The 57671-nt window shown below is 45.2% G+C and carries 53 protein-coding genes and 1 riboswitch; of the genes, 34 read left to right on the forward strand and 19 right to left on the reverse strand.

Annotated features, from left to right (window positions below; all coding sequences use genetic code 11):
- Positions 1–357: 357 nt before the first annotated feature.
- Genes hemG through BCU75_RS16420 form a run of 3 tightly spaced genes read right to left on the reverse strand, consistent with a single transcriptional unit; the run spans position 358 to position 3011 of the window.
- Complete coding sequence (hemG, locus tag BCU75_RS16410) at positions 358–885, reverse strand: menaquinone-dependent protoporphyrinogen IX dehydrogenase (protein ID WP_004736667.1); 528 nt, start codon at positions 883–885, stop codon at positions 358–360.
- A 10-nt stretch (positions 886–895) separates the two neighbouring features.
- Positions 896–2353, reverse strand: a complete 1458-nt coding sequence (locus BCU75_RS16415; protein ID WP_017077285.1) for a TrkH family potassium uptake protein — start codon at positions 2351–2353, stop codon at positions 896–898.
- A gap of 34 nt (positions 2354–2387) precedes the next feature.
- The gene (locus tag BCU75_RS16420; RefSeq protein WP_102474458.1) at positions 2388–3011 is read right to left on the reverse strand and encodes a YigZ family protein; all 624 of its coding nucleotides are present in this window, start codon (positions 3009–3011) and stop codon (positions 2388–2390) included.
- 227 nt (positions 3012–3238) lie between these two features.
- Between BCU75_RS16420 and fadB the strand changes: the two genes are divergently transcribed.
- The 3 genes from fadB to BCU75_RS16435 all read left to right on the forward strand — a co-directional run bounded on the left by fadB (position 3239) and on the right by BCU75_RS16435 (position 7823).
- The gene (gene fadB, locus BCU75_RS16425; protein WP_102474459.1) at positions 3239–5410 is read left to right on the forward strand and encodes a fatty acid oxidation complex subunit alpha FadB; all 2172 of its coding nucleotides are present in this window, start codon (positions 3239–3241) and stop codon (positions 5408–5410) included.
- A gap of 26 nt (positions 5411–5436) precedes the next feature.
- Entirely contained in the window at positions 5437–6600 is a 1164-nt protein-coding gene (fadA, locus tag BCU75_RS16430) for an acetyl-CoA C-acyltransferase FadA (RefSeq protein ID WP_017055496.1), read from the forward strand.
- A 242-nt stretch (positions 6601–6842) separates the two neighbouring features.
- Positions 6843–7823 carry an MDR family oxidoreductase gene (locus BCU75_RS16435; protein WP_102474460.1) on the forward strand — a complete coding sequence of 327 codons (981 nt, stop codon included), beginning with the start codon at positions 6843–6845 and terminating at the stop codon, positions 7821–7823.
- 136 nt (positions 7824–7959) lie between these two features.
- Here BCU75_RS16435 and BCU75_RS16440 read toward each other — a convergent pair whose 3' ends face one another.
- Positions 7960–8901 carry a LysR family transcriptional regulator gene (locus BCU75_RS16440; RefSeq protein ID WP_102474461.1) on the reverse strand — a complete coding sequence of 314 codons (942 nt, stop codon included), beginning with the start codon at positions 8899–8901 and terminating at the stop codon, positions 7960–7962.
- A gap of 155 nt (positions 8902–9056) precedes the next feature.
- A complete protein-coding gene (locus tag BCU75_RS16445; RefSeq protein ID WP_004736674.1) occupies positions 9057–9242 on the reverse strand; it encodes a hypothetical protein in 186 nt (61 codons plus the stop codon).
- Positions 9243–9391: 149 nt separating this feature from the next.
- Between BCU75_RS16445 and tusA the strand changes: the two genes are divergently transcribed.
- Entirely contained in the window at positions 9392–9643 is a 252-nt protein-coding gene (gene tusA, locus BCU75_RS16450) for a sulfurtransferase TusA (RefSeq protein ID WP_017055492.1), read from the forward strand.
- 84 nt (positions 9644–9727) lie between these two features.
- On the opposite strand, the gene BCU75_RS16455 is transcribed toward tusA, so the two are convergent.
- Together BCU75_RS16455 and BCU75_RS16460 are read right to left on the reverse strand one after the other, a co-directional pair.
- A complete protein-coding gene (locus BCU75_RS16455) occupies positions 9728–9982 on the reverse strand; it encodes a hypothetical protein (protein ID WP_081396820.1) in 255 nt (84 codons plus the stop codon).
- 137 nt (positions 9983–10119) lie between these two features.
- A complete protein-coding gene (locus tag BCU75_RS16460; RefSeq protein WP_009848160.1) occupies positions 10120–10674 on the reverse strand; it encodes a TMEM165/GDT1 family protein in 555 nt (184 codons plus the stop codon).
- Between the two features lie 34 nt (positions 10675–10708).
- Positions 10709–10884, reverse strand: a riboswitch (yybP-ykoY riboswitch).
- Positions 10885–11094: 210 nt separating this feature from the next.
- On the opposite strand from BCU75_RS16460, the gene glyQ reads away from it, so the two are divergent.
- The 4 genes from glyQ (at position 11095) to BCU75_RS16480 (ending at position 17907) form a co-directional block, all read left to right on the forward strand.
- On the forward strand, positions 11095–12024 hold the full coding sequence (gene glyQ / locus BCU75_RS16465) for a glycine--tRNA ligase subunit alpha (RefSeq protein WP_102474462.1): 930 nt from the start codon (positions 11095–11097) through the stop codon (positions 12022–12024).
- A gap of 2 nt (positions 12025–12026) precedes the next feature.
- Entirely contained in the window at positions 12027–14108 is a 2082-nt protein-coding gene (glyS, locus tag BCU75_RS16470) for a glycine--tRNA ligase subunit beta (RefSeq protein ID WP_102474463.1), read from the forward strand.
- Between the two features lie 202 nt (positions 14109–14310).
- The gene (locus BCU75_RS16475) at positions 14311–16398 is read left to right on the forward strand and encodes an alpha-amylase (RefSeq protein WP_102474464.1); all 2088 of its coding nucleotides are present in this window, start codon (positions 14311–14313) and stop codon (positions 16396–16398) included.
- Between the two features lie 255 nt (positions 16399–16653).
- Positions 16654–17907, forward strand: a complete 1254-nt coding sequence (locus BCU75_RS16480; RefSeq protein WP_102474465.1) for a valine--pyruvate transaminase — start codon at positions 16654–16656, stop codon at positions 17905–17907.
- 115 nt (positions 17908–18022) lie between these two features.
- Here BCU75_RS16480 and BCU75_RS16485 read toward each other — a convergent pair whose 3' ends face one another.
- Positions 18023–18457: an Hsp20 family protein gene (locus BCU75_RS16485; protein WP_017107513.1), complete on the reverse strand. Its 435-nt coding sequence runs from the start codon at positions 18455–18457 to the stop codon at positions 18023–18025.
- Between the two features lie 142 nt (positions 18458–18599).
- Between BCU75_RS16485 and BCU75_RS24710 the strand changes: the two genes are divergently transcribed.
- Entirely contained in the window at positions 18600–18722 is a 123-nt protein-coding gene (locus tag BCU75_RS24710; protein ID WP_261809197.1) for a hypothetical protein, read from the forward strand.
- A gap of 240 nt (positions 18723–18962) precedes the next feature.
- Here the strand turns inward: BCU75_RS24710 and gyrB are convergent, their stop codons facing one another.
- The 4 genes from gyrB to dnaA all read right to left on the reverse strand — a co-directional run bounded on the left by gyrB (position 18963) and on the right by dnaA (position 25163).
- Positions 18963–21380 (reverse strand): DNA topoisomerase (ATP-hydrolyzing) subunit B, encoded by a 2418-nt coding sequence (gene gyrB, locus BCU75_RS16490; protein WP_102474466.1) that lies wholly within the window; start codon positions 21378–21380, stop codon positions 18963–18965.
- 17 nt (positions 21381–21397) lie between these two features.
- Positions 21398–22477: a DNA replication/repair protein RecF gene (gene recF / locus BCU75_RS16495; protein WP_010433158.1), complete on the reverse strand. Its 1080-nt coding sequence runs from the start codon at positions 22475–22477 to the stop codon at positions 21398–21400.
- Positions 22478–22559: 82 nt separating this feature from the next.
- Positions 22560–23660, reverse strand: a complete 1101-nt coding sequence (gene dnaN / locus BCU75_RS16500; protein WP_017073815.1) for a DNA polymerase III subunit beta — start codon at positions 23658–23660, stop codon at positions 22560–22562.
- A gap of 81 nt (positions 23661–23741) precedes the next feature.
- The gene (gene dnaA / locus BCU75_RS16505) at positions 23742–25163 is read right to left on the reverse strand and encodes a chromosomal replication initiator protein DnaA (protein WP_076677997.1); all 1422 of its coding nucleotides are present in this window, start codon (positions 25161–25163) and stop codon (positions 23742–23744) included.
- Positions 25164–25472: 309 nt separating this feature from the next.
- On the opposite strand from dnaA, the gene BCU75_RS16510 reads away from it, so the two are divergent.
- The 23 genes from BCU75_RS16510 (at position 25473) to glmU (ending at position 45689) form a co-directional block, all read left to right on the forward strand.
- On the forward strand, positions 25473–26222 hold the full coding sequence (locus tag BCU75_RS16510; protein WP_102474467.1) for an amino acid ABC transporter substrate-binding protein: 750 nt from the start codon (positions 25473–25475) through the stop codon (positions 26220–26222).
- Positions 26223–26351: 129 nt separating this feature from the next.
- Complete coding sequence (locus tag BCU75_RS16515) at positions 26352–27023, forward strand: amino acid ABC transporter permease (RefSeq protein ID WP_004735796.1); 672 nt, start codon at positions 26352–26354, stop codon at positions 27021–27023.
- Complete coding sequence (locus BCU75_RS16520; RefSeq protein ID WP_102474468.1) at positions 27020–27757, forward strand: amino acid ABC transporter ATP-binding protein; 738 nt, start codon at positions 27020–27022, stop codon at positions 27755–27757. The genes BCU75_RS16515 and BCU75_RS16520 overlap by 4 nt, the downstream gene beginning before the upstream one ends.
- A gap of 206 nt (positions 27758–27963) precedes the next feature.
- On the forward strand, positions 27964–28098 hold the full coding sequence (rpmH, locus tag BCU75_RS16525; protein WP_004735800.1) for a 50S ribosomal protein L34: 135 nt from the start codon (positions 27964–27966) through the stop codon (positions 28096–28098).
- A 45-nt stretch (positions 28099–28143) separates the two neighbouring features.
- Entirely contained in the window at positions 28144–28467 is a 324-nt protein-coding gene (rnpA, locus tag BCU75_RS16530; protein ID WP_029223763.1) for a ribonuclease P protein component, read from the forward strand.
- Positions 28434–28691 carry a membrane protein insertion efficiency factor YidD gene (gene yidD, locus BCU75_RS16535; protein WP_004735802.1) on the forward strand — a complete coding sequence of 86 codons (258 nt, stop codon included), beginning with the start codon at positions 28434–28436 and terminating at the stop codon, positions 28689–28691. Before rnpA ends, yidD begins: the two co-directional genes overlap by 34 nt.
- 2 nt (positions 28692–28693) lie before the next feature.
- Positions 28694–30313, forward strand: a complete 1620-nt coding sequence (gene yidC / locus BCU75_RS16540) for a membrane protein insertase YidC (protein ID WP_076678001.1) — start codon at positions 28694–28696, stop codon at positions 30311–30313.
- A gap of 130 nt (positions 30314–30443) precedes the next feature.
- Entirely contained in the window at positions 30444–31805 is a 1362-nt protein-coding gene (mnmE, locus tag BCU75_RS16545; protein ID WP_102474492.1) for a tRNA uridine-5-carboxymethylaminomethyl(34) synthesis GTPase MnmE, read from the forward strand.
- Between the two features lie 48 nt (positions 31806–31853).
- Positions 31854–32288 carry an FMN-binding protein MioC gene (gene mioC, locus BCU75_RS16550; protein ID WP_102474469.1) on the forward strand — a complete coding sequence of 145 codons (435 nt, stop codon included), beginning with the start codon at positions 31854–31856 and terminating at the stop codon, positions 32286–32288.
- Positions 32289–32770: 482 nt separating this feature from the next.
- Complete coding sequence (gene mnmG / locus BCU75_RS16560) at positions 32771–34666, forward strand: tRNA uridine-5-carboxymethylaminomethyl(34) synthesis enzyme MnmG (protein ID WP_102474471.1); 1896 nt, start codon at positions 32771–32773, stop codon at positions 34664–34666.
- Positions 34666–35298 (forward strand): 16S rRNA (guanine(527)-N(7))-methyltransferase RsmG, encoded by a 633-nt coding sequence (rsmG, locus tag BCU75_RS16565; protein WP_102464102.1) that lies wholly within the window; start codon positions 34666–34668, stop codon positions 35296–35298. The genes mnmG and rsmG overlap by 1 nt, the downstream gene beginning before the upstream one ends.
- Before the next feature lie 14 nt (positions 35299–35312).
- Positions 35313–36086 carry a ParA family protein gene (locus tag BCU75_RS16570; protein WP_076678007.1) on the forward strand — a complete coding sequence of 258 codons (774 nt, stop codon included), beginning with the start codon at positions 35313–35315 and terminating at the stop codon, positions 36084–36086.
- Between the two features lie 23 nt (positions 36087–36109).
- Positions 36110–36991 carry a ParB/RepB/Spo0J family partition protein gene (locus BCU75_RS16575; protein ID WP_102474472.1) on the forward strand — a complete coding sequence of 294 codons (882 nt, stop codon included), beginning with the start codon at positions 36110–36112 and terminating at the stop codon, positions 36989–36991.
- Between the two features lie 191 nt (positions 36992–37182).
- Positions 37183–37572: a F0F1 ATP synthase subunit I gene (locus tag BCU75_RS16580; RefSeq protein ID WP_102474493.1), complete on the forward strand. Its 390-nt coding sequence runs from the start codon at positions 37183–37185 to the stop codon at positions 37570–37572.
- 8 nt (positions 37573–37580) lie between these two features.
- Complete coding sequence (atpB, locus tag BCU75_RS16585; protein ID WP_004735733.1) at positions 37581–38378, forward strand: F0F1 ATP synthase subunit A; 798 nt, start codon at positions 37581–37583, stop codon at positions 38376–38378.
- 49 nt (positions 38379–38427) lie between these two features.
- Entirely contained in the window at positions 38428–38685 is a 258-nt protein-coding gene (gene atpE, locus BCU75_RS16590) for a F0F1 ATP synthase subunit C (protein WP_004735734.1), read from the forward strand.
- A gap of 58 nt (positions 38686–38743) precedes the next feature.
- Positions 38744–39214 carry a F0F1 ATP synthase subunit B gene (gene atpF / locus BCU75_RS16595; RefSeq protein ID WP_017077303.1) on the forward strand — a complete coding sequence of 157 codons (471 nt, stop codon included), beginning with the start codon at positions 38744–38746 and terminating at the stop codon, positions 39212–39214.
- A 15-nt stretch (positions 39215–39229) separates the two neighbouring features.
- A complete protein-coding gene (gene atpH / locus BCU75_RS16600) occupies positions 39230–39763 on the forward strand; it encodes a F0F1 ATP synthase subunit delta (RefSeq protein ID WP_076678009.1) in 534 nt (177 codons plus the stop codon).
- 13 nt (positions 39764–39776) lie between these two features.
- A complete protein-coding gene (gene atpA / locus BCU75_RS16605) occupies positions 39777–41318 on the forward strand; it encodes a F0F1 ATP synthase subunit alpha (RefSeq protein ID WP_004735737.1) in 1542 nt (513 codons plus the stop codon).
- Between the two features lie 48 nt (positions 41319–41366).
- A complete protein-coding gene (gene atpG / locus BCU75_RS16610) occupies positions 41367–42233 on the forward strand; it encodes a F0F1 ATP synthase subunit gamma (RefSeq protein ID WP_004735739.1) in 867 nt (288 codons plus the stop codon).
- Between the two features lie 34 nt (positions 42234–42267).
- Positions 42268–43671 (forward strand): F0F1 ATP synthase subunit beta, encoded by a 1404-nt coding sequence (gene atpD / locus BCU75_RS16615; RefSeq protein ID WP_076678010.1) that lies wholly within the window; start codon positions 42268–42270, stop codon positions 43669–43671.
- Positions 43672–43689: 18 nt separating this feature from the next.
- Positions 43690–44112: a F0F1 ATP synthase subunit epsilon gene (locus BCU75_RS16620; protein WP_004735742.1), complete on the forward strand. Its 423-nt coding sequence runs from the start codon at positions 43690–43692 to the stop codon at positions 44110–44112.
- Between the two features lie 215 nt (positions 44113–44327).
- On the forward strand, positions 44328–45689 hold the full coding sequence (gene glmU / locus BCU75_RS16625) for a bifunctional UDP-N-acetylglucosamine diphosphorylase/glucosamine-1-phosphate N-acetyltransferase GlmU (RefSeq protein ID WP_102474473.1): 1362 nt from the start codon (positions 44328–44330) through the stop codon (positions 45687–45689).
- Positions 45690–45812: 123 nt separating this feature from the next.
- Here the strand turns inward: glmU and punC are convergent, their stop codons facing one another.
- Positions 45813–47024: a purine nucleoside transporter PunC gene (gene punC / locus BCU75_RS16630; protein WP_102474474.1), complete on the reverse strand. Its 1212-nt coding sequence runs from the start codon at positions 47022–47024 to the stop codon at positions 45813–45815.
- A gap of 163 nt (positions 47025–47187) precedes the next feature.
- Here punC and punR point away from each other — a divergent pair, with 163 nt between their 5' ends.
- Complete coding sequence (punR, locus tag BCU75_RS16635) at positions 47188–48102, forward strand: DNA-binding transcriptional activator PunR (RefSeq protein ID WP_076678013.1); 915 nt, start codon at positions 47188–47190, stop codon at positions 48100–48102.
- 98 nt (positions 48103–48200) lie between these two features.
- Here punR and ilvA read toward each other — a convergent pair whose 3' ends face one another.
- From ilvA to ilvG, 5 genes are read right to left on the reverse strand one after another with little or no spacing between them, the layout of a single operon-like run.
- The gene (ilvA, locus tag BCU75_RS16640) at positions 48201–49745 is read right to left on the reverse strand and encodes a threonine ammonia-lyase, biosynthetic (RefSeq protein ID WP_102465137.1); all 1545 of its coding nucleotides are present in this window, start codon (positions 49743–49745) and stop codon (positions 48201–48203) included.
- A gap of 2 nt (positions 49746–49747) precedes the next feature.
- Complete coding sequence (ilvD, locus tag BCU75_RS16645; protein WP_102474475.1) at positions 49748–51589, reverse strand: dihydroxy-acid dehydratase; 1842 nt, start codon at positions 51587–51589, stop codon at positions 49748–49750.
- A gap of 33 nt (positions 51590–51622) precedes the next feature.
- Entirely contained in the window at positions 51623–52591 is a 969-nt protein-coding gene (locus BCU75_RS16650) for a branched-chain amino acid transaminase (RefSeq protein WP_102474476.1), read from the reverse strand.
- Between the two features lie 12 nt (positions 52592–52603).
- A complete protein-coding gene (gene ilvM, locus BCU75_RS16655; protein ID WP_017055442.1) occupies positions 52604–52888 on the reverse strand; it encodes an acetolactate synthase 2 small subunit in 285 nt (94 codons plus the stop codon).
- A 1-nt stretch (position 52889) separates the two neighbouring features.
- Positions 52890–54536, reverse strand: coding sequence for an acetolactate synthase 2 catalytic subunit (ilvG, locus tag BCU75_RS16660; RefSeq protein WP_102474477.1), 1647 nt, complete (start codon positions 54534–54536; stop codon positions 52890–52892).
- Positions 54537–55008: 472 nt separating this feature from the next.
- On the opposite strand from ilvG, the gene BCU75_RS16665 reads away from it, so the two are divergent.
- A complete protein-coding gene (locus BCU75_RS16665; RefSeq protein WP_102474478.1) occupies positions 55009–56532 on the forward strand; it encodes a YifB family Mg chelatase-like AAA ATPase in 1524 nt (507 codons plus the stop codon).
- Between the two features lie 63 nt (positions 56533–56595).
- Here the strand turns inward: BCU75_RS16665 and BCU75_RS16670 are convergent, their stop codons facing one another.
- On the reverse strand, positions 56596–57549 hold the full coding sequence (locus BCU75_RS16670) for a DUF2860 domain-containing protein (RefSeq protein WP_102474479.1): 954 nt from the start codon (positions 57547–57549) through the stop codon (positions 56596–56598).
- Between the last annotated feature and the right edge of the window lie 122 nt (positions 57550–57671).

Consider the following 57671-nt stretch of genomic DNA (forward strand, 5'->3'; position numbering starts at 1 on the left):
TACGCTCTTTCGAAAAAGAACCAATAACGCTTTGATATTCATCAACGAGTGCCCACACAGATTGATAGGTTTAAATTGTTAAAGAGCTTTTCCTTTTTGAGCTTCGCTCAAATCGGACGGCCATTTTAGCGATTTAAGTTTTAGTGTCAACCACTATTTTCAAAACTTTTTTCAAGCGCTTAGCTTGGCTAATTTGACCTGCTGATTCGTTTTGGTTTCTTACGAAGCCTTCCCGTTTCAACGAGGTCGCATTATAGAGATTTCGATCACACTGGCAAGCCCTTTTTGAAGTTTTTCTCGTTTTTTTATTCGTTCGATTAAAAAGACCACAAAACGCCTCAAAAGTAGGCTTTCCTCTTACATCTCTTGCAGTTTCTTTGAGAATAAAGAGACTTTTTCCCAGTTCGTGTACTCAACTTCCTTGGTTGTGTCCGTTTCTCCACCTGTCATGTTCATAATAAAGCGAATCATAGTTTTATCGAACCAGTTATAACGTGGGTAATAGAGGGCACCAGCGAATACACCGATTAGAGTCGGCTGCCATGGTGACTTAAGAAGAAACTTCTTAATATAAGCACTACCTTCAGGGGTGTCTTTGCCTTGGTCTTCTTTACGAGCCGTTAAGTTAACGCAGAAGAAGGCAACCTTATTTGATTGCAACTGAGCAAGGTTGGCATCAATGAACTTATATAGCTTCTTATTAAGGTGACCATAACGAATAGAAGCACCAATCAATACTCTGTCGTATTGAGCAAAGTCGACATTACTAATAGTGTGCAGATCTTGAAGCTCACATTCGAACTCATTCATTTCTTCTTTTATATAGTTCAAAATTTTCTTGGTTTGCCCTTCACGGCTTGAATATAAAAATAGAGCTTTTGCCACAATGTTGTCCTTAGCTACGCCAAAACGTAGGGGTCAATAGAATTAATAAGGTGAAAATTTCTAAACGGCCAAACAGCATAGACACGATCAACACCCATTTTGCCTTGTCATTCACATCGCCGAAGTGCATTGCCACTTCACCTAAGCCTGGGCCAAGGTTATTTAATGTTGCCGCCACGGCGGAGAAAGCACTTAGTTCGTCCATCCCCGTAGCAATAAGAGCCAACATACAAACTACAAAAACCAATGCGTATGCAGAGAAGAACCCCCAAACCGCATCAACAACACGCTGTGGTAACGCAGATCCGCCAACCTTGATGGTATAAACAGCACGCGGGTGAACAAGACGCTTCATTTCACGAGCACCTTGTAAAGTAAGCAGTAAGATTCGGATTACTTTCATACCACCGCCGGTTGAACCTGCACAACCACCGATAAAAGAAGAGAACAGGAGCAAAACGGGCAGAAATAATGGCCACTCAGAAAAACCGGTGGTAGTAAAACCCGCGGTTGTAGATATAGACACCGTTTGGAACAACGCTTGATCGAAAGCATCGTAATACGAGTCATAAGAATGGTGATTGAGTAGTAATAAGAAACAAACTAAGAACAGGACCGCTTGAATAAAGATAAAGGCGCGAAATTCAGGATCTTTCCAATAATACTTAGGATGCACACCACCAGAAGCAAATGCAGCAAAGTGAAGTGAATAGTTACATGCTGATATAAGGAGGAATACGACGGTAATCATGTTGATAGCAGGACTGTTGAAATAGCCCATGCTCGCATCGTGAGTCGAGAAGCCACCAATAGCAATCGTAGAGAAACTATGGCTGATGGCATCGAAGAAGCTCATGCCGGCAAGCCAAAACGCTACCGCACAAGCAATCGTTAGACTCAGATATATGTACCAAAGCGCTTTTGCCGTTTCAGCAATACGCGGAGTCATTTTACTGTCTTTTACTGGACCTGGGATTTCTGCACGATATAGCTGCATACCACCGATACCGAGAACCGGAAGGATGGCTACTGCCAATACGATGATACCCATACCACCAAACCATTGCAGGAACTGACGGTAAAACAGAATCGCCTTAGGCAAGTCATCGAGACCGACAATAACGGTTGCGCCCGTGGTTGTTAATGCAGAGAAGGATTCGAAGAAAGCATCGGTGACCGACACATTCGGGTTATCGGCGATCAAAAACGGCAATGCGCCCGCACTACCGATTACCGTCCAGAACAACACAACAATAAGAAAGCCATCACGAGCTTTCAATTCATGTTTATAGCGTCGGTTTGGAAACCAGCAAGTTGCGCCACAAAATAATAGAACGAAGAAAGTCGTCACAAATGGCACACCCGCACCATCTCTATAGATCAGTGCGACGAGCGCTGGTGCGAGCATTGATACACTAAAAAGTGCTAATAATAATCCGACGATTCGAATAATTGAGCGAAATTGCATGAGCTATTGAACGAAGCGAAATGCTTCACACTTCCTAGTTGTCTTTGACTTTCGTTACCAGTGCCTTAGCACCGCTTTTATTGATCATGGTTTGGGTAAACGAATCTACCTGAAGGAGCTCTATTTCAATAATAAGCTCAACTTGAACACCATAATACGCTTGGACTTCAACAGCCTGATGCTGAGCCATAATGGATTGCGCGATTGGCACAAAGCCATAGTCTAACTCTAGCCGTAATTTTGTGGTTATTTTTTTCTCGATAGTTTGAAGCAGCTTGAGAGCTTGTTGCACTCCTCCACCATACGCCTTTACTAGTCCACCCGTTCCAAGCTTGATTCCGCCAGAATAACGAGTGACAACAGCCGTTAATTCACCGACACCAGAACCAGACAGTTGCGCCAAGATGGGCTTACCCGCAGTACCAGATGGCTCTCCATCGTCACTAAAGCCCCATTTCATTGAGTCTTCAGGTCGCCCAGCGACAAAGCCCCAACAATTATGTCGCGCTGAAGAATGCTCTTTTTTTACCTGTTCTACGAACTGTTTAGCAGCTTCTACACTTGGAGTATGAGCAAGACGAGTAATGAAGACGCTCTTCTTTATCTCTTCTTCAAACAGAGCTGACGCAGACGGTATTAAATAAGGCTGTTCATTCATATCGTTAACTTAATTATTAAGAGCGACGAAGTGTATCACGCGTGAATAATAAGGGTTAGAGGATCTGTGCTATCGCACAATGTTAAACAATTGTTTAAAAAATGTATTGAAATTAATCAGGCAGAGGTACAGACTAAGATAACTGGTCTTACCAGGTATCCTACAATATTAGAAAGATAACAAGATTCTCTCAAACAATCGTGGATTGTATGTCATGGAGATAGACAATGATTTACCAAGCTAACACCTTACAGGTAAAGGAATTACAAGATGGTATTGCAGAACTCAGCTTCTGTGCACCGGCCTCTGTAAACAAACTCGACCTTGCTACTTTAGAATCACTAGATAAAGCGTTAGATGCCCTTAATGCTCACGCTGGATTACGTGGTTTAATCTTAACTTCAAACAAAGACGCGTTCATCGTAGGCGCAGACATCACTGAATTTCTAGGCTTATTTGCTAAGCCAGAAGCAGAACTTGATGAATGGTTAAGATTCGCGAATTCAATCTTTAGCAAGCTAGAAGACCTTCCTGTCCCAACTCTTTCAATGATGCGTGGCCATGCCCTTGGCGGCGGCTGTGAATGTGTACTCGCTACCGATTTCCGTATCGGTGACAAGACCACCAGCATTGGCCTACCTGAAACCAAGCTTGGCATCATGCCTGGCTTTGGTGGTTGTGTGCGTCTGCCTCGTGTTATCGGTGCTGACAGCGCAATGGAAATTATCACGCAAGGCAAAGCATGCCGCGCAGATGAAGCGCTTAAGATTGGCTTGTTAGATGCGATTGTTGAAACAGACCAACTACTAGAATCAGCGATTAACACTGTTTCTCTAGCTGCCAATGAGAAACTCGATTGGCAACTACGCCGTAAACAAAAAACATCAGCGCTTTCACTAAGCAAACTAGAAGCGATGATGAGTTTCACCATGGCTAAAGGCTTAGTAGCTCAAAAAGCAGGGCCCCATTACCCAGCACCAATCACTTCAGTTATCGCTATCGAAGAAGCAGCACGTAGTAATCGTGATGCTGCATTGGATATCGAGCGCAAACACTTCGTTAAACTAGCGAAATCTGAAGAAGCGAAAGCATTGGTTGGCTTATTCCTTAATGACCAATACATCAAAGGCTTAGCGAAACAAGCTGGCAAGTCTGCCAACAAAGCGACTGAACGTACAGCGGTACTTGGTGCTGGCATCATGGGTGGTGGTATTGCTTACCAGTCAGCATTGAAAGGCGTACCCGTGATGATGAAAGACATCGCACAGGCATCACTTGATCTTGGTATGAACGAAGCTTCTAAGCTGTTGAATAAACGCTTATCACGTGGTCGCCTAGATGGATTCAAGATGGCAGGCATTCTGTCTTCTATTACTCCAAGCTTACATTATGCCGGTGTTGAGCAATCAGATGTGATTGTGGAAGCAGTTGTAGAGAATCCTAAAGTAAAAGCAGCGGTACTGAGTGAAGTGGAAGGTTTGGTTGGTGAAGACACGGTTCTTACATCAAACACCTCAACGATTCCTATCAACCTGTTAGCGAAATCTCTGAAGCGCCCAGAAAACTTCTGTGGTATGCACTTCTTTAACCCAGTACACCGCATGCCTTTGGTTGAGATTATCCGTGGCGAGCATACTTCAGAAGAAACCATTAATCGCGTAGTCGCTTACGCAGCGAAAATGGGCAAATCCCCAATCGTTGTAAATGACTGCCCAGGCTTCTTCGTAAACCGTGTGCTTTTCCCTTACTTTGGCGGTTTCAGCATGTTGCTACGTGACGGTGCTGATTTCACTAAAATCGATAAAGTCATGGAGCGTAAGTTCGGTTGGCCAATGGGCCCAGCATACCTACTAGACGTTGTTGGCCTAGACACAGCACACCACGCACAAGCAGTAATGGCACAAGGTTTCCCTGAGCGTATGGGTAAAGAAGGTCGTGATGCGATTGATGCACTTTACGTCGCTGAAAAATACGGCCAGAAGAACGGCAGCGGTTTCTACACATACAGCGTAGACAAACGCGGTCGTCCGAAGAAGACTTTCTCTGAAGACATTCTTCCTATCTTGGCTGACGTATGCCAACAGCCACAAGACTTTGATGACCAGACAATTATCCAACGTGTGATGATTCCAATGATCAACGAAGTGGTACTTTGTTTAGAAGAAGGCATTATCGCGACACCGCAAGAAGCGGATATGGCACTGGTTTACGGTTTAGGCTTCCCTCCATTCAGAGGCGGCGTATTCCGCTACTTAGACAATGTGGGTATTGGTAACTTCGTTGAAATGGCGAAGAGCTACCAAGACTTAGGTGCAATGTACCAAGTTCCTCAACTATTGCTTGATATGGCAGCGAAAGGCGAAAGCTTTTACGACGGCCAACAAGCAAGTTCTCTGTAACCCACATTTGGAAAAGGAATAGCAAAATGAATAATGTAGTTGTTGTTGATTGCCTTCGTACCCCAATGGGACGTTCCAAAGGTGGAGCTTTCCGTCACACCCGTGCTGAAGATCTGTCGGCACACTTGATGAAAGGCATTTTAGAACGTAACCCAGAAGTAAACCCTGTCGAAATTGAAGACATTTACTGGGGTTGCGTACAACAAACGCTAGAGCAAGGCTTTAACGTGGCTCGTAACGCTGCTTTGCTTGCTGGCCTACCGATTGAAATTGGTGCGGTAACGGTGAACCGTTTATGTGGTTCATCTATGCAAGCTTTGCATGATGCAACTCGCTCCATCATGGTTGGTGATGCTGAAATCTGCCTGATCGGTGGCGTGGAGCACATGGGTCACGTACCAATGAACCACGGTGTCGATTTCCACCCAGGCATGTCTAAGCACGTAGCAAAAGCAGCAGGAATGATGGGCCTAACGGCTGAGATGCTAGGTAAAATGCACGGTATTAGCCGTGAAGACCAAGACGCATTCGCAGCACGCTCACATGCTCGCGCTCAAGCAGCAACGGTTGAAGGTCGTTTCAAGAACGAAATCCTACCAACCGAAGCTCACGCAGCAGACGGCTCGCTGTTCACTCTGGATTACGATGAAGTGATTCGTCCAGAGACGACTGTTGAAGGCTTGTCTCAGCTTCGCCCAGTATTCGATCCAGCAAATGGTACAGTAACAGCAGGTACTTCATCAGCACTGTCTGATGGTGCTTCTGCAATGCTTATCATGAGTGAGGATAAAGCCAACGCGCTTGGCCTTAAGATTCGTGCTCGCGTGAAGTCTATGGCTATCGCAGGTTGCGACCCTTCAATTATGGGTTACGGCCCAGTGCCTGCTACCCAAAAAGCGCTGAAACGTGCAGGCCTAACGATTGAAGACATGGGTGTAATTGAGCTTAACGAAGCGTTCGCAGCTCAGTCTTTACCTTGTGCTAAAGATCTAGGTCTACTGGATGTGGTTGACGAGAAAGTAAACCTTAACGGCGGTGCAATTGCACTGGGGCACCCACTAGGTTGTTCTGGTTCTCGTATCTCGACAACCCTAATCAACTTGATGGAAGCACAAGACGTGAAATACGGCTTAGCGACTATGTGTATTGGTTTAGGTCAAGGTATTGCAACGGTATTTGAACGCCCATAGCGATCACTGACTGTAATACTTGAAAGGTAATATTTTGTGCAGCTATATTTATATAGCTGCACTTTTTATTACTCAGTATCTAATAATCTGTCGATTTGTTGAATAAACCTAGCAAGAGAAAAACCATCACTTATATCTATGCATAAAACGCATAGATTCAATGTTGATGTTTCATTTTTTTTTCTCCAGAGATTCAACTAAAGTTACTTCAGTTTCCTAATATTCCTCCTACGGAGCAGATCATGTTTAAAGCACTTGTACTAAACCAAGAAGACAAAAAAACTATCGCATCAGTTTCTCAAATTGATGAGTCTCAATTACCAGAAGGTAACGTGAAGGTTGATGTGAGCTACTCTTCTTTGAACTACAAAGATGGTTTGGCAATTACAGGTAAAGGGCGCATTGTTCGCAACTTCCCTATGGTTCCTGGTATCGACCTTTCTGGCGTGGTTTCACAATCTGATGACCCTCGCTACAAAGCGGGCGACGAAGTTGTTCTAACGGGTTGGGGTGTTGGTGAAGGTCACTGGGGCGGCATGGCTGAGAAAGCGAGCTTAAACGGTGATTGGTTAGTGCCAATGCCTGCAGGTCTAGACGCGAAGAAAGTCATGGCGATTGGTACAGCTGGTTTCACAGCAATGCTTTGTGTGCAAGCTATCGTGGATGCAGGTATCAAACCAGAAGACGGTGAAATCCTAGTAACTGGTGCAAGTGGCGGCGTAGGCAGCGTGTCTATTACCCTACTAAACCAACTGGGTTACAAAGTGGCAGCGGTTACTGGCCGTGCTTCAGCAAATGGCGAGTTACTAAAATCACTAGGTGCAACACGCATTGTAGAACGTGCTGAACTAGAAGAACCGGCGAAACCACTTGAGAAACAACTGTGGGCTGGTGCTATCGATACAGTCGGTAGCAAAGTACTTGCGAAAGTATTGGCGCAAATTGATTACAACGGTGCGGTTGCAATGTGTGGCCTAGCTGGCGGCTTTGACTTACCAACCACAGTAATGCCATTCATTCTGCGCAACGTTCGCCTACAAGGTGTGGACTCTGTAATGTGCCCTCGTGAAAAACGTATTAAAGCGTGGGAACAACTGGCTGAGCTGCTACCAGAATCTTTCTATGCGCAAGCAACGAAGGAAGTGCCTCTAGATGGCGCAATTCAAGCGGCAGAAGACATCACTAACGGTCAAATTACTGGTCGTATAGTCATTAAACTATAGATTCTCAAACATAAAGTTATCAAACCTTAAGCAACAGCTTTAGATTTGGATAACCCAAAATAACAAAGGGCTGATTACTTATCAGCCCTTTTGCATTTTTGTCATTTGGATCAAGTAAACCAAAGCTAGCCCTCAGTTAACCCAAGCCTACATCCGCAATACGTTTTTGAATCAGCTCACCGCATTCCTCTTTTACCACTCTTCTTAACCATTGCTGCGAGGCAGAAGAATCGCAGCGCGAATGCCAGATCAGTGAGTAGTCAAACGGCATAAACTCAAAGGGTAGCGGCTTGACGACCAGGTCATAACGCTCTGCCACTAAGTAAGCTAAATCGGCAGGTACAGTAATCACCAATGGCATTCTATCGACAATAGCCAATGCAGCTTCAAGGTGATAAGCGCGCAGAACCATTTTACGTGGATTTTGATTGGCTAAAGCATTATCTAATAACGCTTTAACGCCATCACTGATCGCAATCATCGCGTGCGGGAGTGATACATAATCTTCAAGGCTTAAAGGCTGATCCGCCAATGGGTGCTTTTTAGATAAAAGACACGACACACCAACAGGCCCTAAAACATCTTGATGAAGCGGAGCAATACTGCCACTCGGACGACAAATCGCCATATCGACACGCTCTGTGCTGAGCTGCTTAAACAAATGCTCATGTTGCAACGGTGCGAACTCTAAAGAGATATTAGGGGCTTGTTCATAAATTTTCGGCAACGCATAAGGCAAGATGGTCTGCATCGCATAGTCGGTAGTCGCAATCAAAAAACGTTCGCTGCAATAGTAAGGATCGAAATCACTCGGACTAAGCAATTGACGGAATGATTCTAAAGGTTGATCAATACGCTGACTGATCTCGAGCGCTTTTTTGGTGGGAATAAGGTGCTGACCTTGACGTGTAAACAGAGGATCGCTGAGTAATTCTCTTAAGCGGCCTAATACTCGGCTAGTTGCCGACTGGCTTAAGTTTAGACGAAGCGCGGCCTGGCTTACACTGCCTTCTTCAATCAATACCTTTAAAGCGACCAGTAAATTTAGGTCTCTACGATAGATGTCTTCCAATTCCACGCTACTTACCTAGCTGTATACAATTATCATTAATCACTAAGTTGTTTATAGCATGCTTTAGATAAAAAAAATCCCGCAATTACGCGGGGAAGCCCAAGAAAATCTGGGGATAGTGTCGGAATGTGTCGTATTGGAATTAGCTTGCTGTATTCGGATTAGTGCTCTTGCTCTTCGGCTATGCCTTGCCAACGGCGCATCTCTACCCAAATACCAATAATCGTTGCCACTATGCCAAATATTGGCATCAGTGAGGTCTCTGTCGATGAACGTAGTACTAACGCACAAAAAGAAATAAAACAGAGAACTGAATAAATGGTTAATCTATCTAATCCTGTCAACATCGCCACTCCTTAGCTAGTTGCCTTTGTCTTAAGTTGTTATCAACTTGTTAATTAAGTTATAGGAAATGACTTCAATTGCCAAGCACTTATTGCATATTTTTTCTGCAGACGTATTATTCACTCGTTAGATAGATATAGAGATACAAACCATGACATTCAAACCTGAACTGGCAACCCACACTTTAGAAGCTGAAGGCCTGCGTTGCCCAGAACCAGTAATGATGGTCAGGAAGACAATTAGAAACATGCAGGATGGCGATGTGTTACTGGTAAAAGCTGACGACCCTTCGACAACTCGTGATATTCCGAGTTTTTGTCGTTTTATGGATCATCAGTTAGTCGGCCAAGCGACTGAAGCTTTGCCTTACCAATATTTGATAAGAAAAGGGTTGGAGGCATAACGCCTCACCTAAATATCAAGCATCAAAAAAGCCGCTCGTACCTTATGTTCTTAAACAGAACTCAGAGTACGAGCGGCTTTTTGTTTATTCGTTTCTTGATTTGTTTTGCAGATGCTCAAGCTGATGTTGAATCTCTCGGAGATCTTTTCGCATAGGAATAATATGCGCGACCCGAATCCAAGCTTCTACCGCAAGCCCAGTCATGATCATCGAACCAGCCACCATCGGTAGCCACATATCCGTCAACACCATGCCTAATAGTGTAAGTGCAAGACCAAAGGTAAATAGATAGCTTTGGCTTTGTGGAGTAATACCCATATAACGCGTCAACATAATCATGCCCTCGTGTTTTTAACTCACAAGATTAAAATATCATGACAAGTATGACAGTTATATGTCCATTCGCTCGATAAACCCCACAATACTGTAAGAGTATGACCTAAAACACATTACTTTACTGGTTGAGTATGTACCGCTTAATAGAACGCCGCTGCGATAGCCAAACCCACGAATAACAAAGCGGTGATCTTGCGAATCAGATCAAGAGGCATCTTATCTGCCGATAACTTACCAATGATCACCACAGGCACATTCGCTAGCAACATACCGATAGTAGTGCCAAGAATTACCCACGTTAATGCATCCGAATATTGAGCCCCAAGAATGGATGTCGCAATCTGGGTCTTATCACCAATTTCAGCAATGAAGAAAGCGATAAAACTGGCGACAAACGGCCCTCGGTTCGAGATCTGCTCATCGTCGTCTAATTTATCCGGAATGAGAATCCAGCCTGCCATCGCAATGAAACTGACCACCAGCACCCATTTAAGCACTTCGGGAGATAAATAATCGGCGACCACAACACCTAGCCACGCCGCAAGGGCATGGTTGGCAATGGTGGCAAAGAAAATAGCCGCAATAATAGGTAACGGTTTTCGATATCGACTGGCTAATAAAAGGGATAGCAACTGAGTCTTATCACCGATCTCGGCTAAGGCGACAGTTGTAATTGAAATTGCTAAAACGCTCACGACATGCTCATTTGGGATGAGGATTATTATATTTAACCAAAGACAAACCTCGCGCCCCATCCCGGTTCACGATGCTTGTCTAAGGTCTTGCTAAGCGCCACCAAGGTGGTGGTTGCCTCGAACGCCATGATGATTTTGCATCAATTATGTTGACGAACGAACTCATTCAATAGGATATGAATAAGCAAGCTACTCCCCAAAGACCGCGAGATTTTAATCACCCACGCTTTCAAACACAAGTGTCAAACTTATCAAAATATCCACTTGTGCCGAAAAACAAACATTAAAGGCAAAAAAATCCACTAAACGACATTTTAGACCACTAATTAAACAAGATTACCCCTACTCGCTTTACCAATATCTCGGTATACTCAGAGGTTATTTTTATCATTCATTTAAAAGAATCGCGCGAACCTGACTATGCAAAAATACGATATCAAAACCTTCCAGGGAATGATCCTCGCGCTGCAGGATTACTGGGCACAAAACGGTTGTACCATTGTTCAACCACTAGATATGGAAGTAGGTGCTGGCACCTCTCACCCAATGACATGTCTACGTGCACTTGGCCCAGAGCCAATGTCTACGGCGTACGTTCAACCTTCTCGTCGTCCGACCGATGGTCGTTACGGTGAAAACCCGAACCGCCTGCAGCACTACTATCAATTCCAAGTAGCTCTAAAACCTTCTCCAGATAACATCCAGGAGTTGTACTTAGGCTCTCTTGAAGTTCTTGGTGTCGATCCACTTGTTCACGATATTCGTTTCGTAGAAGACAACTGGGAAAACCCAACGCTAGGCGCATGGGGTCTTGGTTGGGAAGTATGGCTAAACGGTATGGAAGTGACTCAATTCACTTACTTCCAACAAGTTGGCGGCCTTGAGTGTAAGCCTGTAACTGGCGAGATCACTTACGGTATCGAGCGTCTAGCAATGTACATCCAGGAAGTAGATTCAGTTTATGACCTAGTATGGAACGTAGCACCAGACGGTTCTAACGTGACTTACGGTGATATCTTCCACCAAAACGAAGTTGAGCAATCAACGTACAACTTCGAGCACGCAGACGTAGATTTCCTATTCACTTTCTTCGACCAGTGCGAAAAAGAGTGTAAAGAGCTACTTGAGCTTGAGAAGCCACTTCCGCTTCCAGCTTACGAGCGCATTCTAAAAGCAGGTCACGCATTCAACCTCCTTGATGCGCGTAAAGCTATCTCTGTAACAGAGCGTCAACGTTACATCCTTCGTATCCGCAACCTGACTAAAGCTGTTGCAGAAGCGTACTACGCGTCACGTGAAGCGCTTGGCTTCCCAATGTGCCGTTCTGTAGAAGAAAAGGAAGGTAAATAATCATGGCGAAGAATTTTCTAATTGAACTGGGTACGGAAGAGCTTCCACCAACAGCACTTCGTTCTCTAGCAGAAGCCTTTGCTTCTAACTTTGAAGCGGGTCTTAAAACTGCTGAGCTTTCTCACGAAGGCATCAAGTGGTACGCAGCACCTCGTCGTCTAGCACTTAAAGTAACAGCACTGGCTGAAGGCCAAGCGGACAAAGTCGTTGAAAAACGTGGTCCAGCTGTTTCTGTCGCATTCGATGCTGAAGGTAACGCGACTAAAGCTGCACAAGGTTGGGCTCGTGGTAACGGTATTACTGTTGAGCAAGCTGATCGTCTGAAAACAGACAAAGGCGAGTGGCTTCTTTTCAAACAAGAAGTGACTGGCAAACCTGTTCAAGAATTGGTGATGGACATCGCTGCGAAAGCTCTCGCTGGCCTACCAATTCCTAAAGCAATGCGCTGGGGTAACTCAGACATTCAATTTATCCGTCCAGTGAAAACACTGACAGTACTACTAGGTGATGAGCTTGTTGATGGCAAAATCCTAGGCGTAGCTTCTGCTCGTACTATCCGTGGCCACCGTTTCATGGGCGAACAAGAGTTCACTATCGACTCTGCTGACCAATACCCTGCGATCTTAGAAGAGCGCGGTAAAGTAATGGCAGATTACGATGCGCGTAAAGCGATCATTCTTGCTGATGCTAAAAAAGCAGCAGACGCGGTTGGCGGTATTGCAGACCTAGAAGATGACCTTGTTGAAGAAGTTACCTCTTTGGTTGAATGGCCAGTGGTGCTTACTGCTAAGTTTGAGCAAGAGTTCCTAAAAGTGCCTTCTGAAGCTTTGGTTTACACCATGAAAGGCGACCAGAAGTACTTCCCTGTTTATTCGCATGAGATTGGTGACGCTGAAAGAAGCCTTCTACCAAACTTCATCTTCGTATCGAACATCGAGTCTAAAGAGCCTCGTCACGTTATCGAAGGTAACGAGAAGGTTGTACGTCCACGTCTTGCTGATGCTGAGTTCTTCTTCAACACCGACCGTAAGCGTCCGCTTATCGACCGTCTTGCTGAACTAGACCAAGCTATCTTCCAGAAGCAACTGGGCACGATTAAAGACAAAACCGATCGCATCACAGAGCTTGCTGGCTACATTGCTGAGCAAATCGATGCTGACGTTGAAAAGTCTAAGCGTGCTGGCCTACTGGCTAAGTGTGACCTAATGACATCTATGGTATTCGAATTTACGGATACTCAAGGTGTGATGGGCATGCACTACGCAACGCACGATGGTGAAGACGAGCAAGTAGCACTAGCACTTTACGAGCAGTACATGCCTCGTTTCGCGGGTGACACACTACCAAGCACTGGTATTTCATCTGCTGTAGCAATGGCAGACAAGCTAGACACCATCGTCGGTATCTTCGGTATTGGCCAAGCACCAAAAGGTTCTGACCCATTCGCTCTACGTCGTGCATCACTAGGTGTGCTACGTATCATCGTTGAAAACGGCTACAACCTAGACCTAACCGATCTAATCGGTAAAGCGAAAGAGCTACTAGGCGACAAGCTAACTAACGACAACGTAGAAGCTGACGTTATCGACTTCATGTTAGGTCGTTTCCGCGCATGGTACCAAGATGCTGGTTTCAGCGTTGATATCATCCAAGCGGTACTAGCACGTCGTCCAACTAAGCCTGCTGACTTTGACCAACGTGTTAAAGCAGTTTCTCACTTCCGTGAACTGGAAGCAGCAGAAGCACTAGCAGCAGCGAACAAGCGTGTAGGTAACATCCTTGCGAAATTCGATGGCGAGCTACCAGCAGAAATCGATCTAGCACTTCTTCAAGAAGACGCAGAGAAAGCGCTGGCTGAAAACGTTGAAGTAATGACTGAAGCACTAGAACCAGCATTCGCAACAGGTAACTACCAAGAAGCCCTAAGCAAACTTGCTGATCTACGTGAACCTGTTGATGCATTCTTCGATAACGTAATGGTTATGGCTGATGATGAAGCGCTTAAGAAAAACCGTCTAACGCTACTAAACAACCTACGTAACCTGTTCCTACAGATTGCTGACATCTCTCTACTGCAAAAATAAGCACGAGTGAGACTGTTGCTCTAATTCATACTCTGAGCAACAACAGGTAAACACCCAAAGGGAAGCGAAAGCTTCCCTTTTTGTTTTTGTGAACCAAGCATTTGTTTGTAGAGGTATTATTGATTAACTGAATGAAACAGCACTCAGACTGTAGAGGGCATTGTTTGCTATAACTGACCTGTTTATTCAGGGGAAGGGAACAATGAAAAAAACAGTACTCGCGCTTTCAATACTCGCACTCAGCGCATGCAGCCAAACCAATGACAACAACCTATTGCTGACGATAGATAACGACACTGTCGCATTTGAATCGACAGGTAAAGGCACCGTAATCGCCGAACAAGAGCTCGCTAAAGGTAGCTATACTTTTTCTATCAGCGACGTTCAAAATACCTGTGGCACCAACTTTGCGCTGGCTGAAGAGAGTCGCATCAAATTTAACAAACCCCTTCGTCTAGACGATTGCGCTGAGAAATCTGAAATCGCCATCAAGGTCTTTCGCGCTAACACTTACCAATTTACACTGAACCCACAGACCAATGAACTCACGGTTCAGATAAAGCCAAAGCAGCAACAAGTTCAAAGCTTTGCCTGCCCAGTACCTAGTGATCAACCAACCACAATAAACGTTACTCAAACCTTTGATGATGGTACCTTGGTAAGAGACGCCCTTTCAGGCAAACAAGTCACAGTGACCAATGGTAGCGTCACCATGCAGCCTGCAGAAAACAGCCAAGGTGTTCTTCTACTAGAGAAAGTAGAACCAGAAGCCAAAGCAGATTTTAGTTGGGACAACGCCACTGTTTACTTCGTGATGACCGACCGCTTCCACAACGGCAACCCTAATAACGACAACAGTTACAATCGCAGCCAAGACGGACAAGATGAAATAGCCACCTTCCACGGTGGTGACTTAGCTGGCTTAACTGAGAAACTCGACTACATAGAATCGCTCGGCGCTAATGCTATCTGGATTACCTCTCCACTAGAGCAGATCCACGGCTGGGTTGGCGGTGGTGATCGCGGTGACTTCAAACATTACGGCTACCATGGCTACTACCATCAAGATTGGACTAAGCTCGATGACAACATGGGTACCGAAGACGAACTGAAAACCTTCATCGATACAGCACATAGTAAAGGCATCCGCGTTGTTTGGGATGTGGTGATGAACCACACGGGCTATGCAACACTTGCCGACATGCAAGAGTTCGATTTTGGTAAGCTCAACCTTACCGATGAACAAGCTAAACAAACCCTCGGCGAAAACTGGACAGATTGGCAACCCGCTAAAGGTCAGAACTGGCACTACTTCAATAACTACATCTCTTACAGTGACAAAGAAGCGTGGGAGAAATGGTGGGGTAAAGCTTGGTTACGCAGCGATATCGGCGCTTATGACTCTCCGGGTTACAACAACCTCACCATGTCTCTGGCACACCTACCCGACTTTAAAACCGAATCAACAGAGACCACTGGGCTGCCTAACTTCTATCGCAACAAGTCCACCAGCGCCACGGATGAACTCCAAACCCCTCGTGAACATCTCATCACTTGGTTGTCTGACTGGGTACGTGAATATGGCGTTGATGGTTTTAGAGTCGATACCGCCAAGCACGTTGAGTTAGATGCATGGGCAGAGCTTAAAGAGAGCACTAACCAAGCGCTTGCAGAATGGAAGCAAAACAACCCAGACAAAGCCTTGGATGACTTACCTTTCTGGATGACTGGCGAAGTATGGGCACACAGCGTGGTCAAATCAGACTATTTCGCGAATGGCTTTGACTCGATCATCAACTTTGAATTCCAGAGTGATATCGCACCTAAGGCACTTAAGTGTCTATCCGATCTAGATGCTGACTACCTGCGCTACGCAGACAAGATCAACAGTGACAGCGAGTTCAACGTGTTGAGTTACCTATCGTCTCACGACACCTCGCTATTCTGGACACAACATGGCAGTGACTTTGCAAAACAAACCAAAGCTGCAAACGCGTTGATGCTGGCTCCCGGTGCAGTGCAGATCTATTACGGTGATGAAATCGCTCGTGATTTCGGTCCAACAGGCTCCGACCCAATGCAAGGTACTCGCTCTGACATGCCTTGGGATCAAATCACAGGTGAACGAGCGCAACTGCTAGAACACTGGCAAACACTTGGCCAATTCCGCCAACGCCACCCTGCCGTTGCTCAAGGTAAACACATCATCCGTAACAGCAAGGGCTACTATGCGTTCGAACGCCAATACCAAGATGACAAGGTATTAGTCGTTTATACCGGCTCAAAGTAAGCGCTGATTGAAATAACCCGCAGCAATTAAAAGGAGAAGCTTAGGCTTCTCCTTTTTTGATCACGAAATACTCGTTCAATAAGAAAGCAGACACTCATTAGTTAAACTTTATAGAAGTTTTTTTCGTGTTAGAGCATTTGGCGCTATGCGTCGCAAAAACATTGCGGTATGTTCAAGGAACACACTGATGGTAGATATAAGGTCTGCCTTAATGACACGTAACAAGCAATCACAATGAATTAGGTAAAATAAGTAATGCAGTTCTCTAAGTTTGGTGAAAAGTTTAATCGTTACTCTGGAATCACTCGTTTAATGGATGATTTGAATGATGGCCTGCGCACTCCTGGCGCAATCATGCTCGGTGGTGGTAACCCAGCCGCTATCCCAGCCATGCTAGATTACTTTAACCAAGCCAGTGCCGACATGCTCGCCAGTGGAGAGCTCATTGCCGCCCTCGCCAACTACGATGGTCCGCAAGGCAAAGACAGCTTCATTAAGTCATTAGCGGCGATGCTGAAAGAGACTTATGGTTGGGACATCAGCGAGAAGAACATCAGCCTGACCAACGGCAGTCAAAGTGGCTTCTTTTACCTATTCAACCTGTTAGCGGGTCAACAGCCAGACGGTTCTCACAAGAAAATATTGTTGCCGATCGCACCAGAATACATCGGCTACGGCGATGCGGGCATTGATGACGATATTTTTATCTCTTACCACCCAGAGATCGAACTGCTAGAAAACCGCCAGTTTAAATACCACGTTGATTTTGAAAAACTCAAGGTTGATGACTCGGTTGCCGCTATCTGTGCTTCTCGCCCAACCAATCCAACCGGTAACGTGCTGACCGACGAAGAAGTACGTAAACTGGATAAACTGGCGCGTGAAAACAACATCCCGCTACTGATCGATAATGCTTACGGCCTGCCGTTTCCAAACATCATCTTTGAAGATGTCGAGCCGTTCTGGAATGAAAATACCATTCTGTGCATGAGCTTATCTAAGCTTGGTTTGCCGGGTGTACGTTGCGGTATCGTGATTGCGAGCGAAGAAGTAACACAAGCTCTGACCAACATGAATGGCATTATCAGCCTAGCACCAAACAGTGTCGGCCCTGCAATTGCCAATCACATGATTGAAAAAGGCGATTTACTGCGCTTGAGCAGTGCGGTGATCAAACCTTTCTATAAAGACAAATCTCTACGTGCGGTTGAGCTTTTACAAGAAGCGATCGATGACCCTCGTTTCCGTATCCATAAGCCTGAAGGTGCGATTTTCTTATGGCTATGGTTTGATGAGCTGCCGATTACCACCATGGAGCTGTACGACCGCCTCAAAGCTCGCGGCGTATTGATTGTTCCGGGTGAATACTTCTTTATCGGTCAAGAAGACGAGTGGGATCATGCTCATCAATGTTTACGTATGAACTACGTACAAGATGATGAAGCGATGCAGAAAGGCATTGCTATCATTGCTGAAGAAGTGAAAAAGGCTTACGCAGAACAGCAATAAGACCTTTTAGCTTACTGTAACTCAAATACAAAAAGAGCACCGACCTTCTTCAAGGTACTGGTGCTCTTTCACTTCTACTTCCCGATACGCTTTAGCTCAAATGAGCTAATATCGCTTAACCTTCTAGAAGACTATTACCATTAATAGCAATCTTACGTGGTTGCATCGCTTCTGGGATTTCGCGTTCTAGGTCGATGTGAAGAAGGCCATTTTCCATGCTTGCGCCCACCACTTTTACATAGTCAGCCAGTTGGAATTTACGCTCGAAATCGCGCTCTGCAATACCTTGGTATACGAAAGTTTTCTCGGCTTCTGCTTTACGCTCACCTTTAACAATTAGCATGTTCTCTTTTTGAGTAAGATCTAATTGGTCATCTGCAAAACCAGCGACTGCCATAGTTATACGGTAGTTGTTCTCGTCTTTTTGCTCGATGTTATACGGAGGGTAACCGCCAGAAGTATTTTTCGACGTGTTCGATTCCATCATGTTGAATAGACGATCGAAGCCGATTGCGTTGCGGTAAAGTGGAGTGAAATCTACAGTTCTCATAATGCTATCCTTTTAGTAAGCAATAGTCTTAGCTGTGAATGTTACTGAGATCGAACCTGTGTGTGACCCAGTAAACAGCTAAGGGATTCAGTTGGCATTCCACGGGTTTCACCTCGTTTGGTGACAACTCTGGGACATGACCATGAATCAATTTTTAAGTTGTGTGCTGCCAAAGTTATCCTCTATTGAGCGATACTCTAGCAACGGTTATGAAGGTTCTGTTTCTTCTCTTGTAGAGCAAGACAGTCATCCTCTTCACAACTAGATATGTGGATTGAGCAAATCAGTTTCAAGCGTTTATTTTCAATTATTTTTCCAATCCAATATTTTTCAATCACTTAAAAACAAAAAAGACCACCATTTTTGGCAGTCTTTTTTAATAACAAATTTAGTTTTTTGAGACGAAGCTATTTCGTTTTAGTTCAAGGAAGAGGCGCGGAGCATACGAATGTATGTGAGCACCTCTGACACAGAAATTAAGCGAAAGAGCAAAATATCAAAGATACTAAACGTCTAGGTTTGCTACTTTCAATGCATTCTCTTCGATGAAGTTACGACGCGGTTCTACTTGGTCGCCCATCAACGTTGTAAACAACAGGTCAGCACCAACAGCATCTTCAATCGTTACTTGCATCATACGACGAGTTTCAGGATCCATTGTCGTTTCCCAAAGCTGATCAGGGTTCATCTCACCTAGACCTTTGTATCGTTGTAGGCTCAGGCCACGACGAGACTCCTTCACTAACCAGTTCAGAGCTTCAACGAAGCTAGACACTTCTTGAGTACGCTCGCCACGCTTAATGTAAGCACCTTCTTCAATCAGGCCATCAAGTGCTTCAGAAAGATCCGCTAGCTTGCCAAACTCTTTCGAGTTGATAAGGTCAATGCTCAGTACGTGCTCATGAGTTACACCATGAGTACGAACCACAATCTTAGGAACGCTTAAACCTAGCTCTTCGTGTTTTTCAACTTCAAGAGAATATTGGCTCGCACCCGCTTCTTTGCCGTTTAGTTGCTCTACAAGCTGCTTACCCCAAGCTTCAACCACCGCGTCATCATGACACTGCTCAGCGGTTAGGCGAGGAACGTAAATCAGTTCGTGAACCAATGCGCGTGGGTAGCGGCGGCTCATACGATCAACGAGCTTGATGCCTGCATTGTATTGCTGAACAAGCTTCTCTAAGCCTTCACCGGCAAACGCAGGTGCTTCAGGATTTACGTGCAGTTCTGCATTGTCTAAAGCCAAAGATACTTGATACTGGTTCATCGCATCTTCATCTTTGATGTACTGCTCTTGCTTACCCTTCTTCACTTTGTAAAGTGGCGGTTGAGCAATGTAGATGTAACCACGTTCAATCAACTCTGGCATTTGACGGTAGAAGAACGTCAGTAGCAGAGTACGGATGTGAGAACCATCGACATCGGCATCGGTCATGATGATGATGTTGTGGTAACGCAGTTTATCTGGGTTGTATTCATCACGGCCAATACCACAACCAAGGGCTGTGATTAGCGTTGCGACTTCTTGAGAAGACAGCATTTTATCGAAACGCGCTTTCTCTACGTTAAGGATTTTACCTTTAAGCGGTAGGATTGCTTGGTTCTTACGGTTACGCCCCTGCTTAGCTGATCCGCCAGCAGAGTCTCCTTCCACAATATATAGTTCAGACTGTGCAGGATCTTTTTCCTGACAGTCAGCGAGTTTACCTGGAAGACCCGCTAAATCTAATGCGCCTTTACGACGAGTCATCTCACGAGCTTTACGCGCTGCATCACGAGCACGTGCTGCATCGATAATTTTAGAACAAACGATTTTCGCTTCACCTGGGTTCTCAATTAGGAACTCAGATAGCTTCTCACCCATCGTAGACTCAACGGCAGACTTCACTTCTGAAGAAACCAGTTTGTCTTTAGTTTGGCTTGAGAACTTAGGATCTGGCACTTTCACCGAAACAATCGCAGTCAAACCTTCACGAGCATCATCACCTGATGTTGAAGTCTTCGCTTTCTTCGAGAAGCCTTCTTTGTCCATGAAGCTATTCAATGTACGCGTTAGTGCACCACGGAAACCCGCTAAGTGAGCACCACCATCACGTTGAGGGATGTTGTTGGTGAAACAATAAATATTTTCTTGGTAACCGTCATTCCATTGCATCGCAACTTCAACGGTAATACCGTCTTCACGCTCATGATCGAAATGGAATATTTTCTGAATAATTGGTGTTTTGTTGGTGTTTAAGTGCTCAACAAACGCTTGGATACCGCCTTCGTATTCGAAGTGATCCATTTTGTCTTCTTCGCGCTTATCAATTAGCTTAATTGATACACCTGAGTTCAAGAATGATAGCTCGCGTAAACGCTTAGCTAAAATATCGTAATGGAACTCGATGTTATTGAAGGTTTCTTCACTCGGCCAGAAACGAATCTCTGTACCTGTTTTGTCCGTGTCACCCACAACCGCTAGTGGCGCTTGAGGCTCACCGTGGCAGTATGTTTGAGTGTGGATTTTGCCACCGCGATGGATAGTAAGAGTAACTTGCTTAGAAAGTGCGTTAACTACTGAAACACCAACACCGTGCAGACCACCAGATACTTTGTACGAGTTATCATCGAACTTACCACCAGCGTGAAGAACCGTCATGATTACTTCTGCTGCTGATACTTTTTCTTCTGGGTGCAATTCAGTTGGAATACCACGGCCGTCATCACTTACTGACACTGAACTATCTTCATGGATAGTTACGATGATGTCATTACAGTGACCAGCAAGTGCTTCATCAATAGAGTTATCTACCACCTCAAAAACCATGTGGTGCAGACCGGTACCATCATCCGTGTCGCCAATGTACATTCCAGGACGCTTACGTACCGCATCCAGACCCTTCAGTACTTTAATACTCGATGAATCATAATTATCTGACATAGTTACTCTCTGACTAATTATCCTTGCTCTATTTTGCCATGTTCCACATGAAACATCCTGCTATTTTCGTCATGCATATCTGCAATCTGGTCAGCGGTAATAGAGCTTACAAAAACTTGAGCCTTGGTCGCCTTTAAACACTCAGCAAGACGTGCTCGGCGTTGGCTATCTAATTCGGAAGCGAAGTCATCTATCAAATAGATGCACTGCTTACCTGTCATTTGAGTGAGGTGTTGCCCTTGTGCTACTCGTAGCGCGCATACCATCAACTTCAATTGACCTCGTGACAAGACATCTTCCACTGGAGTGCCATTCACTTTTATCTTTAGATCCGCTTTGTTTGGCCCACTGAAGGTATAACCAAGCTGCTGATCCCTTTCAAAATTCTTTTCTAATATCTCGGCGTATGGGGTGTCTTTATCCCAGCCTCGATAGTAGTTAATCTTTATCTCAAACTCAGGTAAGAAAGTCGCGCAGATTTCTTCGGCGACTTCTTTAAGCTGTTCAACGTAAGTGGCACGCCACTGGCTGATACTTTCAGCTAAACGGGCTAATTCTTGATCCCAGTAACTCAGCTCTCGATAGTTCGTCGCCGTTTTCAATAATGCATTACGCTGTTTATTGAGGCGCTTTACCCTACCCCAAGCATCATAAAAACCCGACTCACTGTGGAAGACTCCCCAATCAATGAATGCGCGGCGATGCTTAGGTCCATCGGTTAGTAAATCAAACCCTTCGGGGTGAATCAACTGCAAAGGTAAGACTTGAGCTAACTGAGCCAATTTTTGCCCAGTTTGACCGCTTATTTTAACCTCTGTGGTGCCATCGCGCTGCTTATTAATGCCAATTGGCAGCTCAAATTGATCCGAGGTCATAAAACGGCCATGGACAAACAGTTCGCTACACTCATTTTGAATGATACGACCGGTTAAGGAGCTTTTGAACGAGCGACCATGTCCGAGCAGATACACCGCTTCTAGGACACTGGTTTTGCCGCTTCCGTTAGCCCCTATAAGAAAGTTAAAGCCTGATGACGGTTGAATGTCACAGGCTTCAATATTTCTAAACTGCTTTACGATTAAGCGCGATAAAGGCATAACGTCTTCATATTAATCTTCAATCACGGCTCGATAGGCAAACGTTGTTGATAAGCAAACATAATTTATAAATAAACATGGCTTACAAACGAATCGGCATAACAACGTACATCGCGCTGTCATCTTGTGCGTTTTCAATCAAGGCACTCGCATTCGCGTCTGACATTGAGATTCGAACCTGTTCACAACGCAGTGTGTTCAATACATCCAATACGTAGCTTACGTTGAAGCCAATCTCTAGCGCATCACCGTCGAAGGTGACGTCTAGCACTTCTTCCGCTTCTTCTTGTTCTGGATTGTTCGCTGTAATACGCATCTCGGTATCTACAAGATTAACGCGAACACCACGGAATTTTTCATTCGACAGAATCGCAGCACGAGAAAATGCTGAACGTAACTCATCACAGCCTGCTTCTAATGTCTTGGTGGTATTTTGCGGCATTACGCGGCGATAATCAGGGAAACGACCATCAACCAGCTTAGAAGTAAAAACATAATTGTTCACTTCAGCACGCACGTTAGAGTTACCAATCTGCAGCGTTACTGGCTGTTCAGGAGCATCCAGTAGCTTCACCAACTCTTGCACACCTTTACGAGGAACAATGATCTGCTTCTGAGCAAAATCGGCACCAAGTTGCGCTTGAGATACCGCCATGCGGTGACCATCAGTTGCAACACTACGTAAGATAGAACCTTCAATCTCAAACAACATACCGTTGAGGTAGTAACGAACGTCTTGGTTCGCCATTGAGAATTGTGTTTTCTCGATAAGACCGCGCAATTCAGCTTGTGTCACTGACACTTCAACTTCACTGCTCCAATCTTCAATATTTGGAAAATCTGCCGCAGGTAATGTTGCCAATGAGAAACGGCTACGACCAGAACGAACCTGAACACGGTCACCATCCAATACCACAGTGATCACTGAGCTATCTGGCAAACCGCGACAGATATCTAAGAACTTACGTGAAGGTACGGTAATGCTGCCCGCTTCGAAATCACCTTCAAGCGTTACACGGCTGATCAATTCAACTTCTAGATCCGTCGCTGTCATCGACAACACGTTATCTTCTACTTTAATCAGTAGGTTTCCTAGAATTGGAAGCGTTGGCCTGCCACCGAGTGCGCCAGATACTTGTTGTAATGGCTTTATCAGGTGACTACGTTCAATGGTAAATTTCATATCTTGCTCTTACGGTCTAAATGGCACTGCGTAATAGTACGTGGCCAAGATTCTGCTTATTAAGGTTAAGAATACTGTGTATTAAGAAGAAAGGGTACGAATCAAGTTCGAATAGTCTTCTTTAATGTCGTGGCTCTCTTCACGCAGCTGAGCAATCTTACGACAAGCGTGCAACACGGTCGTGTGGTCACGGCCACCGAATGCATCGCCAATCTCAGGCAAGCTGTGGTTAGTCAGCTCTTTAGCCAATGCCATCGCCAGTTGGCGTGGACGAGCAACAGAACGAGAACGACGTTTAGATAATAGATCAGCAACTTTGATTTTGTAGTATTCAGCGACTGTCTTTTGAATGTTATCAATGGTGACCAGCTTTTCTTGCAGGGCAAGTAAGTCACGCAGTGCTTCACGTACAAAATCGATCGTGATCGGACGGCCAGTGAAGTTTGCATTCGCAATAACACGGTTCAATGCACCTTCTAGCTCACGAACGTTAGAGCGTAAACGCTTAGCAATAAAGAACGCCACTTCATCCGCAAGGTGAATTTGGTGGTCTTCCGCTTTCTTCATCAAGATCGCAACACGAGTCTCAAGCTCAGGTGGCTCAATTGCAACCGTCAAACCCCAACCGAAGCGGGATTTAAGACGATCCTCTACCCCGTTGATCTCTTTTGGATAACGGTCAGACGTTAGGATGATCTGTTGGTTGCCTTCAAGCAGCGCGTTAAAGGTATGGAAGAACTCTTCTTGAGAACGCTCTTTGTTCGCGAAAAATTGGATATCATCGATAAGCAGCGCATCAACACTACGGTAGTAGCGCTTAAATTCTTCAATCGCATTGTTTTGGAGCGCTTTCACCATGTCTTGAACAAAGCGCTCTGAGTGCATGTAAACCACTTTAGCATTCGGTTTATTATCAACAATGGCGTTACCCACCGCATGCAACAAGTGCGTTTTACCTAAACCAGTTCCACCGTATAAAAACAACGGGTTGTAAGCGGTTCCTGGGTTATCAGAAACCTGACGTGCCGCCGCCAAACCCAATTGGTTTGATTTACCCTCAACAAAGTTATTGAACTTATGTTTTGGGTTTACGTTTGAACGGTGGTTAAGGTCAACCGCTACAGGTTCTTCATCACGCCAGATATTGTGTACTGGCTTGCGTGCTTGTAGCTGCGCAGGTGCAGACGACTCAGCGGCTACATCAGCAGCGGTACGTGTACGAACAGGGGCGATAGCCTCAGATTTTGGAGCAATGACTCGTTTACTTCCAATCTCAAAATGGAGATGCGGAATATCATTACCACAATATTCTTGTAGCAAACGGTTAATGCTATTTAGGTACTTATCGCGCACCCAATCGAGTACAAATCGGTTTGGCGCAAATAGAGTTAGAGTATTACCATTGAGCTCCGCTTGTAACGGACGTACCCACATACTGAATTCTGTAGCTGGTAACTCTTCTTGAAGCTGTTGCAAGCATTGCAACCAAAGCGAAGATGACACGGTGCCCCACTCTATTTAAGTTATATGAAATGACCGCTAATTTTACCTGTTGATAAGTCAGATCACCAGCAATTGATCACAGATCCAGTGAATAAGATCCAAGTTATTCACAATAAATAGTGCAAAATTGGCTGGATCCACACATCTTGCCCCTACTTTACTCACACAACGATCCACTTATGCCCGGATCCTTGCTAGTTATCCCCAAATCGAGAATGCGATCTGGTTATGGTTAATAACATCTGGTTATTTATTCTATTGAGCATTTTCCCAGTAACATCCAACCCTATAAATATAAGGAGTTACCAAATGAATAACTGGATTAAGGCTGCAATTGCGGCTATCGCACTCTCTGCAGCTACTGTTCAAGCCGCGACTGAAGTTAAAGTCGGCATGTCTGGTCGCTACTTCCCATTTACGTTCGTTAAACAAGACCAACTACAAGGTTTTGAAGTGGATCTATGGGATGAGATCGGTAAACGTAACGATTACAAGGTTGAATACGTAACGGCAAACTTCTCTGGTCTGTTTGGTCTTCTTGAAACGGGTCGAATCGATACCATTTCAAACCAAATTACAATCACGGATGCACGTAAAGCGAAATACCTATTCGCAGACCCTTACGTAGTAGACGGCGCACAAATTACCGTTCGTAAAGGTAATGACAGCATTAAAGGTATCGCAGACCTAGATGGTAAGACGGTAGCAGTAAACCTTGGCTCAAACTTTGAGCAACTGCTGCGCAGCTACGACAAAGATGGCAAAATCAATGTCAAAACCTACGATACTGGTATTGAACATGATGTCGCTCTTGGTCGTGCCGACGCATTCGTAATGGATCGCCTATCAGCACTAGAGCTTATCAAGAAGACTGGTCTACCATTACAGCTAGCAGGCCAACCATTCGAGACAATCGAAAATGCTTGGCCTTTCGTAAACAACGACAACGGTCAAAAACTGCAAGCAGAAGTAAACGAAGCATTAGCAGCAATGCGCGCAGACGGTACGCTAGAAAGTATCTCTCAGAAATGGTTTGGTGCGGACATTACTCAGAAGTAACGACTCACTTTCCCATTTAAGGCCCACTGCTTTATACAGCGGTGGGCTTTTTGCTTTTGTGCACTGATTAAAAAGCCTGATATAACAGTATTTCCAAACAATACTTCCAATAAAAATATGAGATAGATTATGGGATTTGACTTTAATTACATGCTAGGTCTGTTGCCGATACTGCTAAAGTATTTAGGCACCACTATGGAGATGGCAATCTGGGGCTTATTTTTCGCCCTAATTCTATCTTTGATACTGGCGAACATTCGTGTATTCAAAATCCCAGTACTCGACCAGCTTAGCCAGCTATATATTAGCTTCTTCCGAGGCACGCCACTGCTGGTGCAACTGTTCCTTCTTTATTACGGTCTACCCCAGGTATTTCCGTGGATGGTTGGACTCGATGCGTTTGGCGCGGCCGTTATCGGCTTAACCTTGCACTTTGCAGCCTACATGGCTGAAAGTATTCGTGCTGCCATAATCGGTATCGATCGTAGCCAAATGGAAGCAAGCCTGTCAGTCGGTATGACAACCAGCCAAGCCATGCGTCGAGTGATCTTACCGCAAGCGACACGTGTGGCACTGCCTTCTTTAATGAACTATTTCATCGACATGATTAAGTCGACTTCACTTGCATTCACCCTAGGTGTAGCAGAAATCATGGCTAAAGCTCAGATGGAAGCTTCTTCAAGTTTCCGCTTCTTCGAGGCTTTCTTAGCAGTCGCGCTGATTTACTGGGGCGTGGTGGTTATCCTCACTCGTATTCAAATTTGGGCCGAAGTGAAACTGAATAAGGCGTATGTACGATGATCAAATTACAAAATATCCACAAGCAGTTTGGTGACACCGAAGTATTGAAAGGGATCGACCTCGAAATCAAGCAAGGTGAGATAATTGTCATCATAGGTTCAAGTGGTACGGGTAAGTCTACCCTGCTGCGTTGTGTGAATTTTCTAGAGCAAGCCGATCAAGGTACGATTTCGATTGATGATATCAAGGTTGATACTCAGAAACACACTAAAGCAGAGGTGCTGGCACTGCGTCGTAAGACCGGCTTTGTATTCCAAAACTATGCACTGTTCGCTCACCAAACTGCGAGACAGAATATTGCGGAAGGTTTGATTACCGTTCGTGGTTGGAAAAAACAGCAAGCCCATGAAAAAGCGCAACAAATACTCGATGATATTGGCCTGGGAGAGAAAGCAGATAGCTACCCAGCCGCACTCTCTGGTGGCCAGCAGCAACGTGTTGGTATTGGCCGTGCGATGGCTCTACAACCAGAGCTTTTATTGTTTGATGAGCCTACTTCAGCGCTCGATCCTGAATGGGTTGGCGAAGTGCTTAACTTAATGAAAAAACTGGCAAATCAGCATCAAACCATGCTGGTGGTTACCCATGAAATGCAGTTCGCTAGAGAGGTCGCAGACCGAGTGATCTTCATGGCTGATGGTCACATTGTCGAACAGGGATCTCCACAGGATATTTTTGGTAATCCACAGGATCCTAAATTAAAGAAATTCTTAAATAAGGTCGGGATCGAATAAGGATCCTTGTGATTTTAGTTATTCTACGTATAATCCCCCGACCGGAATTTTAGTTAACCCAATCATTGACACTTTTTGTGACAGTGATTACAATTCCGCCTCTTTGTTGAGAGGCGTCGGTTTTCCTTTCTTATATAAAGAAGAGAAAAAATGCCCACGCCGGGTTTAACAAAAACCTAAAACTACTGATCAGTAAGGTAATTACAATGAAACGCACTTTTCAACCTACAGTTCTAAAGCGTAAGCGTACTCACGGTTTCCGTGCTCGCATGGCTACTAAGAACGGTCGCGCAACAATCAATGCACGTCGTGCAAAAGGCCGTAAGCGTCTTTCTAAGTAATCTTTGATTATTTTGAATAAGCTAGCCTTCGGTCGGGAGTTACGCTTGTTAACTCCCGAACATTATCAGAATGTCTTCAAGCAAGCTCATCGAGCAGGCTCCCCTCATTTCACCATCATTGCCCGAAATAACTCTCTTTCAAATCCTCGCCTTGGATTAGCAGTTCCGAAAAAGCAGATTAAAACCGCCGTGGGTCGTAACCGATTCAAGCGTCTTACTCGTGAAAGCTTTCGTAACACTCAACACAAACTTCCTAACAAAGATTATGTTGTAATCGCTAAGAAGAGCGCGCAAGATTTAAGCAATGAAGAAATGTTCAAGCTACTCGACAAATTATGGCTTCGCCTGTCTCGCCCTTCGCGTGGATAGCGCTAATACCCATCTATTTTTATAGATGGTTTATTAGTCCACTCATCGGCCCACGCTGCCGATTTACTCCAACCTGCTCTTTATATGCGATAGAAGCGTTGAAAGCTCACGGTTTTGTAAAAGGGTGTTGGTTATCAGGCAAACGTCTATTAAAATGCCATCCTTTGAACGAAGGGGGCTTTGACCCCGTTCCACCAGTCCAAAAACAAGACAGAGATAAATAACGATGGATTCTCAACGTAATATCCTGTTAATCGCATTGGCTTTGGTTTCTTTCCTACTGTTCCAACAATGGAACGTAGCTCAGAACCCAGCACCACAAGCGGTTGAGCAGGCACAATCTGGCAGCACCCTACCAGCGCCATCTTATGCAGATGAACTAGACCCAACTCCGGGCCAAGTTGCTTCAGCAAAAACTATCACAGTAACAACTGATGTTCTGACTCTGTCAATTGATACGGTTGGTGGTGATGTCGTTACAGCAAACCTAAACGATTACTCTGCTGAGTTCGATTCTGAAGATACTTTTGTTCTTCTTAAAAACGAACCTGGTCACCAATTTATCGCTCAAAGCGGTCTAGTGGGGCCTCAAGGTATCGATTTAAGCAGCACTAACCGCCCTAGCTACACGGTTTCAGCAGACAGCTTTACGCTGGCTGAAGGTCAAGATGAACTACGCATCCCAATGACTTACCAAGCGAACGGCCTTGATTACACAAAAACATTCGTACTTAAGCGCGGCAGCTACGCGGTTGATGTTGAATACGATGTAATCAACAACTCTGGCAATAACGCGACATTCGGTATGTACGCTCACCTACGTCAAAATGTTATGGATGACGGTGGTAGCCTAACAATGCCAACTTACCGTGGCGGTGCTTACTCTACGGAAGATACGCGTTACAAAAAATACAGCTTCGACGACATGCAAGATCGCAACCTATCTCTTAACCTAGCAAATGGTCAAGGTTGGGCAGCGATGATTCAGCACTACTTTGCAAGTGCTTGGATCCCACGCGACGAAGCAGGCAGCAACCTTTACACTCGTGTAATTGGCAACCTTGGTGACATCGGTGTTCGCATGCCGAACAAAACCATCGCTACTGGTGATGAAGCAAGCTTCAAAGCTACGCTTTGGGTTGGTCCTAAACTTCAAGACCAAATGGCTGCTGTCGCACCAAACCTAGACCTAGTAGTTGACTACGGTTGGTTATGGTTCATTGCTAAGCCACTTCATACTCTGCTTTCGTTCATTCAAGGCATCGTTGTGAACTGGGGTCTGGCAATCATCTGTCTAACGTTTATCGTTCGTGGTGCTATGTACCCACTAACGAAAGCTCAGTACACGTCTATGGCAAAAATGCGTATGCTTCAGCCTAAGCTGACTGCAATGCGTGAGCGTATTGGCGACGACCGTCAACGCATGAGCCAAGAAATGATGGAGCTGTACAAGAAAGAGAAAGTAAACCCACTAGGTGGTTGTTTACCTATCGTCTTGCAGATGCCTATCTTCATTTCGCTATACTGGGCACTAATGGAATCTGTTGAACTGCGTCATTCACCGTTCTTCGGTTGGATTACTGACCTTTCAGCACAAGACCCATACTACATCTTGCCACTTCTGATGGGGGCTTCAATGTTCCTAATCCAGAAGATGAGCCCAACAACTGTAACGGATCCAATGCAGCAGAAGATCATGACCTTTATGCCGGTTATGTTTACATTCTTCTTCCTGTTCTTCCCTTCAGGTTTGGTTCTTTACTGGCTAGTATCGAACATCGTAACTCTGATTCAGCAAACGCTTATCTACCGCGCGCTGGAAAAGAAAGGCTTACATTCTAAGTAAGTTCGATAATAGAAAGAGATAAAGAAAGGCGACCAAAAGGTCGCCTTTTTGTTTTTAGCTGATTACAATTCAGCTAATTGATTAATCGTGAATGCCCCTTTTTGGCTCTCACATGCTAGCAGGCACAACTATGACTACAGATACGATTGTTGCTCAAGCGACCGCGCCTGGCCGTGGTGGCGTCGGTATTATCCGCGTTTCCGGCCCATTGGCGACTCAGGTTGCCCTAGAAGTAACAGGAAAAACACTCAAGCCTCGCTACGCTGAGTACCTACCGTTTAAATCTGACGATGGCACCGAACTCGACCAAGGTATCGCGCTTTACTTCCCTAACCCGCATTCGTTTACCGGCGAAGACGTATTAGAGTTGCAAGGTCACGGCGGCCCAGTGGTTATGGATATGCTAATCAAACGCATCCTAGCCATTTCAGGCGTGCGTGCAGCGCGTCCAGGTGAGTTTTCAGAGCGTGCCTTCTTGAACGATAAGATGGATTTAACTCAAGCCGAAGCGATTGCAGATTTAATTGATGCCAGCTCAGAAGAAGCCGCAAAATCGGCGCTTCAATCACTACAAGGCGAATTCTCTAAGCGCATTAATACGCTCGTAGATTCTCTGATTTACTTAAGAATCTATGTTGAAGCAGCGATCGATTTCCCAGAAGAAGAAATTGATTTTCTTGCTGACGGTAAAGTCAGTAATGATTTACAGGCTATTATCGATAACCTCGAAGCTGTGCGCCAAGAAGCTAATCAAGGTGCCATCATGCGTGAAGGCATGAAAGTCGTGATCGCAGGTCGCCCAAATGCGGGTAAGTCGAGCTTACTGAATGCATTGTCAGGCAAAGAGTCTGCGATTGTGACCGATATTGCTGGCACCACACGTGATGTGCTGCGTGAACACATCCACATTGACGGCATGCCACTGCACATTATCGATACAGCAGGCCTGCGTGATGCCTCTGATGAAGTAGAAAAAATAGGTATTGAACGTGCTTGGGAAGAAATTGCTCAAGCAGACCGAGTTTTATTTATGGTTGATGGCACGACAACAGATGCAACAGACCCGAAAGAAATCTGGCCAGATTTCGTTGATCGTCTACCAGACAACATCGGAATGACGGTAATTCGCAATAAAGCGGATCAAACCAGTGAAGAGTTAGGCATTTGTCATGTCAACGATCCAACCCTGATTCGCTTATCAGCGAAAACAGGCCAAGGTGTCGACGCTCTGCGTAGCCATCTCAAGGATTGCATGGGCTTTGCTGGTGGTCATGAAGGTGGCTTTATGGCACGCCGCCGCCACTTAGATGCACTAGAACGCGCATCGGAACACCTTGATATTGGGCAACAACAACTTGAAGGCTACATGGCCGGAGAGATATTAGCGGAAGAGCTTCGTATCACCCAACAGCACCTCAATGAGATCACAGGCGAGTTCAGCTCAGATGATCTTTTAGGTCGAATCTTCTCTTCATTCTGTATCGGTAAATAATCATAAAGGCTGGCTTTCGCTGGCCTTTTCTTTTGTAAGGACAGCTTAATGATCCACATTATTACTGGCAGCACCTTAGGTGGCGCTGAATACGTTGGCGATCACCTCAACGATCTTCTAGAGGCTCAAGAGCACGAGATAGAACTTCATAATCAGCCTGAATACAATAATATTCCTCAGCAAGGTACTTGGTTAGTGGTGACATCAACACATGGTGCGGGTGATTTTCCTGATAATATCCAACCATTGATCAACGCGTTGACCCAAGAATCGCCAGATTTAAGTGCTATTCGTTTTGCTGTTATCGCACTTGGTGATTCAAGTTACGATACCTTCTGCTCTGCAGGAAAATCAATCCACAGCCAACTGAAAAAACTCGGTGCACAGCCTATTTCAGACTGCTTTACCATCGATGTATTGGAAACTCCGGTACCTGAGGATGCAGCTGAAGAGTGGTTTAACGATCACAGTGACCAGTTCTAGTCCCTCAATTTCCCCCAAAAGCGGCTTATGCCGCTTTTTTTGTCTTTGAATATCGTGATTGTGAATAACTTTTTTGAAAATAAATCGAAATACATGTCATTTTTTTCGATTTTCGTTGTGGATAAGATCATACATATACGGTGATTAACCTATAGTTATCCAAATAACAACTTTCTGGCTATTTTACCCTTGTGTATAAGTAGCCGTTTTGATCCCAGCTAATCCTCATCATGATCAAAGTTAGATCACATCCTTTGATCCAAAAAAGATCCATGATCTTGTTGATCATTTTTGACTTATCCACAGATACCCTCGATCCTAATAATAGATCTAATAAAAGATCTCTTTAAAGATCTTATCTATATTAATTAAAAACAGCTTTTTCGAAAAATTCCAAAAACGTTTTCTCAAGCTATGAAAACAGGTAGAATATCGCTCCTTTTTATCAATCTAGAAAACGTTTGAGTACCTGAGGTCGGTTCATGCTTTATCACGAAAAATTTGACGTCATCGTTGTTGGTGGTGGCCATGCTGGAACGGAAGCCGCACTCGCATCTGCACGTACTGGTCAAAGTACGTTATTACTAACTCATAATATCGATACGTTAGGACAAATGTCTTGCAACCCAGCCATTGGCGGGATCGGTAAGGGCCACTTAGTAAAAGAGGTCGATGCAATGGGTGGATTAATGGCGCAAGCTATTGATCATGCAGGTATTCAGTTCAGAACATTAAACGCATCAAAAGGTCCAGCGGTACGTGCAACTCGTGCACAAGCTGATCGCGCGCTTTACAAAGCCTTTGTTCGAAACGTTCTTGAAAACACCCCAAATCTAACTCTGTTTCAACAGTCGGTTGATGACTTGATCGTTGAACAGGATCAAGTCGTGGGCGTGGTGACACAGATGGGCCTTAAGTTCCACGCAAACGCTGTGGTATTGACTGTAGGCACATTCCTAGGCGGAAAGATCCATATTGGTATGGAAAGTTCTTCAGGTGGTCGTGCTGGTGATCCACCATCGATCGCACTTGCTGACCGTCTTCGTGATCTTCCATTCCGTGTTGATCGCCTGAAAACAGGTACACCTCCTCGTATCGATGCTCGTAGTGTTGATTTTTCTGAGCTTGAGGTTCAGCACGGTGATAATCCGACGCCAGTTTTCTCGTTCATGGGTAGCCGAGCTCAACAGCCTCGCCAAATTCCATGCTACATCACACACACCAATGAAAATACGCATGACGTTATTCGAGCCAACCTCGATCGCAGCCCAATGTACGCGGGTGTGATTGAAGGTATTGGCCCTCGTTACTGTCCTTCAATTGAAGACAAAGTGATGCGTTTTGCAGACAAGAACAGTCACCAGATTTTCATTGAACCTGAAGGTCTAACGACCCATGAGCTATACCCGAATGGTATCTCGACAAGTCTGCCATTTGATGTTCAGGTAAAAATCGTTCACTCAATGAAAGGTTTTGAAAACGCTCATATCGTCCGCCCTGGCTATGCGATCGAGTATGATTTCTTTGATCCTCGTGACCTTAAGCTGACTTACGAAACTAAGTTTATTAAGGGTCTATTCTTTGCAGGTCAAATCAACGGTACCACTGGCTACGAAGAAGCGGCAGCACAAGGCTTGATGGCCGGTCTGAATGCAAGTTTGTTTACACAAGGCAAAGAAGGCTGGAGCCCGCGTCGTGACCAAGCTTACATGGGCGTTCTTATTGATGATCTATCGACGATGGGTACCAAAGAACCTTATCGTATGTTCACGTCTCGTGCGGAATACCGTTTGTTGCTTCGTGAAGACAACGCTGATATCCGTTTGACTGAGAAGTCGCGTGAACTTGGCTTGGTGGATGATGCTCGCTGGGCTCGATTCAACGAGAAAGTAGAAAACATGGAGAAAGAACGTCAACGTCTAAAAGAAACGTGGATTAATCCAAAATCTGAAGATGTTGATCAACTGAACCAAATTCTTAAAACACCTATGTCTCGTGAAGCGAGCGGTGAAGATCTTCTTCGTCGCCCTGAAATGACTTATTCACAGCTAACGGCATTGGATCGTTTTGGCCCAGCATTGGAAGATCAACAAGCATCTGAGCAAGTTGAGATCCAAGTGAAATACGATGGTTATATCCAGCGCCAACAAGACGAAATCGAAAAATCACTGCGTCATGAAAATACCAAATTGCCTGCTGATATCGATTACAGCAAGGTGAAAGGACTTTCCAACGAAGTGGTTCTTAAACTAACGACTGCTAAGCCTGACTCAATTGGTATTGCTTCTCGAATTTCAGGTATTACGCCTGCAGCAATCTCAATTCTGTTGGTTTATTTGAAAAAACACGGCCTGTTGAAAAAAGGTGAGGAAGCATAATGAGCGTATTACGCGAAAAACTGGATCACCTGATTGGCCAGACTGAACTTGAAGTATCTGAAAAACAACGTGACCAATTGGTTGGCTATGTCGAGTTACTGAATAAGTGGAACAAGGCTTACAACCTAACGTCTGTTCGTGACCCGCAAGAAATGATGGTGAAACATATCTTAGATAGCATCATTGTTAGCACTCACTTACAAGGTAAGCGTTTTATTGACGTTGGTACGGGCCCTGGTCTACCTGGGATTCCGCTCTCAATCATGAATCCTGACTGTGAGTTTTACTTGCTAGATAGCCTGGGTAAGCGTATTCGTTTTATCAAGCAAGTCGTTCATGAGCTGGGTATCGACAACGTGGTACCGGTTCAAAGTCGTGTTGAAGAATTTCAACCAGAAGAAAAGTTTGATGCAGTGCTCAGTCGCGCATTTGCGTCAATGACAGACATGGTAGAGTGGTGTCACCATTTACCTAAAGAGCAATCCGGTGTATTTTTGGCTCTTAAGGGACAACATCCTAGAGACGAAATCGACTTGTTACCTGAATGGTGTTCAGTGACAGACATTAAAGCTTTGCAAGTGCCAGAGCTTGATGGAGAGCGTCATCTAGTTACTTTATCGCGTCAGGGATAATCAGCGAGGCCATAGTGGGTAAAATCGTAGCAATTGCCAACCAGAAGGGCGGCGTAGGAAAAACAACAACTTGCATTAATTTGGCAGCATCAATGGCGGCAACAAAACGCAAGATATTGGTTGTTGACCTCGATCCTCAAGGTAATGCCACTATGGCAAGCGGTGTCGACAAATATCAGGTTGAAGCAACTGCTTACGATTTGTTGGTTGAAGACACCCCATTTGATGAGGTAGTTTGCCGAAGTACATCTGGTAACTATGACCTCATCGCCGCAAACGGTGATGTTACTGCGGCAGAAATCAAGTTAATGGAAGTCTTTGCTCGTGAAGTTCGTTTAAAAAACGCACTCGAATCCATTCGCAATAACTATGATTTCATCTTTATTGATTGCCCGCCATCATTAAACCTTCTTACAATCAACGCGATGGCTGCGGCCGATTCCGTATTGGTTCCTATGCAATGTGAATATTTTGCTTTGGAAGGTTTGACTGCGTTGATGGATACCATCAGTAAGCTCGCAGCGGTAGTAAACGAGAACCTGAAGATCGAAGGTCTTCTTCGTACAATGTACGATCCTCGTAACCGCTTATCGAATGAAGTCTCTGATCAACTCAAAAAACACTTCGGTAGCAAAGTTTACCGAACTGTGATCCCTCGAAATGTACGTTTGGCAGAAGCGCCGAGTCATGGCAAGCCAGCAATGTACTACGACAAGTATTCCGCAGGTGCTAAGGCATATCTTGCTCTTGCAGGCGAAATGTTGCGTCGTGAAGAAGTCCCAGTATAGGTCTAACCAAAGGAATTCGCTCAATGTCTAAGCGTGGTTTAGGAAAAGGGTTAGATGCATTACTTGCAACTAGCTCATTGGCTCGTGAAAAACAACAAGTTGCTTCTCATAGTCAGGCTTTGTCTGCAGAAGGCGAGTTCACAGAGATTGCTATCGGTAGCTTGAAGCCAGGCGTATATCAACCGCGTAAGGATATTGCGCCAGAAGCGCTAGAAGAGCTGGCTGCATCTATTCAATCTCAAGGTATTATTCAACCTATCGTTGTACGTCCTTTAACGTATGGTCAATATGAGATTATCGCTGGTGAGCGCCGTTGGAGAGCTGCGCGTCAAGCTGGCCTAAAACAGGTGCCGTGCTTGGTCAAGAAGGTTGAAGACAAAGCTGCGATTGCGATGGCATTGATTGAGAACATTCAGCGTGAAGACCTAAATGTTATCGAAGAAGCACAAGCGCTAGAACGCCTACAGAACGAATTTGAGCTGACACATCAACAAGTCGCCGAAGTGATCGGTAAATCGAGAGCAACGGTTAGTAACTTATTACGTCTAAATCAGCTAGAAAATGAAGTAAAAGGTTTAGTTTCCAATAAACTACTGGAAATGGGTCATGCTCGAGCATTGCTTGCGCTTGAAGGTGATACCCAGATTGAAGCAGCAAACACTGCGGCAACAAAAAAAATGACCGTGCGTCAAACTGAGCAGCTTGTCAAAAAGCGCTTAAAACCCGACGTTGAACTAGAATCGAAGCCTGAAGACACAGAAGCTATCGAACTTTCACGAAGACTCACGGAAAAATTGCAAGCAAACGTTTCAGTTACTCGTTCTGTTAGCGGTAAGTCAAAAGTGACGATTACTATTGATGAGCCTCACAAATTAGAGCAACTTATTGCTAAACTAGAGTACTAAATGAGATAATTGATTTAGGTCAATTATGTAATAAACAAGCAATTGCGTACAAAAGTTGTCGGTTTGTATGCAAAAATGTAAATGATTGCTGCATTGTGATTGCAATCAATTTGGCTGAACGTATAATTTTCGCCAATTTCTCAGCACGCTTTGAAGCGAGTGGTAAAGTGGGCTTAAAGAGGAACGAATACATGGTAGCGGCGTTAGCAAGACCAGGACGAGTGCTTGCAAAGCAAATGTTATTGATCGAGCTTAGCGCGGTTATATTAGTGGCGGTAGGGTTAGGTTTAGCTGTTAATCCTGATTGGGGTTTTGCTGCATTAATCGGTGGCGGTATTTTTGTCATCGCGAATGTGGTTTTTTGTGTGTGTGCTTTCCTATTTTGTGGAGCTCGCGCAACTAAGTTAGTTGCGGCGTCGTTCTATGCTGGTGAAGTGCTCAAAATCTTAATCACAGTTTTACTATTCTCTATTGTCTACATGTATATGCAGGTGGAATTAATTCCCCTCAAACTGACCTATTTACTGGTTCTAGGTATTAATATCTTTGCGCCAGTGCTTTTCATTAACAATAAAAAATAGGATGAGTTATGGCTGCGCCAACAGCATCCGGATACATTGAACACCATTTACAAAACCTTTCTTTAGCTAAGTTTGGTCTTGTAGAGGAAACAAGTTTCTGGAACGTACATATAGACAGTCTGTTTTTTTCTGTGCTGACAGGGGTGTTATTCCTTTGGGTTTTTCGCTCAGTCGCTAAGAAAGCAACAGTAGGTGTACCTGGTAAGCTTCAGTGTTTTGTTGAAATGGTAGTGGAATTCGTTGGCGACAACGTTAAAGAAACTTTCCATGGCCGCAATCCTCTGGTAGCTCCATTAGCACTGACTATATTCTGCTGGATTATCATAATGAACTTGATGGACTTAGTGCCTATCGATTTCTTACCGTATCCTGCAGAGCATTGGCTAGGTATCCCTTACTTGAAAGTGGTTCCTACAGCTGATGTAAATATAACAATGGCAATGGCTTTAGGTGTTTTTGCTCTGATGATCTATTACAGCATCAAAGTGAAAGGCTTGGGCGGATTTGCTAAAGAATTGGCACTGCATCCATTTAATCACCCAATCATGATTCCATTTAACTTGGTACTTGAGGTAATTTCGTTATTAGCGAAGCCACTATCTCTAGGTATGCGTTTATTTGGTAATATGTTTGCGGGTGAGGTGGTGTTTATTCTTATCGCGGCAATGCTACCGTGGTACTTACAATGGGTAGGAGCACTACCTTGGGCTATCTTCCATATCTTGGTTATTTTGATTCAAGCGTTTGTTTTCATGATGTTGACAATCGTTTACCTATCAATGGCCCATGAAGATAGTGATCACTAAAAAATTTTTAAGCTTTATTCTAACTATTAATGTTAATCGGAGAACGTAAATGGAAACTGTACTAAGTTTTTCAGCAATCGCTGTTGCTATCATTGTTGGTCTTTGTGCCGTAGGTACTGCAATTGGTTTTGCTATTCTTGGTGGTAAATTCCTAGAAGGCGCTGCGCGTCAACCTGAAATGGCTCCAATGCTACAAGTTAAGATGTTCATCATCGCTGGTCTACTGGATGCTGTTCCAATGATCGGTATCGTAATCGCACTACTATTCACGTTTGCTAACCCATTTGTAAGTCAGCTAGCAGGCTAATTAACTCTCAATAGTTAATTAAATTTTTGTAGTTGATTCTTAACGAGGAGTAGCTGTTGTGAATATGAACGCAACTCTGTTAGGTCAAGCAATTGCTTTTTCGCTGTTTGTTTGGTTCTGCATGAAATATGTATGGCCACCAATCATGCAAGCAATTGAAGAACGTCAGAAAAAAATTGCTGACGGTCTTGTAGCCGCTGAACGCGCTGCTAAAGACTTGAACCTGGCACAAGCCAACGCTTCTGAGCAAATGAAGGAAGCGAAGCGCACTGCAACTGAGGTTATTGATCAGGCAAACAAACGTAAAGCTCAAATTATTGATGAAGCTCGCGAAGAGGCTCAGGCAGAACGCCAGAAGATCTTAACGCAAGCTGAAGCAGAAATTGAAGCTGAACGCACACGTGCCCGTGATGACCTGCGCAAACAAGTCGCAACTCTGGCTATAGCTGGTGCTGAGAAAATCCTTGAACGTACAATCGATAAAGATGTACACAATGATCTTCTTAACAACATTACTGCAAAACTTTAAAGCAAGGGGCTGTATATGTCTGATTTGACTACAATCGCACGCCCCTATGCTAAAGCAGCGTTTGACTTTGCGGTAGATAAAGGTGAGCTAGACCAATGGGGTCAAATGCTTACTTTTGCTGCCGAAGTGGCACAAAATGATGATGTTCATAATTTATTAAGCAGTTCTATGACTGCTGAAAAATTAGCTGAAATATTCATTGTAATTTGTGGCGAACAATTTGATGAATTCGGCCAAAACTTAATTAAAGTGATGGCAGAGAATGGTCGTTTAATGGCCTTTCCTGATGTTTGTAAACAGTTCTTATTGCTTAAACAAGAGCATGAGAAAAAGATCGACGTTGAAGTTACTTCAGCTGTTGAACTTTCTGAAGAACAGCGCACAAGCATCATCAGCAAATTGGAACTGCGCTTAGCGCGCAAAGTTCAGCTGAATTGCAGTATAGATGAGACTCTACTTAGTGGAGTTATTATTCGAGCCGGAGACCTAGTCATCGATAACTCAGCGCGCAGTCGTTTAGACCGCCTGAGCGATGCATTGCAGTCTTAATGGGGATTGGAGCATGCAACTTAATTCCACTGAAATTAGCGATCTAATTAAACAACGTATTGAATCTTTCGACGTTGTTAGTGAAGCTCGCAATGAAGGTACTATCGTTTCTGTAAGCGATGGCATCCTTAGCATCCACGGCCTAGCGGACGTGATGCAAGGTGAAATGATCGAACTACCGGGTGGCCGTTACGCGCTAGCACTAAACTTGAACCGTGATTCGGTTGGTGCTGTTGTAATGGGCCCGTATGCTGACCTACAGGAAGGCATGAAAGTTACAGGTACTGGTCGTATTCTTGAAGTACCAGTAGGTCCTGAAATGCTTGGTCGTGTTGTAAACACGCTGGGTGAGCCAATTGATGGTAAAGGTCCTATCGAAGCGAAACTAACTTCGCCTGTAGAAATTATCGCACCAGGTGTAATCGACCGTAAATCGGTAGATCAACCTGTTCAAACTGGTTACAAGTCTGTTGACTCAATGATCCCTATCGGTCGTGGTCAACGTGAACTAGTAATCGGTGACCGTCAGACTGGTAAAACAGCAATGGCGATCGATGCGATTATTAACCAAAAAGATTCTGGTATTTTCTCTATCTACGTTGCTATCGGCCAAAAAGCGTCGACTATTGCTAACGTAGTTCGCAAACTAGAAGAGCACGGCGCACTAGCAAACACTGTTGTTGTTGTTGCATCGGCTTCTGAATCTGCAGCGCTGCAATACCTTGCACCGTATGCTGGTTGTGCGATGGGCGAATACTTCCGTGATCGCGGTGAAGATGCACTGATTGTTTATGATGATCTATCTAAGCAAGCGGTAGCTTACCGTCAAATCTCGCTACTACTTAAGCGTCCACCAGGTCGTGAAGCGTTCCCAGGTGATGTTTTCTACCTTCACTCTCGTCTACTAGAGCGTGCTGCTCGTGTAAGCGAAGCATACGTAGAAAAATTCACTAACGGCGAAGTGACAGGCAAGACTGGTTCTTTAACTGCTCTACCTATCATCGAAACGCAAGCTGGTGACGTATCTGCATTCGTACCAACGAACGTAATCTCGATTACTGATGGTCAGATCTTCCTACAAACTGAGCTATTCAACGCGGGCGTACGTCCAGCTGTTGACCCAGGTATCTCAGTTTCTCGTGTAGGTGGTTCGGCGCAGACTAAAATCATCAAGAAGCTATCTGGCGGTATCCGTACTGCTCTAGCTCAATACCGTGAACTTGCAGCATTTGCTCAGTTCTCTTCGGATCTTGATGAAGCGACCAAGAAGCAACTAGACCACGGTCAAAAAGTTACAGAACTGATGAAGCAGAAACAATATGCTCCTATGTCTGTATTTGACCAAGCTCTAGTAATCTTCGCTGCAGAGCGTGGATACCTTCAAGACGTAGAACTTTCTAAAGTTCTAGATTTTGAAGCTGCTTTACTGTCGTTTGCTCGTGGTCAATACGCTGATCTAGCAACACAGATCGACGCAACGGGTGCTTTCAACAAAGAAATCGAAGCTGAGCTGAAGAAGCTTGTTGACGATTTCAAGGCAACCCAGACCTGGTAATTGGTAGGTGGTCTTAGGGCCACCTCATACCATTAACGGAGAGTAACGATGGCCGGCGCAAAAGAGATACGTAATAAAATCGGTAGTGTTAAAAGCACACAGAAGATTACGAAAGCAATGGAAATGGTAGCAGCTTCAAAAATGCGTCGTTCTCAAGACGCAATGGAAGCTACTCGTCCATATGCAGAAACAATGCGTAAAGTGATCGGTCATTTGGCTAATGGTAGCCTCGAGTATAAGCATCCTTATCTTGAGGAACGTGAAGCCAAACGTGTTGGTTACATCATCGTTTCTACAGACCGTGGTCTTTGTGGTGGTTTGAACATTAACTTGTTCAAAAAAGCTATGAACGACATGAAAGATTGGTCTGAGAAAGGTGCTGATGTAGAGCTTGCAATTGTAGGTTCTAAAGCAACAGCATTTTTCAATAACAGCGGCGCGAAAGTAGCAGCTCAAGTTTCTGGTCTGGGTGATCGCCCAAGCCTTGAAGATTTGATTGGCTCTGTAAGCGTTATGCTGAAGAAATATGATGAAGGTGAATTGGATCGCCTGTTCGTAGTGTTTAACAGATTTGAAAACACTATGGTTCAAGAACCAACGATCGATCAATTACTTCCTTTGCCTAAATCAGACAGCGAAGAAATGAAACGCAGTCATTCTTGGGACTACATTTATGAGCCCGAGCCAAAACCACTGCTAGATGCACTATTAGTTCGATACGTCGAATCTCAAGTGTATCAAGGTGTGGTCGAGAATCTTGCTTGTGAGCAAGCGGCTCGAATGATTGCAATGAAATCAGCAACAGATAACGCTGGTGACATTATTGATGACTTAGAACTTGTGTATAACAAAGCCCGTCAATCGGCGATTACACAAGAACTTTCTGAGATCGTTTCAGGCGCAGCTGCGGTTTAAGCTTAGGTAAAACTAAATAGTTAGAGGATTAACGATGGCTACAGGTAAGATCGTACAGATCATTGGTGCGGTAGTCGACGTAGAGTTCCCACAGGGCGAAGTACCTCGTGTATACGATGCTCTGAATGTTAATGAAGTGACAGAACGTCTAGTTCTTGAAGTTCAGCAACAACTTGGCGGTGGCGTAGTACGCGCAATCGTAATGGGTAGCTCTGATGGTTTACGTCGTGGTTTGACAGTTGAAAATACTGGCGCTCCAATCTCGGTACCAGTAGGTACTAAGACACTTGGTCGTATCATGAACGTCCTAGGTGACGCAATTGATGAGTGTGGTGAAATCGGTGCTGAAGAGCATTACGCAATTCACCGCGAAGCTCCAAGCTACGAAGAGCAGTCTAACGAGACTTCTCTTCTAGAAACTGGTGTTAAAGTGATCGACTTGATTTGTCCATTCGCTAAGGGTGGTAAAATCGGTCTATTCGGTGGTGCTGGTGTAGGTAAGACCGTTAACATGATGGAACTTATCAACAACATCGCACTTCAACACTCAGGCCTATCTGTATTTGCAGGTGTAGGTGAGCGTACTCGTGAAGGTAACGATTTCTACTTTGAGATGCAGGAAGCAGGTGTTGTAAACATCGAAAAACCTGAAGAATCAAAAGTAGCGATGGTTTACGGTCAGATGAACGAGCCACCAGGTAACCGTCTACGTGTTGCACTGACTGGTCTAACAATGGCTGAACGCTTCCGTGACGAAGGTCGTGACGTTCTACTGTTTGTTGATAACATCTACCGTTACACACTAGCAGGTACTGAAGTATCAGCACTTCTAGGTCGTATGCCTTCTGCGGTAGGTTACCAACCTACACTAGCTGAAGAAATGGGTGTTCTACAAGAGCGTATCACGTCAACTAAAGCTGGTTCTATCACGTCTGTACAGGCGGTATACGTACCTGCGGATGACTTGACTGACCCGTCTCCAGCAACAACGTTCGCTCACTTAGATGCAACGGTAGTACTTAACCGTAATATCGCATCTATGGGTCTATACCCAGCGATCGACCCGCTAGATTCTACTTCACGTCAACTGGATCCATTGGTAGTTGGACAAGAGCACTACGACATCGCTCGTGGCGTTCAGTCTACTCTTCAGCGCTATAAAGAGCTGAAAGATATCATTGCTATCCTAGGTATGGACGAGCTATCTGAAGAAGATAAGCAAGTTGTATCTCGTGCTCGTAAGATTGAGAAGTTCCTAACTCAGCCTTACCACGTAGCGGAAGTATTTACAGGTGACCCAGGCGTTTACGTACCTCTTAAAGAGACTCTACGTGGCTTCCAAGGTCTTCTATCTGGTGAATACGATGACATTCCAGAGCAAGCGTTCATGTACTGTGGTGCAATTGACGAAGCTATTGAGAATGCTAAGAAGCTATAAGGCTAACTAGGAGGCGATATGGCAGCAATAACCTTTCACCTAGACGTTGTAAGTGCAGAGAAACAAATTTTCTCAGGCCTTGTTGAGACGTTTCAGGTGACCGGTAGTGAGGGTGAGCTTGGTATTTTCCATGGTCACACTCCACTGCTGACCGCTATCAAGCCTGGTATGGTGCGTATTGTTAAGCAGCACGGCCACGAAGAAATTATTTATGTTTCTGGTGGTATGGTAGAAGTTCAACCTGGTACAGCGACTGTACTGGCTGATACGGCTATCCGTGGTGAAGAACTAGACGCAGCAAAGGCGGAAGAAGCTAAACGCAAGGCTGTGGAGAATATCCAAAATCAGCATGGCGACATAGACTTCGCACAAGCGGCCGGTGAACTGGCTAAAGCCATTGCTCAGTTACGAGTTATCGAACTGACAAAACAGCGTCGTTAATCTTTTATAAGATTACTGACTCTGAGATAAAGGCGACCTAAGGGTCGCCTTTTTGCATTTTTAGGTTGTCTCGCCCTGCAATGTGTTTACACATTGAGGACTAATGATGATCCTTTTACGTATCAGTACTGGTTAAATGGCTATTACGATTTAATTTATTAACTTAAAACGGTTACAATATCGGCTTAATAAAAATAATGTTGGATAGGTTTACAATGAAGTTTAGCGCGGTAATTCTCGCAGCGGGCAAAGGCACTCGCATGTATTCAAACACACCAAAGGTTCTGCACACGCTTGCAGGCAAGCCAATGGTGAAGCATGTTATCGATACCTGTAATGGTCTAGGTGCTCAAAACATCAACTTGGTTTACGGCCACGGTGGTGATCAGATGAAGGCTACCCTAGCTGAAGAATCTGTAAACTGGGCGCTACAAGCTGAGCAGTTGGGTACTGGCCACGCTGTGGATCAGGCATCTGCATATTTCGCTGATGATGAAAAAGTACTGGTGCTATACGGTGATGTTCCACTTATTTCACCTGAAACCATTGAAAACCTATTAGACGCTCAACCAAATGGTGGCATCGCGCTACTTACGGTCGTGTTAGACAACCCAATGGGCTACGGTCGCATTATTCGTCGTAATGGTCCTGTTGTCGCTATCGTTGAACAAAAAGACGCAACGGATGAGCAGAAGCTTATCAAAGAGATCAACACTGGCGTTATGGTGGCGACTGGTGGCGATCTGAAGCGTTGGTTGTCTGGCTTAAGTAACGATAACGCACAAGGTGAATACTACCTGACTGACGTTATTGCAGCCGCTCACGATGAAGGCCGTGCCGTTGAAGCTGTACACCCAGTAAGCCCAATTGAAGTTGAAGGCGTGAACGACCGCTCTCAACTGGCTCGTCTAGAGCGCGCTTACCAAGCTGAGCAAGCAGACAAGCTATTGAAGCAAGGCGTAATGCTGCGTGACCCAAGCCGCTTTGATCTGCGTGGTGAATTGCAATGCGGTATGGATGTTGAGATTGATACTAACGTTATCATCGAAGGCAGCGTAAGCATTGGCGATAATGTAGTTATCGGCACTGGTTGTGTATTGAAAGACTGTGAGATTGATGACAACACCATCGTACGTCCATACAGTGTAATTGAGGGTGCAACGGTCGGTGAAGACTGTACGGTTGGTCCATTCACTCGCTTGCGTCCAGGTGCTGACATGCGTAATAACTCGCACGTAGGTAACTTTGTTGAAGTGAAGAACACTCGCCTTGGTGAAGGCTCTAAAGCGAATCACCTAACGTACTTAGGCGATGCTGAAATTGGTCAACGCGTAAACGTGGGTGCAGGTGCTATTACTTGTAACTATGATGGCGCAAACAAGTTTAAGACCATCATCGGCGATGACGTATTCGTTGGCTCAGACAGCCAATTAATCGCACCTGTTACTATTGGCAATGGCGCAACTGTCGGTGCAGGCTCTACGGTGACTCGTGATGTTTCTGAGAACGAGCTTGTTATTAGCCGCGCTAAAGAACGCAAAATAGCGAATTGGCAGCGTCCGGTTAAGAAAAAATAGCCTCGCTATAAATTAGATGACTGCGATAGAGCCAGTAGCACTGCTACTGGTTTTTTTATAAGTAATCCTAGATGCAAAAAAGAGCGAGTAATCTCGCTCTTTTTTGTTTTCTTAAACTACAAACTAATCTTGTTTATCGTCAGCAACCACTCGAGAGTTATCCGGTGTTGCAAAGTGTTCAGAAAGCTCTTTGTTCGAAACAATATAGCCAACCCACAATGCACCTAAACAAATCACTACCGCGATTCCTGTTGCGCTTAGTGCTTGGCTTGCCATTGCTGCAACCAATGCACTTGCTAGGCCACTAATACTGATTTGCAGGCTGTTTTGTAAGCCAGCCGCTGTCGCAGGGCTCTGTTTCGCGCTTGATAGAGCACGGTTCACAACGATTGGGTAAAGTGCACCATTCGCTACGGCAATCAGACAGAAAGGTGCTAGTAGAGGCCAGATTGAAGCCAGTTCCCATTGTGATGCAATGAAAATCAGTAATGCGGCAACACTAAACAAACCAATAAGATTTCTTAGTACGACACCATCGCCATACTTCTTCACTGCCTGCTTACCGAAGTAACCACCCGCCATGAATGCAATGGTTTGTGGAATAAAGCTCAAGCCGATGTCTTTTGCTTCATAACCTAGCTGAGCCATGATCTCTGGCATACCGGTTAGATAAGCGAAGAACGCAGCTGACGCCGATGCAAACATCAACACATTGCCCATGTATGGCTTTGAATGAAGTAGTGCTTTGATATCAGTTTTGATCGACGTTTGTTTTACTTCTGGCGCTTCTTTTGGTTGAGCCATTGTTGTAGCTATTAACAATGCGCCCATTAGCGTTAATGTGATAAAGATACTGTGCCAACCAAAGCTGTCTGCTAGCAATACACCCAGTTGCGGTGCTAAGGCTGGAGATAGCGCTACTAGAGGCATGATAGTCGCAAAAATTTGCTGGCTGCTGCTTTGAGAGTAACGCTTAATAACCATTGCTTGCCAAATTACCGCAGGCGCACACACACCGATCGCTTGAATGAAGCGCAGCGTTAGTAGGTGCCATACCTCGGTACTGAATGCTAAGCCGAATGAAGCGGCAGTAAAGATAACAAGACCAACCGCCAGCGTATTGCGGTGACCATATTTGTCACTCGCCAGACCCCAAAGAAGCTGACCCATTGCCATACCACCAAGGAATACGGTTAGAGACAGAGCAATCTGCTCAGGGCCGGTTGCAAAATCGACTTCCATTGCCTTAAATGCAGGAAGGTACATATCGGTCGCAATAAAGCCAAGCATGGAAAGAACTGCAAGGTAGACCAATTGAAATTTAGAAATATTCATAAGATGCCATTAAGCTAAAGGTAGTGATGTTTTTATCATCAAAAAAATTGTTAGATACTCAGGGATAAGAACCCCTGTTTATTTATGCTGACATTCTATTTTTCAGAGCTGATAAAATAAAACGCTAAAATATGTAGTTATCAATCAAAAAATTTGAAGGCTTATGTTCTCTAAATCCTCGTTAGAAATGCTTGATACCGTTGCTCGCTTGGGCAGCTTCACTGCGGCTGCAGAGCAATTGCACAAAGTACCATCGGCGATCAGCTATGGGGTTAGGCAGGTGGAGCAAGAGCTTGATGTTCTACTTTTCAGACGCTTACCAAGAAAAGTAGAGCTGACGCCTGCTGGGGAGCTGTTTATTGAAGAGGCTCGTCAACTGCTGAGACAGATGGAAGAACTCAGTGCGCAAACTCGCCGAGCTGCGCGTGGTTGGAAGAAAACCTTACGTCTAACCCTTGATAACGTAGTTAAGCTCGACAAGATGAAGCCGATGATCGAAGAGTTTTATCAAACCTTTGAGTTCGCTGAGCTGCAGATCAACATGGAAGTGTTTAATGGTTCTTGGGAAGCCATTGCACAGGGCAGGGCCGATGTCGTCATTGGAGCCACTTCGGCGATTCCGGTTGGCGGTGACTTTGAAGTTAAGGATATGGGGCGGTTAGATTGGGCATTTGTGATGTCACCCAGTCACCCCTGTGTGCGAGAGCAAAACCTTAATGAGGCCTTTGTTAGCCAGTACCCAGCAATATGCTTGGATGATACTTCTAGTGTGCTACCTAAGCGACACACAGGGCACTTTGCGGATCAAAGACGTCTATTGTTACCTAATTGGTATAGCGCGATTGAATGCCTCAAGAATGGCGTTGGGGTAGGTTACATGCCAAGACACATTGCTGCCCCCATTATTGAGCAAGGCTTGCTGGTGGAAAAAATACTACCTGAGCCTAGCCCGCAGAGTCACTGTTGTTTGGTGTGGCGAAAAGACGATAACCATAAATTGATCGAATGGATGGTCAAATATCTAGGATCAAGTGAGCAGCTTCATCAAGATTGGTTGGATCATCGTAAAGCACTTTAATGATCTACTTAAAAAAGGATCGTGTGAGGTTTACCTGAAAGTATTCAAATAAAAAGAGCGAGTAAATACTCGCTCTTTTTGGTTCGATAGCTTAACTCTTAAGACAAGAAAAACTTGTAGGAAGGGTTATCGGTTTCATCTTTGCACTGGTAGCCAAGTTCTTCTAAGTGTGTAGAGAACTGAGCTAAATCGTCATCACCGAGTTCGAAGCCACACAGCACACGACCGTAATCGGCACCATGGTTACGATAGTTGAACAGGCTGATATTCCAGTGAGTCCCTAAGGTATCAAGGAATTTAATCAACGCACCTGGATATTCTGGGAACTCAAAGCTGTAAAGGCGTTCTTTCAATGGTTTCGATGGTTTTCCGCCAATCATGTAGCGAATGTGCAACTTAGCCATTTCATCATCAGAGAGATCGACAACCGGGTAGCCGCCCTCACGTAAGTCATTGATGATGTGTTCGAGTTCTTCTTGTCCACCTTGTAGACGTACACCAACGAAGATATTCGCTAGGCTTTCGTCGTTGTGGCGGTAGTTAAACTCAGTCACCGCTCGACCACCAATAATGTTACAGAACTCTAGGAACGCACCTTGTCGCTCTGGAATAGTCACCGCAAGTAGACCTTCTCGCTTCTCACCCAACTCACAACGCTCAGAGACATAACGCAGACCGTGGAAGTTGGTGTTCGCACCAGACAATACTGTCGCCAGTTGCTTATCTTGCAGTTGGTTTTGTTCAGCAAACTTCTTCAAGCCAGCCAGAGCCAGCGCTCCTGAAGGCTCAGCAATTGCACGGGTATCTTCAAAGATGTCCTTTACCGCAGAGCAAATTTCATCGCTGGAGACGGTAATATGACCATCAATGTACTGTTGGCAGAGACGGAAGGTTTCTTCACCAATGCGTTTAACCGCAACACCATCAGCAAACATGCTGACCTGATCCAGTACCACTGGTTCACCCGCATCCAGTGCTGCTTTCAAGCAAGCCGAGTCTTCAGGCTCTACCGCAATCACTTTAATCTCTGGCATCAGCTGTTTGATAAGCACTGCAACACCAGCGGCTAAGCCACCACCACCAACCGGCACAAAGATATAATCCATATGGCCGTTTTGCTGCAGCATCTCCATACCCATCGTACCTTGCCCTGCAATCACCAGTGGGTGATCGAAAGGAGGAACAAAGGTGAAGCCATGTTCAGCCGACAGACGTTCCGCTTCCGCTTTCGCTTCATCGAAATTACTGCCGTGTAAAACGACCTTACCGCCAAATCCGCGTACTGCATCAACCTTGATATCAGGCGTGGTTTTTGGCATCACAATCGTGGTCTGAATACCAAGTTTCGAACCCGAAAGCGCCATACCTTGAGCATGATTACCCGCCGATGCTGCAATTACACCTGCAGCTTTCTGCTGTTCTGAGAGGCTTGATACCATGTTATAGGCACCACGCAGCTTAAACGAGTGCACCGGCTGACGGTCTTCTCGTTTTAGCTGAACCAGGTTACCGATACGAGCGCTCAAACGTGGCATATCTTGTAGAGGCGTCACGATCGCCGCTTCGTAAACCGGAGCTCTCAGGATCTGACGCAGATAATCTGCGCCAGTGGGTTTCTGGGGACTGGAAGTACCATCACTCATAGTTAGCCCTCAAGCTTAGACTTATCACGCACAGCGCCTTTGTCGGCACTGGTCGCCATACTTGCGTAAGCTTTCAGTGCGAAAGACACTTCACGTTGACGGTTTTCTGGTTTCCAGCCTAGAGCATCTTGCTTAACACGACGCGCTTCTAGTTCTGCTTCAGGAACATCAAGCGTGATTGAGCGGCTAGGGATATCGATAGTGATGATATCGCCTGTGTTCACTAGACCAATGACACCACCGCTTGCGGCTTCTGGAGAAGCGTGACCGATAGACAGACCTGATGTACCACCAGAGAAACGTCCGTCAGTTAGAAGTGCACAAGCTTTACCTAAGCCCATCGATTTTAGGTAAGTGGTTGGGTAGAGCATTTCTTGCATACCCGGACCGCCTTTAGGACCTTCGTAACGAATAACCACCACTTCGCCTGCTTTTACTTTGCCAGCTAATATACCGTCTACTGCCGTATCTTGGCTTTCAAATACGATAGCAGGGCCTTGGAATTTAAGGTTATCTTCATCAACACCTGCAGTCTTAACGATACAACCATCAACGGCGATGTTACCTGAAAGTACCGCTAGGCCGCCTTCTTGGCTGAATGCGTTCTCTTTAGTACGGATACAACCTTCTTTACGGTCATCATCAAGACGGTCCCAACGACAGTCTTGTGAGAAAGCTTTAGTGGTACGGATACCTGCAGGACCAGCGCGGAAGAACTTAAGTACGGCTTCGTCTTCTGTCTGCATGATGTCGTATTGAGCTAGCTGTTCTTGCATGCTTAGGCCGAGAACGGTGCGTGTTTGGTTGTTCAATAGACCTGCACGATCGAGCTCACCTAAGATAGCCATTACGCCACCAGCACGGTGAACGTCTTCCATGTGGTATTTCGGTGTTGAAGGAGCAACCTTACATAGGTGTGGAACGCGGCGAGACATGGCGTCAATATCATCCATATCAAAAGCAATCTCACCTTCTTGAGCAGCCGCTAAAAGGTGAAGTACTGTGTTACTTGAACCACCCATCGCGATATCTAGCGCCATTGCATTATCAAAGGCTGCGCGGTTAGCAATGTTGCGTGGCAGTGCTGATTCGTCGTCTTGCTCGTAGTAACGCTTAGTTAGGTCAACGATACGTTTACCGGCATTGATGAACAGCTCTTCACGATCTGCGTGGGTTGCTAGCATAGAACCGTTACCTGGCTGAGAGAGGCCAAGCGCTTCTGTCAGACAGTTCATTGAGTTAGCCGTGAACATGCCTGAACATGATCCACATGTTGGACATGCAGAACGTTCTACTTGCTCACTTTGCGCATCAGAAATGGTTGGATCGGCACCCTGAATCATCGCATCAACAAGGTCTAGCTTGATGATTTGATCTGAAAGCTTGGTTTTACCCGCTTCCATTGGACCACCAGATACAAAGATCACTGGGATGTTGAGGCGCATTGCGGCCATCATCATTCCCGGAGTAATTTTGTCACAGTTAGAGATACACACCATTGCATCCGCACAGTGTGCATTGACCATGTATTCTACTGAGTCTGCGATAAGCTCACGTGATGGCAATGAGTACAGCATGCCACCGTGACCCATTGCGATACCATCATCAACCGCGATGGTGTTGAATTCTTTAGCGATACCGCCCGCTTTCTCGATTTCACCCGCAACCAGTTGACCCATATCTTTAAGGTGTACGTGGCCTGGTACGAATTGAGTGAAAGAGTTTACAACCGCGATGATTGGCTTACCGAAGTCATCATCTTTAACGCCAGTTGCACGCCATAAAGCGCGCGCACCAGCCATGTTGCGTCCGTGGGTAGTCGTTGCTGAACGATAGATTGGCATTGCTTAAATCCTTATAAAATATTTGGCTGTTGCTTACTTAGTTGTCTGTGTTTGGTTTTCTGACGTGTGGTCTGCTGGATAAACGTAATCTAACCAGCCCCACTTATCTTCAGTAGTGCCATTGAATAAACCAAAGTAAGCTGCTTGAACTTTTTCAGTGATAGGACCGCGTTTGCCTTCACCTACTGTAATTTTGTCTACACTGCGAACTGGAACGATTTCTGCTGCAGTGCCTGTCATGAAGACTTCGTCAGCAAGGTACAGTGCTTCACGAGCAATGTTCTCTTCACGGATTTCATAACCCATGTCTTTGGCTAACGTCATGATCGAGTCACGAGTGATACCCGGCAGAATCGCGCTGGTTGCTGGTGGTGTAGAAAGAATGCCGTTACGAATCACAAAAATGTTCTCGCCCGCACCCTCTGAAAGATAACCATCGACGCTTAGGGCAATACCTTCATCGTAACCATGACGACGCGCTTCACTACCAACTAGCAGTGAAGATAGGTAGTTACCACCAGCCTTTGCTGAGGTTGGGATTGTATTTGGCGCTGCACGGTTCCAGCTTGAGATCATCGCATCTACGCCATTTTCTAGCGCTTCTTCACCAAGGTAAGAACCCCATGGGAAAGCTGCGATGATCAGATCCATTTCTGTATTTTCAGGAGGGCAAACACCTAAACCAACGTTACCCACAAAGCCTAGAGGGCGGATGTACGCTGACTCTAGCTTATTTTGGCGTAGCGTTTCGCGAGTCGCTTCCATTATTTCTTCCTCAGTAAAAGGAATTGGGAAGCGGTAGATTTTCGCTGAGTCTTTTAGGCGTCTTGCATGTTCAGGGTGACGGAAGATAACCGGTCCTTTTGGTGTGTTGTAGCAACGAACACCTTCAAACACTGAAGTACCGTAGTGCATTGCGTGAGTCAGGACGTGAACGTTCGCCTCTGCCCAAGGAACCATCTCACCGTTAAACCAAATATAATCTGCTGTTTTAGCTGTCATGTTTGCGGTTCCTTATGCGTTTATCTTTTGTTGTAAATTGTTGTTTGGTAGCTCATTGCGGCTGATCGAGATAACGTCAACGGTACGCACATCCCACAGCTTTTCAATTTGATTTACCAAAAAAGAGATCGGACGGTCACTGTCTACAATGATCTCTACACTCGCCACTTTGCTTTCATGGTTTTGAGTGCCTGCGACTTGTTTAACAATGAAGCCACGGTGGCGGATAACACGAAGAACACGCTCTAGTAGTACAGGCTTATCATCGGCTTTGATGTCTAATAGGTATCTTTTCATGTTATGTGTTCTCCAACATCTCACTGTTTGAAGCACCTGGCGGTACTAGTGGCCATACGTTTTCTTCTTCATCGATAAGGACATGAAGTAGGTAAGCGGTTTTACTCTCTAGCATTTCTTTTAATGCTGGTTCTACTTCTTCTTTACGAGTGATGGTTTTGCCCGGGATATCGAACGCTTTTGCGAGCATGACGAAGTCAGGGTTGTCATCCAAGATTGTTTCACTGTGGCGGCCATCAAAGAACAGTGATTGCCATTGGCGAACCATGCCCAAGCGAGAGTTATTAAGAAGCACCATCTTCACTGGGATTTGGCGACGCTTCAGCGTACCAAGCTCTTGCACGTTCATCATGAATGAACCGTCGCCTGAGATAAGTATAGATTGGTCATCAGGACGGCCAACCGATGCACCCATCGCTGCAGGTAGGCCAAAGCCCATAGTGCCTAAGCCCGCTGAAGTTATGAAGTTTTGTGGATCGCGTGGCTGAATGTGCTGAGCGGCCCACATCTGGTGTTGGCCAACATCCGTCGAAACGATAGAGCTTGCTGGCATCATATCTGATAACTGTTTTAGCAGTAGTGGAGCAAAGATAAGATCGCCTGGGTGGTCGTAGCGCCATTTGAATGAGGAGCGAAGGCCTTCAGAGTGGTGAACCCAAGATGAGATGTCTTGGCTCAGTTCTAGTTGAGGCAGGATCTTGTTGATGTCACCGCGAATTGGCGCATCAGCCAGGCGCAGTTTGCTGAACTCTGCCGCATCGATATCGATATGGATAACCTTAGCGTGCGGTGCAAAGGTATCCAGTTTTCCTGTTACTCGGTCATCAAAACGAGCACCGACAACAATCAATAGATCACTTTCTTGAACCACTAGGTTAGCGGCTTTAGTGCCGTGCATACCAAGCATGCCAAGGTAGTGTGGGTCGTCACGTTCGATAGTGCCTAAACCTTTAAGCGTGCTTACGGCCGGCATTGGATTAAGGCGTAAAAACTCACGAACTGCATCGGTTGCTTTCGCCAGTTGAACGCCACCACCTACGTATAAAACAGGACGAGTTGCTTGAGACAAGAAGTGCTGAGCTTGTTCAATAGCATCCGTTGTCACAACAGGAATGGCTGGTGATGTAAATTCAGGAAGAATTTTTACAGGGGACTCTGCTAGCTGAACATCTTTAGCGATATCGACAATAACCGGACCGGGACGCCCTGCTTTTGCAACGATAAATGCTTCAGCCAGTGTTGGAGCAAGGTCTTCAATGTCGGTAACTAGGTAACTGTGTTTAGTACATGACAGAGACATACCAATCACATCCATTTCTTGGAATGCATCGGTACCTATGTGGGAACTCGCAACTTGTCCAGTAATGGCAACGAGTGGGATGGAATCCATAAAGGCATCAGCAAGACCAGTGACTAGGTTCGTCGCGCCTGGGCCTGAGGTAGCCATACAAACAGCCACGTCTTGTGTTGCACGCGCCATACCAATGGCAGCCATTGCAGCACCTTGTTCATGGCGACAAAGGATGTGTTCAACACCGCCGTCATAAAGTGCATCGTAGATTGGCATGATGGCACCACCTGGGTAACCAAATACGGTCTCAATGCCTTGTTGCTTGAGTGCGGATACGACTAGTTCTGCGCCTTTCATCGTAATCCCTCCGTATTACCTTTATTTTGGTCATTGTTTCCGTTGTCTTTGCACATCTTGTGCTCCCATTCTTCCTGTAAATCGGCAAGGCCGAAAATAATAAAAATTATAAAAATCGAATCGCTAAATTAGAAAAAACCCCCGGACTTTTCAGTGCGGGGGTTTTTTCTAATTCGTGGTTACTTTCTTCCCACTCGCCCCCGCGCAGTCTTAATAATGACTACGATAATCAGGTTAATCAGTGCGTAAATGCGAGCGTTAAAAATCATAATATTCGAGTTTTCTCGTTTATTGTCTTCAGTAAAAGTCTACATCTCTAGTGTTATCACACAAATCTGCAGTATGACAAGGAAAATGTCATTCTTTTTTCACATTAAAACACCATTCCACCAAGCTATATAACAACCTTATCGCTTTGGTGAGCAACGAATACCCAGAGCGAATACTTTTAAATCAAAGACAAAGGAAAGTTATGGGACTCGCGATAATTCACAGCCGGGCTAGTGTGGGAGTAGAGGCACCAGAAGTGACTGTTGAAGTGCATATAAGCAACGGTATGCCTGGGTTTACATTGGTGGGGCTACCTGAAACGACGGTCAAGGAATCTAAAGATCGAGTCAGGAGTGCCATCATCAATTCTCGCTTTGAATTTCCATCGAAAAGGATCACGGTCAACCTCGCGCCTGCTGATTTACCCAAGGAGGGAGGACGTTTCGATCTGCCAATCGCGCTTGGGATTTTGGTGGCGTCAGATCAGCTTCCGACATCAAAAATAGCTCAACATGAATTTATCGGTGAGTTGGCATTGTCAGGAGAGTTACGCTCGGTAAAGGGCGTTCTGCCTGCGACGTTAGCCGCCGATAGTGTTGAAAGATGCTTGGTGGTTCCACACCACAATGGTGATCAGGCGGCCTTAGTCGGCAAGGGGGCCCATAAATCAGCGCAAACCTTGCTAGAGGTTTGTGCGGATATGTGTGGCCAGGCTCAGCTTGGTTTATATCGAACCGAGCATCATCATGTTGATGTGTCTGATAATCGTGACTTACAAGATATTATTGGCCAGCAGCAAGGTAAGCGAGCACTGGAGATCGCCGCAGCGGGCAACCATAACCTGCTTTTTCTCGGCCCGCCCGGAACTGGAAAAACCATGTTGGCTTCTCGATTGCGCGATTTGTTACCCGAAATGAGTGACGACGAGGCGATGGAAACCGCTTCGGTAGCCTCTTTAACGCAACAAGAGATCAATCAGTACAACTGGAAGCAACGACCTTTCCGTTCCCCACACCATTCGAGTTCGATGGCAGCATTGGTCGGTGGTGGCTCGATACCTCGCCCCGGTGAGATCTCTTTAGCGCATAACGGTTTACTATTTCTTGATGAAATGCCGGAGTTTGAGCGTAAGGTGCTTGATTCACTGCGAGAGCCGCTAGAGTCGGGTGAAATCATTATCTCCCGTGTCGCAGGTAAGACTCGCTTTCCTGCTCGCTTTCAATTAGTCGGTGCACTTAACCCAAGCCCAACAGGTTATTACGAGGGCAATCAAGCTCGAGCGAACCCGCAAATTATCCTGCGTTACCTCAACCGCTTATCTGGGCCATTGTTGGATAGATTCGATATGTCGTTAGAGATCCCTCTATTGCCCAAAGGGATGTTAGCCGAAGGAGGCGATCGCGGAGAAACCACTCAAGTCGTGAAGCAACGAGTTAAACAAGCGCGTCAGTTGATGTTGTCTCGAAACCATAAGTCGAATGCACTTTTAGGTAGCCGAGAAATTGAAAAGTATTGCCCATTGCGGCGCGAAGATGCGGAGTTTCTAGAAACGGCGCTGCATCGACTGGGCTTATCGATTCGTGCTTATCATCGAATCATTAAGGTAGCGCGAACTATTGCAGATCTAGATGGCAATGAACAAATTGAAAAGAAGCATTTATCGGAAGCGCTTGGCTACCGAGCGATGGATAGATTGTTGAAGCAACTCTCAGCTCAAGCTGTTTAGTAGAAGACAGAGAAGCCTGCTTAAATACAGGCTTCTCTGTCGTTGGTAGCTAAGAACTCGATATTAAAACTTGTAGTTCAAACCGACTGAGACGATGTATTGCGATTCATCGTAGAAGGTAATATTAGAGTCACTAGTGCCGTAGCCTGCTAGTGAGACAAATGACCAGTTTTCCCAGTTCATGAATTGCTCATATTCATACGCGGCAAACAGGTTGATGTTGTCGTCGCTGCGCTTCTTATCATAGATTGGGTTGCTTGCATCGTAGGAGCGTTGGTTGTAACCCGCGGTTAGTGCGTATTGGTGACGACCCATACCGCCAAACAAACTCACTTCACCGCCAAATTGTTCATAAGAGGCAGCTTTGCCATCCGCAGAGCTTGATTGGTAAATCAATGATGGTACTAACATCATGGTACGACTGATTGGCTGACGATACTGACCTTTCAAGTAGAACGTTTTTGCATCACGCTGGAGTTCTTCTCTAACTAAATCATCTTCTACATCTTTGGTGGCGTAGGCCATGTCTAGCGAGAATGCAGAGCCAGCGATGCTACTCAACTTCAAACGAAAGGCATTGCCGGTTTCATCGGTTTTGCTTCGAGCAACACCTTCAGCGTAAGGGTTTGCCCAGGTCTCACCTGACATGATGGTTGGCAGAAGTGACGCGTCGATGGTCATGCCTGATTCTAGTTGGTATTTATAGCCGACCTCTAATACAACAGTACCTGTTGCTACGTCATCACGCGCGGTACCTGTGTATACCTGGTGGTTTGGCTTTTCACCAAAGGTGTAAGCGACACTGCCTAAAGGTGCGACAAGGAATGAGCTTTCAGATGAGGCTTTCTGTGTATTTGACGAAAGGGTGCTATCAGCATCGGTATTAAAGTTTGAGGTAGAAGAAGTAACCCCGGTATTGATAGAGATTTCACCACTGAAACCTTGTTCATCAGCAAGCTTGGCAAATGCTGGTGTAGTAGCAATGCTTAATGCGAGAAGTGTGATTTTTATTTTCATTCAAGGGCTCCTTGCCCACCAATTTTTAAGATGGTTATTAATAGCAGTAAAGCTTTAAATTTCCTGGTTAATTACTTATCAATAATGATTTTTGAACTAGAAAAAAGGAAGCCGAAGCCTCC

This window comes from Vibrio splendidus (assembly GCF_002873455.1).
In the GTDB taxonomy this organism is placed as follows: Bacteria; Pseudomonadota; Gammaproteobacteria; order Enterobacterales; family Vibrionaceae; genus Vibrio; species Vibrio splendidus_J.

Coding starts and splice junctions, on each gene's coding strand:
- BCU75_RS16575 (WP_102474472.1), top strand. CDS start 36,110: ATGTCTAAGCGTGGTTTAGGAAAAGGGTTAGATGCATTACTTGCAACT.
- fadB (WP_102474459.1), top strand. CDS start 3,239: ATGATTTACCAAGCTAACACCTTACAGGTAAAGGAATTACAAGATGGT.
- BCU75_RS16415 (WP_017077285.1), bottom strand. CDS start 2,353: ATGCAATTTCGCTCAATTATTCGAATCGTCGGATTATTATTAGCACTT.
- BCU75_RS16580 (WP_102474493.1), top strand. CDS start 37,183: ATGGTAGCGGCGTTAGCAAGACCAGGACGAGTGCTTGCAAAGCAAATG.
- BCU75_RS16455 (WP_081396820.1), bottom strand. CDS start 9,982: ATGATTATGTTGACGCGTTATATGGGTATTACTCCACAAAGCCAAAGC.
- BCU75_RS16650 (WP_102474476.1), bottom strand. CDS start 52,591: ATGACAGCTAAAACAGCAGATTATATTTGGTTTAACGGTGAGATGGTT.
- rpmH (WP_004735800.1), top strand. CDS start 27,964: ATGAAACGCACTTTTCAACCTACAGTTCTAAAGCGTAAGCGTACTCAC.
- ilvA (WP_102465137.1), bottom strand. CDS start 49,745: ATGAGTGATGGTACTTCCAGTCCCCAGAAACCCACTGGCGCAGATTAT.
- atpE (WP_004735734.1), top strand. CDS start 38,428: ATGGAAACTGTACTAAGTTTTTCAGCAATCGCTGTTGCTATCATTGTT.
- yidD (WP_004735802.1), top strand. CDS start 28,434: ATGGCTTCGCCTGTCTCGCCCTTCGCGTGGATAGCGCTAATACCCATC.
- atpB (WP_004735733.1), top strand. CDS start 37,581: ATGGCTGCGCCAACAGCATCCGGATACATTGAACACCATTTACAAAAC.
- BCU75_RS16485 (WP_017107513.1), bottom strand. CDS start 18,457: ATGAGAACTGTAGATTTCACTCCACTTTACCGCAACGCAATCGGCTTC.
- gyrB (WP_102474466.1), bottom strand. CDS start 21,380: ATGTCAGATAATTATGATTCATCGAGTATTAAAGTACTGAAGGGTCTG.
- BCU75_RS16445 (WP_004736674.1), bottom strand. CDS start 9,242: ATGTTGACAGGATTAGATAGATTAACCATTTATTCAGTTCTCTGTTTT.
- BCU75_RS16670 (WP_102474479.1), bottom strand. CDS start 57,549: ATGAAAATAAAAATCACACTTCTCGCATTAAGCATTGCTACTACACCA.
- ilvG (WP_102474477.1), bottom strand. CDS start 54,536: ATGAAAGGCGCAGAACTAGTCGTATCCGCACTCAAGCAACAAGGCATT.
- recF (WP_010433158.1), bottom strand. CDS start 22,477: ATGCCTTTATCGCGCTTAATCGTAAAGCAGTTTAGAAATATTGAAGCC.
- mnmG (WP_102474471.1), top strand. CDS start 32,771: ATGCTTTATCACGAAAAATTTGACGTCATCGTTGTTGGTGGTGGCCAT.
- punC (WP_102474474.1), bottom strand. CDS start 47,024: ATGAATATTTCTAAATTTCAATTGGTCTACCTTGCAGTTCTTTCCATG.
- ilvM (WP_017055442.1), bottom strand. CDS start 52,888: ATGAAAAGATACCTATTAGACATCAAAGCCGATGATAAGCCTGTACTA.
- BCU75_RS16520 (WP_102474468.1), top strand. CDS start 27,020: ATGATCAAATTACAAAATATCCACAAGCAGTTTGGTGACACCGAAGTA.
- rsmG (WP_102464102.1), top strand. CDS start 34,666: ATGAGCGTATTACGCGAAAAACTGGATCACCTGATTGGCCAGACTGAA.
- punR (WP_076678013.1), top strand. CDS start 47,188: ATGTTCTCTAAATCCTCGTTAGAAATGCTTGATACCGTTGCTCGCTTG.
- atpA (WP_004735737.1), top strand. CDS start 39,777: ATGCAACTTAATTCCACTGAAATTAGCGATCTAATTAAACAACGTATT.
- BCU75_RS16620 (WP_004735742.1), top strand. CDS start 43,690: ATGGCAGCAATAACCTTTCACCTAGACGTTGTAAGTGCAGAGAAACAA.
- BCU75_RS16515 (WP_004735796.1), top strand. CDS start 26,352: ATGGGATTTGACTTTAATTACATGCTAGGTCTGTTGCCGATACTGCTA.
- ilvD (WP_102474475.1), bottom strand. CDS start 51,589: ATGCCAATCTATCGTTCAGCAACGACTACCCACGGACGCAACATGGCT.
- BCU75_RS16420 (WP_102474458.1), bottom strand. CDS start 3,011: ATGAATGAACAGCCTTATTTAATACCGTCTGCGTCAGCTCTGTTTGAA.
- dnaN (WP_017073815.1), bottom strand. CDS start 23,660: ATGAAATTTACCATTGAACGTAGTCACCTGATAAAGCCATTACAACAA.
- atpG (WP_004735739.1), top strand. CDS start 41,367: ATGGCCGGCGCAAAAGAGATACGTAATAAAATCGGTAGTGTTAAAAGC.
- atpD (WP_076678010.1), top strand. CDS start 42,268: ATGGCTACAGGTAAGATCGTACAGATCATTGGTGCGGTAGTCGACGTA.
- glyQ (WP_102474462.1), top strand. CDS start 11,095: ATGCAAAAATACGATATCAAAACCTTCCAGGGAATGATCCTCGCGCTG.
- yidC (WP_076678001.1), top strand. CDS start 28,694: ATGGATTCTCAACGTAATATCCTGTTAATCGCATTGGCTTTGGTTTCT.
- BCU75_RS24710 (WP_261809197.1), top strand. CDS start 18,600: ATGAATCAATTTTTAAGTTGTGTGCTGCCAAAGTTATCCTCTATTGAG.
- fadA (WP_017055496.1), top strand. CDS start 5,437: ATGAATAATGTAGTTGTTGTTGATTGCCTTCGTACCCCAATGGGACGT.
- glyS (WP_102474463.1), top strand. CDS start 12,027: ATGGCGAAGAATTTTCTAATTGAACTGGGTACGGAAGAGCTTCCACCA.
- mnmE (WP_102474492.1), top strand. CDS start 30,444: ATGACTACAGATACGATTGTTGCTCAAGCGACCGCGCCTGGCCGTGGT.
- BCU75_RS16480 (WP_102474465.1), top strand. CDS start 16,654: ATGCAGTTCTCTAAGTTTGGTGAAAAGTTTAATCGTTACTCTGGAATC.
- mioC (WP_102474469.1), top strand. CDS start 31,854: ATGATCCACATTATTACTGGCAGCACCTTAGGTGGCGCTGAATACGTT.
- BCU75_RS16510 (WP_102474467.1), top strand. CDS start 25,473: ATGAATAACTGGATTAAGGCTGCAATTGCGGCTATCGCACTCTCTGCA.
- atpH (WP_076678009.1), top strand. CDS start 39,230: ATGTCTGATTTGACTACAATCGCACGCCCCTATGCTAAAGCAGCGTTT.
- BCU75_RS16475 (WP_102474464.1), top strand. CDS start 14,311: ATGAAAAAAACAGTACTCGCGCTTTCAATACTCGCACTCAGCGCATGC.
- BCU75_RS16435 (WP_102474460.1), top strand. CDS start 6,843: ATGTTTAAAGCACTTGTACTAAACCAAGAAGACAAAAAAACTATCGCA.
- glmU (WP_102474473.1), top strand. CDS start 44,328: ATGAAGTTTAGCGCGGTAATTCTCGCAGCGGGCAAAGGCACTCGCATG.
- BCU75_RS16665 (WP_102474478.1), top strand. CDS start 55,009: ATGGGACTCGCGATAATTCACAGCCGGGCTAGTGTGGGAGTAGAGGCA.
- tusA (WP_017055492.1), top strand. CDS start 9,392: ATGACATTCAAACCTGAACTGGCAACCCACACTTTAGAAGCTGAAGGC.